The sequence below is a fragment of the Stenotrophomonas sp. YJH_SMC_21 genome, from assembly GCF_059369555.1.
In genome coordinates this window covers 56,740-114,410 of the sequence record NZ_JCAFSU010000012.1, presented here as the reverse complement: position 1 = coordinate 114,410, position 57,671 = coordinate 56,740, and the positions used below count along the sequence as shown (strand labels likewise).

Sequence of the window (57,671 nt, the reverse complement as noted above, 5' to 3'; positions counted from 1 at the left end):
CTGCGCGGCCTGCGGCTGCAGTTCCAGCTCGATCGTGCCGGACTCGCGGCCGGCCGGGTTGTAGGCCACCTCGCCCCCCAGCGCGTGCGCCAGCAGCTGATGGCCGTAGCAGATGCCGAACACCGGCAGGTCCTCGTGCGCGGTCTGGCGCAGCCACGCGGCACTGCGCTCGCTCCAGTCGGCGTGGTCGGTGACGAACGCCGCCGAGCCGGTCACCAGCACGCCGGCGAAGGCGTGCGGATCAGGCAGGGCGTCACCGTGCTCGACATCAATTACCACCGTCTCGTGCTCGTCCAGTCCGGCGGCGACGCGGATCCAGTGCGGGAAGCGCCCGTAGCGGCGCAGCGACGGCACCGGGCGGCCGGTTTCAAGGATCAGGAACGGAGCTGGGTTCATCCGGGGGCGGCAGGACTGACAGGACTTCCTCGATTGTAGTCAGCCCCTGCGCCACCTTTTCAAGCCCGGCCTGGCGCAGGGTTCGCAGCCCTTCAGCCCGTGCAGCACGGGTGAAGCCGGCCAGATCCATGTCGGCGCGGATCTGCCCGCGCAGCCGCGAGCCCAATGGCAGCAACTCATACAGGCCGATACGGCCGAGGAATCCGGTGCGCCGGCACTCCAGGCAGCCGACCGGCCGACAGGGCGTGGCGGCATCTGGATATGCACCATGGCTATCAGCCAGCACCGCCCAATCGGCGGCGCCGAGGCTGTGCGGCTGCTTGCAGTGCGGGCACAGCGTGCGCACCAGGCGCTGGGCGAGGATGCCGTTGAGGGTGCTGGCCAGCAGGTAATGCGGCACGCCCAGGTCGAGCAGGCGGGTGACCGCCGACGGCGCATCGTTGGTATGCAGGGTGGACAGCACCAAGTGGCCGGTCAGCGAGGCCTGTACCGCCATCTGCGCGGTTTCCAGATCGCGGATCTCGCCGATCATGATGATGTCCGGGTCCTGTCGCAGCAGGGTGCGCACGCCGCTGGCGAAGTCCAGGTCGATGTTGGCCTGCACCTGCATCTGGTTGAATTCGGGCGCGATCATCTCGATCGGGTCCTCCACCGTGCACACGTTCACGTCCGGCGTGGCCAGCCGCTTCAGCGTGGAATACAGGGTGGTGGTCTTGCCCGAGCCGGTCGGGCCGGTGACCAGCACGATGCCGTGCGGGCGCTCGACCAGCGCATTCCAGCCGGCGGCTTCCTGCGGACTGAAACCGAGCTGGTCGATGCTCTTGAAGGCCGCATCCGGGTCGAAGATGCGCATCACGCACTTCTCGCCGAAGGCGGTGGGCATGGTCGACAGGCGCATTTCGACCTCGCGGCCACCCGGCGAGCGGGTCTTGATGCGGCCATCCTGCGGGCGCCGGCGCTCGGCCAGGTCCATGCGGCCCAGCACCTTGATACGGCTGACCACCGCGGTCATCACCGCCGGCGGCACTTCGAACACCTTGTGCAGCACGCCGTCGATGCGGAAGCGCATGCGCCCCATCTCGCGGCGTGGCTCCAGGTGGATGTCCGAAGCGCGCTGTTCGTAGGCGTACTGCAGCAGCCAGTCGACGATGTGCACGATGTGCTGGTCGTCGGCGTTGACGTCGCCGGTACGGCCCAGCTCGACCAGCTGCTCGAAGCTGGGCAGGGTGGTGCTGGCCTCGCCGCGCACATCGCCACGGGCGCCGCGCACCGAGCGGGTCACCCCGTAGAACTCCATGGTGTAGCGGTGCAGGTCCAGCGGGTTGACCACCGCCAGCTCGATGCGGCGGCGGGTCAGGTGCTGCAGGTCACGACGCCATTCCTGCACCAGCGGCTCGCTGGTGGCTACCAGCACGCGCTCGGCATCCACCGCCAGTGGCAGGAAGCGATGGCGGCGGGCGTAGGCATGCGACACCAGCGCGGTCACCGCAGCGACGTCCACCCGGGTCGGGTCGATGCGCAGGTAACGGCTGCCGGTGCGCTGCGCCAGCCACTCGGTCAGGCGTTCCAGGGTCAGTTCGCCGCCGCCGGTGGCGGCCAGCTTGAGGTTGGACAGCAGTACCAGCGGATGCACTTCACTGGCGTTGCGCGCGCCCTGTGCGGAAAACCGCATGCGCTCGCGGTCCTGCTCGGCCACCAGGCCATCGGCGGTCAGGGCCGCGGCAATCTGCTCGAAATGCAGCCGTCCCCAGGGCAGCGGGACGCCGTCCGCCTCGCCGGGCGTGCCTGCCGGCAGCCGATGTTCCATCTGCCTGCTCCTCCCGGGTACGGAATGCCCCGCAGGTCGGCCGTTATACTAGCGCACCCCCTTGCCGGCCAAGACTCGTACGCATGTCCGCGACCCCGACCGTTCCGATCACCTTCCAGGGCCTGATCCAGACCCTGAACCAGTTCTGGGCCCAGCAGGGCTGCGTGCTCATCCAGCCGCTCGACCTGGAGGTGGGCGCCGGTACCTTCCACCCGGCCACCTTCCTGCGTGCGATCGGTCCGGAAGGCTGGAATGCGGCCTACGTGCAGCCGTCGCGGCGCCCGACCGATGGCCGTTACGGTGAGAACCCGAACCGCCTGCAGCGCTACTACCAGTACCAGGTGGCGATGAAGCCGGCGCCGGACAATATCCAGCAGCTGTACCTGGATTCGCTGAAGGCACTGGGCATCGATCCGCTGGTGCACGACCTGCGCTTCGTCGAGGACAACTGGGAATCGCCGACGCTGGGCGCGTGGGGCCTGGGCTGGGAAGTCTGGCTCAACGGCATGGAAGTGACCCAGTTCACCTACTTCCAGCAGGCCGGTGGCCTGGAATGCCGCCCGGTGCTGGGCGAGATCACCTACGGTCTCGAGCGCCTGTGCATGTACCTGCAGAACTGCGACAACGTCTACGACCTGGTCTGGACCTACGGCCCGGACGGCCAGCCGGTGACCTACGGTGACGTCTACCACCAGAACGAGGTGGAGCAGAGCACCTACAACTTCGAATACGCCGACGTGGAAGAAATGTTCCACCGTTTCGACGCCTGCGAGCGTGAGGCGCAGAAGCTGGTGGAAGTGAACCTGCCGCTGCCGGCCTACGAGCAGGTGATGAAGGCCAGCCACACCTTCAACCTGCTGGATGCGCGCCGTGCGATCAGCGTGACCGAGCGCCAGCGCTACATCCTGCGCGTGCGCGCGCTGGCCCAGGCGGTGGCCAAGGCGTACTACGAACAGCGCGAGAAGCTGGGCTTCCCGGGCGCGAAGAAGGCCTGACGGCCCTCCCGCACCGACCCGCTTTTCATCAACTACCCGGGGCGCCGGACGCGTTGCGCGCTGCGCCCCCACCACAGGATCGAACCGATGAGCCAACTGTCCCCCCTGCTGATCGAACTGGGCACCGAGGAGCTGCCGGTCAAGGCGCTGCCGGGCCTGGCCCAGGCATTCTTCGACGGTGTCGTCGAAGGCCTGCGCAAGCGCGGCGTCGCGCTGGAGCTGGGCGATGCGCGCCCGCTGTCGACCCCGCGCCGACTGGCCGTGCTGCTGCCGGGCGTCGGCCTGGAACAGCCGGAGCAGCACAGCGAAGTGCTGGGCCCGTACCTGAACATTGCGCTGGACGCCGAAGGCCAGCCGACCAAGGCGTTGCAGGGCTTCGCCGCCAAGGCCGGGATCGACTGGACCGCGCTGGAGAAGACCACCGACAACAAGGGCGAGCGCTTCGTGCACCGCGCGGTGACCCCGGGCGCGAGCACCGCCAGCCTGCTGCCGGAGATCCTGCGCGAGGCGATCGCGGCGATGCCGATTCCCAAGCCGATGCGCTGGGGCGACCACGCCTGGGGCTTCGCGCGCCCGGCGCACTGGCTGGTGCTGCTGCACGGCGCCCACGTGGTCGAGGCCGAACTGTTCGGCCTGCAGGCCGGCCGCGTCAGCCGTGGCCATCGCTTCCACCATGACCAGGCGGTATCGCTGGCGCAGCCGCAGGACTACGTTGAAGCGCTGCGCGCCGCGTTCGTGCTGGTTGACCCGAGCGAGCGCCGCGCGCGCATCGTCGCCGAGGTCGAGGCCGCTGCGGCCAAGGCCGGTGGCAGCGCCCGCATCACCGACGACAACCTGGAGCAGGTGGTGAACCTGGTCGAATGGCCGTCGGCGGTGCTGTGCAGCTTCGAGCCCGCGTTCCTGGCGGTGCCGCAGGAAGCGCTGATCGAGACGATGGAGATCAACCAGAAGTTCTTCCCGGTGCTGGATGCCGCAGGCACGCTGACCGAGAAGTTCATCGGCATCGCCAACATCGAATCGAAGAACGTGGCCGAAGTGGCCAAGGGCTACGAGCGGGTGATCCGTCCGCGTTTCGCCGATGCCAAGTTCTTCTTCGACGAGGACCTGAAGCAGGGCCTGGTGTCGATGGGTGAGGGGCTGAAGACGGTGACCTACCAGGCCAAGCTGGGCAGCGTGGCCGACAAGGTGGCGCGCGTGGCTGCATTGGCCGAAGTGATCGCACCCCAGGTCGGTGCCGATGCCGCGCAGGCCAGGCGGGCTGCCGAACTGGCCAAGAACGACCTGCAGTCGCGCATGGTCAACGAGTTCCCGGAGCTGCAGGGCATCGCCGGCCGCCACTACGCCGTGGCCGGTGGCGAATCGGCCGAGGTGGCGCTGGCCATCGACGAGGCCTACCAGCCACGTTTCGGTGGTGATGACATCGCGCTGTCGCCGCTGGGCAAGGTACTGGCCATTGCCGAACGCGTGGACACCCTGGCCGGCGGCTTCGCCGCAGGCCTGAAGCCGACCGGCAACAAGGACCCGTTCGCGCTGCGCCGCAATGCGCTGGGCCTGGCCCGCACGATCATCGAAAGCGGCTTCGAGCTGGACCTGCGCGCACTGCTGGCCAGCGCCAACGCCGGCCTGGCCGCACGCAACGTGCAGGCCGACGTCGGCGAGCTGTACGACTTCATCCTCGACCGCCTGAAGGGTTACTACGGCGACAAGAACGTGCCAGCCACGCACTTCAATGCGGTGGCCGAACTGAAGCCTGTCTCGCTGTATGACTTCGACCGCCGCCTGGACGCGATCGGCACCTTCGCCGCGCTGCCGGAAGCCGAGGCGCTGGCTGCGGCCAACAAGCGCATCCGCAACATCCTCCGCAAGGCTGAAGGCGACATTCCGGCCCAGATCGACCCGGCGCTGCTGCAGGAAGACGCCGAGCGCGCGCTGGCTGAAGCGGTCACTGCGGCCATCGACGACACCGGCGCCAGCCTGCATCAGAAGGATTACGTGGCGGTGCTGGCGCGCCTGGCCCGCCTGCGCCCGCAGGTCGACGCGTTCTTCGATGGCGTGATGGTCAATGCGGAAGATCCGGCGCTGCGTGGCAACCGCCTGGCGCTGCTGACGATGCTGGGCGAGCGCCTGGGCAAGGTGGCAGCGATCGAGCATCTGTCGAGCTGATGCCCGTATCGGTAGTGCCGGCTGCTGGCCGGCATTGCCACCGCGCATCGCATCGACCTGTGGATTGCCGGCCAGCGGCCGGCACTACCGGATCGCCGTCGGTGGATGTCCATCGGGATCATTGCCGGCATCGCGCAGGATGCCGGCATCCTCGCCTGCGATCACGAGGATCGCCACAAAGGCGCGTATTTTGACCGCCACTTAACAACCGATCCCGAATGACGTGATGCATTTCGCATCGTCACCTTCGGTCGGTATGCTGTGCCGCATGCAGCCAAAGAAATACGCCCTGCCGCTGATGGTCCTGTCGCTGGCCGCCACCTCCGTGGCCCACGCGCGCGGCACCATCGACAAGGTGGACATCAAGGGATTGGACAAGGGCGACGACGCCGCGATCATCGAGAACATCCAGGAATCGCTGTCGCTGTACGACACGATCGGCAAGGAACAGGGCGAATCGCGCCTGGAGTACCTGCTGTCACAGGCCGAGCGGCAGACCCGCCAGGCACTGGAACCCTTCGGGTACTACAACCCGGTGATCAAGGTCGAGGCGCCGCGCGAGGACGAGCATGTGCGGGTGCTGATCCATGTCGACAAGGGCACCCCGGTGACCGTGCGCCGTGAGCACATCGACATCACCGGGCCGGCGATGTATGACCAGTACCTGCAGGACGACCTGGCCGCATTCAAGCCCCGCAAGGGCCAGCGCTTCGAGCACACGCAGTACGAAGCCAGCAAGATCACCATCACCCGTCGCCTGGCCGAGCGTGGCTACTTCGATGCCGACTACACCCAGCGCCAGGTGCAGATCACCCGCGCCGACAACGCAGCCGACATCGACCTGACCTGGGACAGCGGCCGCCGCTACAACATGGGGCCGGTGCGTTTCGAGCAGGATTACTTCGTCGACAAGCTGTTCGACCCGCTGGTGTACTGGGAGCAGGGCAGTTACTTCCACGAGGGCAAGCTGGACCGGCTGCGCGAGTCGCTGACCAAGCTGGACTACTTCAGCGTGATCGACATCCAGCCACGGCCCGACCAGGCCGATGCCAACGGCGAAGTGCCGGTGGATGTGAAGCTGACCCGCGCCAAGCGCACCATCTATACCGCGGGTCTGAGCTACGGCAGCGAGAGTGGCCCGGGTGTGCGCGGCGGCATCGAGCGGCGGTTCCTGAACAACCGCGGGCACAAGATGAACACGCAGCTGGACTATGCGCAGAAGCGCAAGAGCCTGGTGACCAGCTACCGCATCCCCGCCTTCAACTGGCTTGACGGCTGGTACACCTTCGCCGCCAGTGCGTATGACGAGCAGACCGATTACATCGACCTGCGCAACTTCAAGCTGATCGCCAGCCGCAGCGGCGAGATCAACGAGCACTGGACCGCGATCGCCTCGATCAACGCACTGCGCGAGCGTTGGCGCTATGCCTCCGGCACTGAATTCACCGATGCCGTCTACAACACCTCGACGCTGGTGTACCCGCAGATGGTTGCCGACTACGTCAACGTCGACGACGAGATGTTCCCGCGCAAGGGCATCAGCGGTACTGCGACGATGCGTGCCGGCGTTGAAGGTGCCGGCTCGGACACCAGCTTCGTGCAGGCCAACGCCGTGCTGCGCTGGTACATCCCGGTGGGTGAAAGCAACCGCCTGATCCTGCGCGGCGAGGGGGGTACCACCTGGACCAGCGATCTGGTGGCGATGCCGCCGAGCCTGCGCTACTTCGCGGGCGGTGACCGCAGCATCCGCGGTTACGCCTACCGCGAAGTCGGCCCGCGCACACCCAAACCCGACAAATACGCGCTGGGCGCCAAGAACCTGGTGATCGGCTCGGCCGAGTACGAGCACTACTTCAATGGCGGCCCGTGGGGCGCGGCGGTGTTCGTCGATACCGGCAGCGCCTTCGACAACACCATTGATCTGCACACCGGCGTCGGCTTCGGCGTGCGCTGGAAATCGCCGGTGGGCCCGGTGCGCGTGGATATCGCGCATGGCCTGAACAACCCGGATTCGCAGTTCCAGCTTTACCTCAACATCGGAGCGGACCTGTGAGCACGCCCGCACCCACCCCGAACACGCCGCCGCCGCGCGTGCGTTTCTACCGCCGCCGCCGCTTCTGGGCGTGGTCCGGCGTGGGCGTGATCGGCCTGGTGCTGCTGGCGTTGCTGGCGGTGTACTGGCTGCTGCAGACCGTGGCCGGCCGCGATGTGCTGTTGGCACAGGTGGTGGCGCGGCTGCCGGTGGGCGCCAGCTTCACCTGGGACAAGGTGGACGGCCCGGTGGCCGGTCCGCTGACCCTGTACAACGTCGACTTCCGCTACGACGACATCCATTTCCACGCCGAGCGCGCGCACCTGGAGCCGGACCTGCGCCCGCTGCTGGGCCGCAAGCTGCTGCTGGACAAGCTGGAGCTGACCAACGCGACGCTGAACCTGGCCAAGAGTGACGAGCCGTTCAAGCTGCCGTCGTGGCCCGATTCGCTGCCGCAGATCGAAATGCCGCTGGCGATCCAGGCCGATGCCATTGCCATCGACGGCTTCCGCATCAGCCAGGCCAACGAGCCGGTGATCGACATCAGCCGTGTGCGGGGTGGCATCGAGATCGCCAACGGCGAGTTCCAGGCGCACAAACTGGTCGTGGACAGCGACATGGGCAATTTCACCGCCCAGGGCCGCTACATCCCGGCCAAGGACTACGACACCGACGTGACCGTCACCGCAGTGTTGCCGGCCCCGCGTGGCCGTACCGCAGCGACGGTGGGGCTGGTGGCACGCGGTGACCTGGCGCACATGGAAGTGGCCGTAGCCGGGCGCGCGCCGAAGCCGCTGCACGCGATGCTGGTGTTCGATGGCCGCACCGATCCGAGCTGGAGCGCCAGCATCCGCAGCGACGAACTGGATCTGGCGCTGCTGTCGCCGGCACTGGCCAGCTCGGCGATCGCACCACTCGCACTGGACTTCACCGCGGCTGGCAAGGGCGGCAACGCCAACCTGCGTGGCAAGGTGAAGCAGGGTGATCAGGAGCTGGAGCTGGCACCGTCGGTGGTGTCGCTGCAGGACCAGGTGCTGAAGGTGTCGCCCCTGCTGGTGAAAGGGCTTGGCGGTGAGGCACGGCTGGAAGGCACCGCCGACTTCAGCCAGGAAGACCAGCAGAAACTCAATTTCTCGGTGGTCGCCCATGACCTGACCTACGTGCCGGCGCCCGATCCGAACACGGCCGGCAGCGCACCGGTGCCGGTCACCCTGAAGGAAGCGCGCTTCGGCCTGGCCGGTACCTTGAAGGCGTGGGCCGCGATCGGCCGTGCCGATGTCGAACGCGAAAAGCAGAAGGCACAGCTGCAGTTCGACGTACGCGGCAATGACCAGGCCGCGTCGATCCACCAGCTGCAGGCGCAGACGCCGGGTGGGCAGCTGCAGGTGGAAGGCCAGGTGGCGTGGGCACCGCAGCTGGACTGGGATGCCAAGGCCACGCTGAAGGACTTCGACCCCGGCTATTTCGTGCCGGGCTGGAACGGCCGCCTGTCCGGCAACCTGGCCTCCAAGGGCCGCCAGCTGCCGCCGCCGGCAAACGCGCCGCCGGGCACGGCCGGCACGCTGGAAGCCACCGTCGACCTGCCGTCGCTGAAGGGCATCCTGCGCCAGCGCAATCTCGACGCACAGGGCAAGTTCGCGCTGCAGGGCGCGCAGGGCCAGGGCGATCTGAAGCTGTCGCTGGGCAGCAGCCGGGTGACCGCGTCGGGCAAGGTGGGTGATCGCCTCGACATCGACGCGCGTTTCGAACCGCTGCAGCTGAGCGATCTGCTGCCCGGCGCCGATGGCGGCCTGCGTGGACAGGTACAGGTGAAGGGCCCGCGCGATGCGCCGGACATCACTGCCGACCTGGTCGGCAACAACCTCAACTGGGACGGCTACGGCGCCGAGAGCGTGAGCATCAAGGGCCACCTGCCATGGCGCGGCGACAGCGGCACGCTAGCGGTGCAGGGCCAGCAGGTCAACGCCGGCATGCTGCTGGAACGCTTGAACGTGGATGCGCAGGGCAGTGTCTCCAACCTGCGCCTGGCGGCGCAGACCCGCAACGAGATGGGCGCGATCGAGCTGCAGGGCAGCGTCCGCCAACAGGGCGCGCAGTGGCGCGGCGAACTGGCGTCGCTGCGTATCGCACCGGTGAAGGGCGATGCCTGGTCGTTGCGTGCACCGGCGGCGTTCGCGATCAACGGCAGCACCTACACCCTGTCCGAAGCCTGCCTGGCCGCGGCCAGCAGCGGCGCGCTGTGCGCACAGGCCAACTGGCCGCGTGAGGGCCTGGTGGTGCGCAGTGATGCGCTGCCGCTGGCGCTGGTGCAGCCGTGGCTGCCGCCGCAGTCCGGCCGCCGCATCTACCTGCGTGGCGATGTCAGCCTGGACGCGCAGATCCGCCCGCGCGGCAATGCCTGGGAAGGCCATGTAGAGGTGCGCTCGAAGGAAGGCGGCGTGCGCCTGGGCGAGAACCGCAACACCGTGGGGGATACCACCCGCGGCGAGCTGGTGCGTTATGACCAGTTCTCGCTCAAGCTCGACATGACCCCGGCCAGCATCAAGGGCTACCTGGGCATGGGCTTCCAGGGCAACGGCTTCGTCGATGCCAGGATGCAGACCGGCTGGGAGGCCAGTGCGCCGCTGAACGGCGAGCTCTATCTCAACATGTCGCGGCTGTACTGGCTGGAGCTGTTCTCGCCGGACATCGTGCGCCCGACCGGCCTGATCGAGGGCCACGTCAGCCTGCGCGGTACGCGCGGCCAGCCATCGCTGGGCGGTGACGCCCAGCTGAGCAACTTCAAGGGCGAATTCCCCGCGCTGGGCCTGACCTTCGACCAGGGCAAGGGCAGCTTCGTGGCCCAGCCCGACGGTTCGGCAAAGATCACCGCGCAGGCCAACTCGGGCCAGGGCACGCTGTACGTGGATGGTGGCCTGTCGTGGTTTGGTGATGCACAACCGCTGCAGCTGAAGATCCACGGCGAGAACGTGCTGCTGTCCAACACCAGCGAGCTGCGCATCGTCGCCAACCCCAACCTCGACTTCACGTTGGCCAAGGCAGCGATGGAGCTGCGTGGCACCGTGCACGTGCCCGAGGCCGACATCGACCTGGAGCGGCTGGACCGCGGCACCTCGGTGTCCGAAGACGTGGTGGTGCTCGACCCGGCCGATCCGGAAGAGTCGCGCACCTCGCCGCTGGACATGGACCTGACCGTCAGCCTCGGTGACAAGGTGAAGATGACCGGCTTCGGCCTGAAGGGCGCACTGACCGGCAAGATGCAGGTCTGGGCCAAACCTGGTCGCGAAATGACCGCCAATGGCGGGCTGGAAGTGAGTGGACGCTACAAGGCGTATGGGCAGGACCTGACCATCACCCGTGGCAACCTCACCTGGAACTACAACGCGGTGTCCGACCCGCGCATCAACATCCGTGCCGAGCGCCGGATCGGTGATGTCACCGCCGGCATCGACGTGACCGGGCGTGCGCAGCAGCCGCGCGCGGACGTGTGGTCCGAGCCGGCGATGTCGCAGTCCGAGGCACTGGCCTACCTGGTGCTGGGGCGCAGCCTGACCGGTGCCAGCAGCGACCAGGCCCAGCAGGTCAACGCGGCCTCGGCGGCGCTCTCGGCTGGCAGCGGCCTGCTGGCGTCGCAGCTGGGCGCCAAGCTGGGCCTGGACGATGCCGGCGTGAGCCAGTCGCGCGCGCTGGGCGGCTCGGTGATCGGTGTTGGCAAGTACATCTCGCCTAAGCTGTACGTCGGCTACGGCGTGTCGCTGGTCGGTGCCGGTTCGGTGATCACGCTGAAGTACCTGCTGCGTCGCGGCTTCGACGTGGAAGTGGAGTCGAGCACGGTGGAAAACCGTGGGTCGATCAACTGGCGGCGGGAGAAATAACCCGCCGCACATGGATGCATCATTGCGGCGATCTGCGCCGCAGCACCTGGGTGCGGGCCCAATAGCCCAGCACGATCACCAGCCCCAACCAGGGAAAAATCAGGCAGGGAATCATGCTGACGCGGTCCAGGGCGCCATGGTCGGCCATACCGAGCCGCTGGCGCTGCGTGGTGGTACCGATGAATGCCACCAACCAGAGCGCGAACACCAGTCCACGAGCCAACAGGATCCCAGACATATCCGGGAACGACTCATGCTGGAACAGCAGCAGAAGGCCGGCACCGACAACGACAGTAACTGGAAGCGAGGCGACCTGCCGCCAGCTTCCAGCCGCAACCGGGTTCACCTGCCAGCTGATCAGCATCCGTAATCCGCAGATCAGGTACCAGCCGAATGGAATCAGCAGCGTGCCGATCGCGAGGCTGAGCGCGGCCTTCGCACCGCCGGTCATGCCGCCCTCGGTGGAGGCCAGTGGCCAGCTGTTGATCACGCCGACCAGGCAGATCGTGCCGCACAGCAGGCCGGCCAACCAGGCCCGAAGGGCGGCCACCTGCGAACGCAGAGGATCCTGACGGCTGCCGAAGCGACTCCAGAACGCCACCTGCGTGGCGGACAGGCCTGGCGGCAGCTCACGATCGGGCCAGTAACGCAGTGCCGCCAACGTCAGCACCGTGATGTCGGGTCGCGACCACGGCAGCGACTCCAGCAGGTTGCGCCAGCGGCTGCGCGGGCGGCGCAACCGGTCCAGTACCGGGCGCATATCCGGGCGCACGATGGAGGTGTCCAGCCGCGAAACATGCCACGCCAGGCGCTGCCGGCCCGCATCCGTGAGCATCCAGGCCTGATCGCAGCGACGCACGATCCGCTGCAGATCCTCGGCATCGAGTCCGTTGCCGATATCATCCCAGCCGAAGCTGCTGGCCACGTGCTCGACCACCTCCCGCGGCAGAGGCGGGGACGCCTCGCGCAGTTGCTCCAGCAGGGACGCCGCGATGAGCGGCTTGTCATGCAGGGACCATAGCTCGGGTTGGGCCTGCAGCCAGGTTTCCAGCGCGGGCACGGTCGTGTCATCGTCGCTGCCCCGGGCAGCTGCAGCCAGTCGGATCAGGATGGCCGCGACCATCTGATCCACTGAACGCAGTGGCGATCGCTCGCCGTCGCCAGCAGGGGCGAGCGTGGGCTGCGGTGCCAGGGCGTGCGCCGTTGGTAACGCGTCAGGCCCGTGCGGATCGCTCTGCGACGGCTCTACCACCTTGTCCAACCCGGTGTCGGCTGGCGGCATCGGTGTGGTCTGCACGATCCGGACAGGGTCATGGCCGTATGGCCCGCGTTCCTGCTCCAGCTGGCGATCCAGCGCGATCGCTGCGTGTATCGCATCGATATGTGCACGCGAAGCCGGTTCCAGCGATGGATCCTGCATCGGCGGCAAGGCGTGCTTGTCCTGATCGATGTCGAGGGGCTGAGCGCGTTGTTTCACCCATGACAACGCAGACTGGTAAGCCTCATGCAGGCGCTGGAACGCAACCGGATCATCGTCAGGCCGGGTTACCCGCAACAGCCTGGCGTAGGCTCGCTTGATCGCCCGCTCGTCAGCATCCTCGTCCAGTTCGAGGACGTCCAGCCCCCGCCTCATGCATCGATCTCCAGCGAATCCATGGCGTGGGTCAATTCCTCGCGGTGGCGTTCGATACGGGCCAGGTCCTGGCTCTCCAGCGCAGCATGGAACTGCGACAGCCATCTCTGCAGGGTATCGCGCTGGTCGAGACACTCTTCGTAAAGCCGACCCAGTCGGGCCACTACGGCCAGGTTCGGTTGATCGTCGCGCGGATGCACTTTCAATGACTGCAGTGCCGCGAGCCGCTGCTGGATCTCGTCCGGTGACAGCAAGCCGGGGTTCTGTTCCAGGATCAGCTCATGCCGGGTCCCGCTGGCATGTTCGGTCACCTCCACCTGCAGCAATCCGTTGACGTCGTAGGTGAAGCGGGCAGTCACGCTTTTTTCCTGGGCCGGGCCCTTTCCCTTCAACGGAATGCGGATTTCACCCAGTTTGATGTTGCGGTCCACGGTGGGGCTTTCGCCCTGGTAGATGTCCAGTACCAGCTGTGTCTGTGCATCGTTGATTGGGCAGAAATCGTCCTCGCGGCTGACCGGCACCACGCTGTTGCGCTGGATGATCGGATGGAAGTAGCCGCCGCGCTCCTGGCCGGATGCATCGCGACGGCACACCTGTATGCCCAACGTATAGGGGCAGACATCGGTCAGCACGGTTTCGCGCAGTGACTGGTCGCGCGCTTTAAGGCCGGCCGCCACGGCCGCGCCCATGGCGATGGCCTGGTCCGGGTTGACATGCCGCAATGGCAGGCGACCGAACATGCGGGTCACCAGCCGGCTGATCATCGGCATGCGGACGGCACCGCCCACCAGCACGATGTCGTCCAGCGCCTCCGGCTTCAGGCGGGCATCACGGATGGCCCGTTCGATGGGCGCACGCATGCGCTGCAGCAGGGGGTCGCACAACTGCGCGTAGCGTGCCTCATCCAGCTGCCAGTCCAATTCGCGGCCTTCCAGGTTGAACTGCAGGTGGCCGCTGCCCTGTTGGCTCAGTTCGCGCTTGAACAGTTCCAGCCGGCGCAGCAGCTGTGCACGTTCGCCCGGGGCGATCATGGCCGCCCGCAGGCCCTGTTCGGCCAGCAACGCCTGCTCGAGCACCCGCAGGAAGTCTTCCCCGCCAAGGAAGTTGTCGCCGGCGCTGGCATGGACTTCCACCACACCTTCGAACAGCTCCAGGATGGAGACATCGAAGGTGCCACCGCCAAGGTCCAGTACCAGCACCCGAGCTTCCTCCTCGCGCTGCTGCAGGCCATAGGACAGCGCGGCGGCGGTGGGTTCGTTGATCAGGCGCTCGACCCGGATGCCAGCCAGTTCGCCGGCGGCGCGGGTGGCCTTGCGCTGGGCGTCGGAAAAATACGCAGGCACGCTGATGACCGCTTCTTCCACTTTCTGCCCGAGCACGGCTTCCGCATCGGCCAGCAATGAACGCAGCACCAGCGCCGAAAGCTCCTCGGGACGGAATACGCGATCGCCCAGCCGGGTTTCACGGTTGCTGCCCATCCAGCGTTTGAAATGGGCCGCGCTCTGGTCAGGGTGGCTGATCAGGCGATCGCGAGCGGGAGCACCCACCAGCACGACGTCGCCGTCGAGACTGACTACCGACGGGGTCAACAGCTCGCCATGGGCATTGGGGAACAGGCGCGGTCCATCCGACGAATGCACACCGATGAGCGAGTGCGTCGTGCCCAGGTCGATTCCAACAATCATCTGCTGACGTCCGTTGTGCAGGGAACCGCGATTGTAGGAGTGGCCCCGACCCCCTGACCATCGGGCGTTGCCCGACAGCGCCCCACGGGCTATGGTCCCGGGCTGTTCAGTCGTACCGGATTGCCTCATGTCATCACGCAAAGCCCTTCCCACCGCCCTGGCCCTGGGCCTGACCCTCGCCGCCGGTGCCCACGCCGATGAAGGCATGTGGATGCCGACCCAGCTGCCGGAACTGGCCAAGCCGCTGCAGGCCGCAGGTTTCAAGGGCAATCCGGCCGACCTGGCCAATGTCACCGCGCCGCCGCTGAGCGCCGTGGTGCGTGCCGGTGGCGGCACCGGTTCGTTCGTGTCCGCCGACGGCCTGCTACTGACCAACCACCACGTGGCGATGGGCGTGATCCAGTACAACAGCTCGCCCGAGCACGACCTGATCACTGGTGGCTTCATCGCCAGGGACCGTGCCGACGAGCGCCCGGCCAACCCGGACTTCCGCGTGCTGGTCACCGTCGGCTTCGACAAGGTGACCGACCAGGTGCTGGCGCAGGCGCGTGGCAAGACCGGCCGCGCCTACTTCGATGCCGTCGATGCGGCCAGCAAGCAGATCGTGGCCGAGTGCGAGAAGGACGGCAGCGTGCGCTGCTCGGTGGCCAACATGTACTACGGCACCGACTTCTACCGGATCGCCCAGCTGGAACTGAGCGACGTGCGCCTGGTGTACGCGCCGCCGCGTGCGATCGGCAACTACGGCGACGAGATCGACAACTTCATGTGGCCGCGCCACACCGGCGACTTCACCCTGCTGCGCGCCTACGTGGGCAAGGACGGCAAGCCGGCCGCCTACAGCAAGGACAACGTGCCCTACCAGGCGCCGGCACACCTGCAGATGTCGGTGGAAGGCCCGAAGGAAGGCGACTACGCGATGCTGGCCGGTTACCCGGGCATCACCTACCGCCATCGTACCGCGGCCGAATTCGCTGGCCAGATCGATACCGTGCTGCCGCGCCGCGTATCGGTGTTCCAGCAGATGATCGACACCATCGAGGCCGCCAGCGCCAAGGATGCACAGGCGCGCACCCGCTACGCCTCGCAGCTGCAGTCGCTGAAGAACAACCGCAAGCGCGCTGCCGGTGAGCTGGAAGGCCTGCTGCGCAGCGACGCGAAGGCCCAGCGTGCCGCCGACGAGACGGCGATGCTGGCGGCCACCGACCGCAAGTACCAGGGCGACATCAAGGCACTGCTGGCCAACCTGTCGCAGGGTGCGGCGGTGGGCGAGCGTGACTTGCTGCTGGACCAGATGGCCGCGCAGAGCCAGCTGCTGCGTTCGGCGTTGCTGCTGGAGCGCCTGCGCATCGAATCGGCCAAGCCGGACGCGCAGCGCGAAAGCGGCTACCAGCAGCGCGACCAGGCGATGATCGAAGGCGTGCTCAAGCAGGTCCAGCGCCGTTACGCACCGGAGGTCGAGAAGGCGCTGCTGACCACTCTGCTGACCCGCTACCAGCAGCTGCCGGACGCGCAGCGCGTGGCCGAGTTCGACGCGGCCTTCGGCCGTACGCCGCAGCAGCTGGCCAAGGCGCTGGACACCCTGTATGCGGGCACCCAGCTGGGTGACGAGGCGCAGCGCCTGTCGCGCTTCGCTGCCGCACGCGAAGGCAAGGCGCTGGCCGCCGATCCGCTGATCGCCGTGGCCGGCCCGCTGGTGGCCGCGCAGCTGCGCATCGAGAACGAGAGCAAGACCCGCGAAGGCGAGCAGCTGCGCCTGCGCCCGGCCTACATGCAGGCGCTGTTCGCCTGGCGTGCCAAGCAGGGCCGCGCCGTGTACCCGGATGCCAACCGCACCCTGCGCATCAGCTACGGCAAGGTCGAGGCGCTGCACCCGCGCGATGGCGTGACCTACTCGCCGGTGACCACCGTGGCCGGCATCGTCGAGAAGAACACCAACGCCTATCCGTTCGATGCGCCCAAGCCGCTGCTGGCGGCGATTGCCAAGGGTGACTTCGGCAGCACCGCCGACCCGGCGCTGAAGACCCAGACGGTCAACTTCCTGACCAACCTGGATACCACCGGCGGCAACTCCGGCTCGCCGGTGCTCAACGCCAAGGGCGAACTGATCGGCCTGAACTTCGACAGCAACTGGGAATCGGTCAGCGCCAGCTGGTGGTTCGACCCGCGCTACAAGCGCGCCGTGCACGTGGACATGCGCTACCTGCGCTGGCTGCTGGCCAAGGTCTACCCGGCGCCCGAGCTGCTGAAGGAAATGGGCGTGCCGGCCCAATAAAGCCGGTACCTGGCAGGTGCCCACCGCTTCCTGGTGGGTGCCCATTGATTCCCGGTAGGTGCCCACTGTCAGTGGGCACGGATGTCCCCGTCACGACCAACGGTCGTGACCCACCAGACGGACCAACGGTCGTGACCCACCGCCATGACCTACCCTCACGACCAACGGTCGTGATCTACTGGCCCCTGTTCCGACGGAAATGCACGCGTGGTCTCCAGCTGGATCCTGCTGCTGGTCTCGGTTGCCTATGCCGCGCTGCTGTTCGGCGTGGCGTGGTGGGGTGACCGCCGGCCGATGTATCCCGATCGGCCGTGGCTGCGGCCGGTGGTGTACAGCCTGGCGCTGGCCGTTTACTGCTCGTCGTGGACCTTCTACGGCGCGGTGGGTACCGCCGTGCGCAACGGCATCGGCTACCTGCCGATCTATATCGGTCCGTTGCTGCTGCTGTTGTTCGGCTGGCGCATCATCGAACGCCTGGCGCTGATCGCGCGCAGCCAGAACGTGGTCTCCATCGCCGATTTCATCTCCTCGCGCTTCGGCCGCTCGCGGCGGTTGGCGGCACTGGTGGCGATCATCGCCCTGATCGGCATCATCCCGTACCTGGCCCTGCAGTACAAAGCGGTGGCGATGAGCCTGCAGGTGCTGACCGGCAACAGCGGCCCGACCGGCTTCTTCACCGATCCGGCGCTGTACGTGGCGCTGCTGATGGCGCTGTTCGCCACCCTGTTCGGCACCCGCCAGGTCGACGCCACCGAGCACCACCACGGCATGATGCTGGCGATCGCCTTCGAATCGGTGATCAAGCTGCTGGCCATGCTGGCCGTGGGCGTGTTCGCCTACCTGTGGCTGAGCAACCGCACCGACGCGGTGGTCGAGTCGGTGCATACGCTGTTCACCGGCCTGCCGCCGGTGGGCTTCATCTCGCAGACCCTGCTCAGCTTCCTGGCCATCATCTGCCTGCCACGCCAGTTCCACGTGGCCGTGGTCGAGTGCGGTGACGTGCGCGACGTACGCCGCGCGCGCTGGATGTTCGGTGGCTACCTGGTACTGATCTCGGGCATGGTGCTGCCGATCGCCACCGCCGGCGTGACCCTGTTCGGCACCGGCGGCAGCGTCGCCGACGACTCGATGGTGCTGGCCCTGCCGCTGGCCGAAGGCCGCAACGCGCTGGCGCTGATCGCCTATGTGGGCGGCTTCTCCGCCGCCACCGGCATGGTCATCGTCTCGTCCATCGCGCTGGCCACCATGGTCAGCAACGATCTGGTGATGCCGGTGCTGCTGCGTCGCAGTGGCGACCATCAGGAAGCCGCCGACGTTGCCTCGCGCGTGCTGTGGATCCGCCGCCTGGCGATCCTGCTGCTGGCGCTGATGGCCTACAGCTACTACCGCACCAGCAGCAACGACAGCACGCTGGCCTCGTACGGCCTGATGGCGTTCGCGGCGGTGGCGCAGTTCGCGCCCGGGCTGATCGGCGGTCTGTACTGGCGCGGCGCGAGCCGGCGTGGTGTCGAGGTGGGCATGCTGCTGGGCTTCGCCACCTGGCTGTACACACTGCTGCTGCCGGCGATGACCATGGCCGGCTGGGTCGATGCTGGCTGGGTGCAGCACGGCCCGTTCGGCATCGAGTGGCTGCGCCCGCAGCAGCTGTTCGGCATGACCGGCTGGGACCCGCTGACCCATGGCACGTTCTGGTCGCTGCTGGTCAATGCGGCGACGATGATGCTGGTGTCTGCACGATGGCGGCCCGGTGTGGACGAGCGGCTGCGCGCCGCGCCGTTCCTCGACCCGTATGCCGAACGACCGTCGGTGGCGGGTGGTTGGCCGGGTCACGTGCATGTGGGCGATCTGCTGGCGCTGGCTTCGCGCGTGGTCGGCGAGCGCCACGCGCGGCGTTCGTTCTTCGAGCAGGCACAGTCGCTGGGCCGCGAGCTGCAATCCTCGGCGCCGGCCGACCGGCCGTGGGTGCAGTTCACCGAACGCCTGCTGGCCGCGTCGATTGGTGCGGCCTCGGCGCGCCTGCTGCTGACCAGCCTGCTGCGCGGCTCGGGCATGGACCTGGGCGAAGTGGTGGCGGTGCTGGACGAAGCCGGGCAGGAACTGCGCTTCAACCGCGAGATCCTGTCGACCACGCTGGAGAACATCAGCGCCGGGGTCAGCGTGGTCGATCCGGACATGCGGCTGACCGCATGGAATCGTCGTTACCAGGACATGTTCGGCTACCCCGACGGCATGCTCTACGTAGGTCGCCCGGTGGCCGACCTGATCCGCTACAACGCCGAGCGCGGCGAGCTGGGCGAAGGCGATATTGAAGTGCAGATCAACCGCCGCATCGGCTACATGCGCGCCGGTTCGCCGCACGTGTTCGAGCGCACCCGCAGCGACGGCAAGGTGATCGAGATGCGTGGCCAGGCGCTGCCCGGCGGCGGTTACGTGACCAGCTACAACGACATCACCGACTACAAGCACGCGGAAAAGGCCCTGCTGGAAGCCAACGAGACGCTGGAACAGCGCGTGGCAGAGCGTTCGCATGAGGCCGAGGTCGCGCAGCAGTCGAAGACCCGCTTCCTGGCGGCGATCAGCCATGACGTGCTGCAGCCACTGAACGCCGCACGCCTGTTCGCTTCCGCGCTGCGCGACAGCGATCACGTGAGCGATGAGCAGAAGCACCTGGCCGAGCGCGTGGATGCATCGCTGCGCGCGGCTGAAGAACTGCTCGATGGCCTGCTGGACGTATCGCGCCTGGACGCCGGCGGCCTGCACCCAGTGATCGGCGAGTTCGACGTGAGCGCGCTGATGCGCGAACTGGCTGCGCAGTACACTCCGGTCGCCGCCGGCCGTGGCCTGCGCCTGGATCTGTTCGCACGCCCGGCATGGGTGCGTAGTGACCGCCGCCTGCTACGCCGCGTGCTGCAGAACTTCCTGGCCAATGCGCTGCGCTACACGCGCCAGGGACGCATCGTGCTGGCCGTGCGCCAGCGCGGCGACGAAGTGGAGCTGCAGGTCTGGGATACCGGGCCCGGCATTCCCGAGCACCACATGCGGCAGATCTTCGACGAGTTCCACCGCTACCAGCAACCGTTCGATTGGGGTGAGCAGGGGTTGGGGCTGGGCCTGTCGATCTGCCAGCGCATCTCGCGCCTGCTTGACCATCGCCTCAATGCGCGCAGCCGGGTCGGCAAGGGATCGATGTTCTCGATCATCCTGCCGCGGGTCGCACCGCTGCCGGGCTACACCGAACTGGCCGCGCCGGTACAGGCCGTCGCCGCGCCGGTGCGCAGCGATTCGCTGGCGGGCCTGCGCGTGCTGTGCGTGGACAACGACGAGGAGATCCTCGACGGCATGCGCGCACTGCTCGGCCGTTGGCAGGTGCAGGTGATCACGGCATCGACGTTGGATCAGGCGTTGGAGAAGGTGGCCGAACGGCCACAGGTGATGCTGGTCGACTACCACCTGCACGACCGCATGGATGGCCTGGACGCGCTTGTGGCCCTGCGCGAAGCCGCCGGTTACCCGCTGCCGGGTGCGTTGTTGACCGCCGATGGCCGCGATGAGCTGAAGCGGATGGCACGCGAGCGTGGCTACCGCGTGCTGACCAAGCCGATCAAGCCGGCCTCGCTGCGCGCCTTCCTCGGCGCGCTGCGCGACGCGCAGTAGTGCCGGCCGCTGGCCGGCAACCACTTCATCGGCCTAGCAGTAGATCCACGCCATGCGTGGATGTGACGTCAGGTAGTGCCGGCCGCTGGCCGGCAACCACGTAATCGCTCGCCTCTGGCGCGTTACCCCACGCCGTGCAGGTGCTCGTACAGGATCGTCGCGCCGATGATCACCAGAATAACGCCACCGATGATCTCGGCACGCTTGCCCACCATGCTGCCCAGCACGCGGCCGAGCATGATGCCGGCGGTGACCATGGTCAGCGTGCACAGGCCGATGACCGCAGCCATCACGCCGATATGCACGTCCATGAAGGCCAAGCCGATGCCTACCGCCATCGCATCGATGCTGGTGGCGAAACCGGTCAACGCCAGCTTCCAGAAGCCGTGGTGCTGCGAGGGGTCCTCGTCTTCCTCGGCACTGTCCGGGCGGAGGCCGTTGTAGATCATGTGGATGCCCAGCGCGCCGAGCAGGCCGAAGGCGATCCAGTGGTCGAAAGCTTCCACGTACTGCAGCGCGGCGCGACCGAGCAGCCAGCCGATGATGGGCGTGATCGCCTCGATGACGCCGAAGATGATGCCGGCACGCAAGGCATCGCGGAACACCGGCCTGCGCATGGCCGCACCCTTGCCGATCGCGGCGGCAAAGGCATCGGTGGACATGGCAAAGCCGATCAGGAGGATCGAAATGGGGGACATGGACAGCGGCTGAGGTCGGGCTAGGACGGACGCACGGCCTGCGCTCGCGCCCAACCTGACGTTGCGCGCGCGGGCCGCTGGTCTCGCCAACCATCATGGTTGTCCACGCCACGGCGCACTGGCCGAGTATGTTGACGTGGACGATTCCTGCGAAGGAATCCGGCTACTCCCCAAGGGGACGCGAAGCTTAGCATCGCGATTCGCGCGTGGCGCATTTCCAGCGAAACGCGCAGGCAGGGCTGGTTTGTATAGCGATGGCTATATCGCGAGCGCAACGGTGGCTGGTAGTGCCGGCCGCTGGCCGGCATGCGCAACGGCGAGAGCGTGCCAAGCAAGCTTGGCACCTACCGAAGCGGTTTCGGGTGATTTCAGGAGCTGAAGGCGATTGCCGGCCAGCGGCCGGCACTACCTCAATCTTCTTCCGGCGGCAGCACGATGGCGTCGTCGTCGATCGCCAGCTTGCCGGCCATCAGCACGGCCTGGGTGCGGTTGGTCACGCCCAGCTTGCGCAGGATGGCGGTGACGTGGGCCTTGATCGTTGCTTCGGAGACGTTGAGGTCGTAGGCGATCTGCTTGTTCAAGCGGCCTGCGCCCAGCATCTGCAGTACGCGGAACTGCTGCGGGGTCAGCTCGCGCAGGCGCTGGCCGACTTCGCGCTCTTCGCTGCCGGTGGGCGGCACGTTGTGCGCTTCCGGTGGCGCCCAGGTCTCGCCATCGAGGATGGTGCCCAGTGCATGACCGATGGTGTCCGAATCCGCAGACTTCGGAATGAAGCCCAGCGCGCCGTGGTCGAGCGCGCGGCGCATCACCGTCGCCTCTTCGCGCGCGGACACCACTACCACCGGCAGGTGCGGATGCAGCGAGCGCATGTGCACCAGCGCGTTGAAACCCTGCGCACCGGGCATGTTGAGGTCCATCAGGACCAGGTCGGCGTCGTTGTGCTGGTCGGCCAGCGCATACAGCGCTTCCACGCTGTCTGCCTCGAACAGCTGCACGCCGGGGATGACCCGCTGCACGGCGCCGCGCAGGGCTTCGCGGAACAGCGGGTGGTCATCGGCAATCAGGAGGGTGGTCATGGTCGGGGGGAACCGTGGGGGAAAGCAGATGGGGTCAGAGCCCTTTCCTTGCGGAAAGGGATCCGACCCCGGTCGTACATCAGCGCACCTTGCGCTCGTCCACCAGTGACGCCACCACCGACGGATCAGCCAGGGTCGAGGTGTCGCCGAGCTGGTCCGGCGCGTTCTCGGCGATCTTGCGCAGGATGCGGCGCATGATCTTGCCCGAGCGGGTCTTCGGCAGGCCCGGTGCCCACTGCAGGTGGTCGGGCGTGGCGATCGGGCCGATCTCCTTGCGCACCCAAGCGATCAGCTCCTTGTGCAGCTCGTCGCTCGGTGCCTCTTCGGCCACCAGGGTGACGTAGGCGTAGATGCCCTGGCCCTTCACGTCGTGCGGGAAGCCGACCACGGCCGCTTCGGCCACCTTCGGGTGCGAGACCAGCGCGCTTTCCACTTCGGCGGTGCCGATGCGGTGGCCCGACACGTTGATCACGTCATCGACGCGGCCGGTGATCCAGTAATAGCCGTCCTCGTCGCGTCGGCAACCGTCGCCGGTGAAGTAGCTGCCCGGGTAGGTGCGGAAATAGGTATCGATGAAACGCTGGTGGTCGCCGTACACCGTGCGCATCTGGCCCGGCCAGGAATCACGGATGATCAGGTTGCCCTCGGTCGGGCCGTCCTGGATCTCGCCATCGGCATTGACCAGCGCCGGCTGCACGCCGAAGAAGGGCAGGGTGGCCGAACCCGGCTTGAGGTCCATCGCGCCGGCCAGCGGCGAGATCAGGATGCCGCCGGTCTCGGTCTGCCACCAGGTATCGACGATCGGGCAGCGGCTGTCGCCGACCACCTCGTAGTACCAGCGCCAGGCTTCCGGGTTGATCGGCTCGCCGACGCTGCCGAGCAGGCGCAGCGAGGCGCGCGAGGTCTTCTTCACCGGCTCCTCGCCTTCGCGCATCAGCGCACGGATGGCGGTCGGGGCGGTATAGAAGATGGTCACCTTGTGCTTGTCGATGACGTTCCAGAAGCGCGAGGTGTCCGGGTAGTTCGGCACGCCTTCGAACATCAGCGAGGTCGCGCCGTTGGCCAGCGGCCCGTACACGATGTAGCTGTGGCCGGTGACCCAGCCGACGTCGGCGGTGCACCAGTAGATGTCGTCCTCGCGCAGGTCGAACACCGCTTCATGGGTGTAGGCCGCGTACAGCAGGTAACCGCCGGTGGTGTGCAGCACGCCCTTCGGCTTGCCGGTGGAACCGGAGGTGTAGAGGATGAACAGCGGGTCTTCCGCGTTCATGCGTTCCGGTTCGCAGGTGGCCGGCTGGCTGTCCACCACATCGTGGAACCAGCGGTCGCGCGGGGCCTGCATGTCCACCGCGCCGCCGGTGTGGCGCACCACCAGCACGGTTTCCACGGTATTGGTGCCCGGCAGCTTCAGCGCGGCATCGACGTTGGCCTTCAGCGGAATCCTGCGGCCACCGCGCAGGCCCTCGTCGGCGGTGATGATCAGCTTGCTCTGGCAGTCGCTGACACGGTCGGCGATCGAGTTCGGCGCGAAGCCACCGAACACCACCGAGTGGATCGCACCGATGCGCGCGCAGGCCAGCATGGCCACGGCGGCGTCGACGATCATCGGCAGGTAGATGGTGACGCGGTCGCCCTTCTTGACGCCGAGATTGCGCAGTGCATTGCCGAGGCGGCAGGTGCGCTCGTACAGCTCGCGGTAGGTCACGTGCTGGGCCGGTGCATCCGGGCCGTCCGGCTCGAACAGCAGGGCGGTCTTGTCGCCGCGCGTTTCCAGCTGGCGATCCAGGCAGTTCACGCTGGCATTGAGCTCGCCATCTTCGAACCACTTGATGTGGAAGTCGGACAGGTCGTAGCTGACGTTCTTGATCCTGGTCGGCTTGCGCATCCACTGCAGGCGCTCGGCGGCCTTGCCCCAGAAACCATCCGGGTCGGTCACCGAAGCCTGGTACTGCTGTTCGTACGACGTCTTGTCGATGCGTGCCTTGGCGGCGAACTGCGGATCGACGGGGTAGATATCAGCCATGGCACCCTCACTTGCACGTTGACTTTGTATGTGCGGTCGCAGCATCGCAGCGACCGATCCCCTTCAGTTTGCCCCATCCACCCCCGGCCGCGTCACCACTCTGGTTAGACCATGGTCGAAAGTGAGCGCCCAGCAGGGCCGGGTTCGACCAATGGCGAATAGCCGCTATACATAATCGCCCCGCAGTCTCGGCTCGACCGTGCCCCACGCGCGGCATCACCTTGCCACTTGGGAGAGAGGGCAACATGAGCCACCGTACGTTGAAAGCCGTGCGCACACCTTTGGCGGCCTGCCTGTTGGTCGCCCTGGTCGCACCGGGCATGGCGTTCGCTGAGACCGCCAAAGAGAAGGCACTGGAAGCACGCGTTGCCGAACTGGAACGCCAGGTCCAGCTGCTGCTGTCTTCGCAGCAACAACAACAGACCCAGATCAGCCAGACCCAGCAGGCGGTGACCGAAGTGCGCACGGTGCAGGCCGAGCAGAAGCCGGTCGCCTCGGTGCCGGCCGGCAAGCAGCCGATCCAGGTCACCACCATCACCCCGGGCGCCGCGCCGGGCACCACGGTCAAGATCGGTGGCTTCATCAAGGCCGACTTCCTGGCCACCCAGACCAGCGATGGTCAGCTGGCCGACGACGCCACCGGCCGCTCGCTGTACCTGCCGGGCCAGACCCCGGTGGAAGGCGCCGGCGGCAGCGGCAAGCGTTCGGGCACCGACTTCAATGCCCATGCCAAGTTCTCGCGCTTCAACCTGGGCATCGACAACGTGAGCGAATCGGGCAACAAGGCCGGTGCGTTCTTCGAGATGGACTTCTTCGGCAACTCGCTGGGCAACCAGACCGCCACCAATACCTACGGCGTGACCCTGCGTCATGCCTACATGTACTGGAACAACTGGATGGCCGGCCAGACCTGGTCCAACTTCATGGACGCGGCGTCGCTGCCGGAAGCGGTCGACTTCGTCGGCCCCACCGACGGCGTGATCTTCGTGCGCCAGGCCCAGGTGCGCTACACCCAGGGCGGCTTCAGCGTCGCACTGGAAAACCCGGAAACCACCACCCTCACCGGAACCCGCAACCCGGTCACCGGCGCCTGGACCAACACCAGCGCCAACTCCGACCGTGGCAGCCTGCCTGACCTGACCCTGCGCTATGGCTGGAAGGGTGACTGGGGCACCTTCGGTGTCGGCGGCATCGTCCGTCAGCTGAAGGTCGACAACCAGGCCACCGGCGCCAAGGCCGACAAGGTGGCTGGCGGCCTGACCCTGGGCGGCAAATGGGTGATGGGTGACAGCGATTCGCTGCACTACCAGCTGACCGGCGGCGAAGGCATCGCTCGCTACATCGGCCTGGGCATCACCGCCGATAGCGCCTACGACGTGGCCCGCGACGAGCTCAACCCGACCGGCGTGCTGGCCGGCTACGTGGGCTGGCGGCATGCGTTCTCGCCGAAGCTGCGCACCAACCTGATCTATGCGCGCAGCGACTACGACAACGACAGCATCCTGGGCCCGCTGGTGACCAAGAGCGTGCAGAGCATCCGCGGCAACATCTTCTATTCGCCGCTGCCCAAGGTCGATATCGGCGCCGAACTGATGTACGGCCGTCGCGAAGTGGAGAACGGCAACAAGGGTGACATCACCCGATTGCAGTTCACCACGAAGTACAGCTTCTAAGAGCGTGCCGGCCAGCGGCCGGCACCTACCGAGATGGGGTGCCGGCCAAGGTCGGCACCTACCGAGATGGGGTGCCGGCCAAGGTCGGCATCTACCGAATTGAGTGCCGACCAACGGTCGGCACCCACCAACAACGATTGCTTCGGAGGGGAAGCGTCCCATGTCCAGTACACCCAGCACCGCACATAAAGCGGGCACCCTGACCAAGGGCCACAAGAAGGTCATCTTCGCCTCGAGCCTCGGCACGGTCTTCGAGTGGTATGACTTCTTCCTGTACGGCTCGCTCGCGGCCATCATCGCCAAGCAGTTCTTCAGCGGCGTCAATGAAACCACGGGCATGATCTTCGCCCTGCTGGCGTTTGCCGCCGGCTTCTTCGTGCGTCCGTTCGGCGCGGCCTTCTTCGGCAGCCTCGGCGACCGCATCGGCCGCAAGTACACCTTCCTGGTCACCATCCTGATCATGGGCATCTCGACCTTCCTGGTCGGCGTGCTGCCCAACTACGCCTCGATCGGTTTCGCCGCACCGGTGATCCTGATCATCCTGCGCCTGGCCCAGGGCCTGGCGATGGGCGGCGAGTACGGCGGTGCCGCCACCTACGTGGCCGAGCACGCGCCGGACGACAAGCGCGGCCTGTACACCAGCTTCATCCAGTGCACCGCCACGCTCGGCCTGTTCATGTCGCTGCTGATCATCCTGGCCTGCCGTTACTTCCTGGGCAATGAAGCCTTCGAAGCCTGGGGCTGGCGCATTCCGTTCCTGGTCTCGATCCTGCTGCTGGGCGTGTCGGTGTGGATCCGCCTGCAGCTGAGCGAGTCGCCGCTGTTCCAGCAGATGAAGTCGGAAGGCAAGGGCTCCAAGACGCCGTTCCGTGACAGCCTGAAGGGCGGCAACCTGAAGCTGATGCTGCTGGTCCTGCTCGGTGCGGCGGCCGGCCAGGCCGTGGTCTGGTACGGCGGCCAGTTCTACGCGCTGTTCTTCCTCAGCAGCATGCTGAAGGTCGATGCCACCACCTCCTACCTGCTGATCGCGGCCGCGCTGGCGCTGGGCGTGCCGTTCTTCATCTTCTTCGGCTGGCTGTCCGACCGCATTGGCCGCAAGAAGATCATCCTGGCCGGCTGCCTGCTGGCGGCCATCACCTACATCCCGATCTTCAAGGGCCTGACCCACTTCGCCAACCCGGCCATCGAAGAAGCGCGTGCATCCTCGCCGGCGCTGGTCGTCGCCGATCCGAACACCTGTTCATTCCAGTTCGATCCGGTGGGCCTGCGCAAGTTCACCAGCTCCTGCGACGTGGCTACCGCCGCGCTGACCAAGGCTGGTGTGCCGTACGACGTACAGCCCGCTGCCGCCGGTTCGCTGGCGATGGTGAACGTGGGCAGCGCCAGCGTCACCTCGTATGAGGCCGCCGGCCTGACCAAGGAAGAAGGCAAGGCCAAGGCTGACGCGTTCGGTGCGGAACTGAAGACCGCCCTGACCACCGCCGGCTACCCGGCCAAGGCCGATGGCGCCCGCATCAACATCGCCGGCACCATCTTCATGCTGTGGCTGCTGGTGCTGTACGTGACCATGGTCTACGGCCCGATCGCCGCTTACCTGGTCGAACTGTTCCCGACCCGCATCCGCTACACCTCGATGTCGCTGCCGTACCACATCGGCAACGGCTGGTTCGGTGGCTTCCTGCCGGCGATCTCGTTCGCGCTGGTGGCCGGTACCGGCAACCTCTACTACGGCCTGTGGTACCCCATCATCATCGCGCTGATGTCGGTGGTGATCGGCGGCCTGTTCCTGCGTGAGACCAAGGACGTGGATATCACCAAGTAACCGGTGTGCCGACCAACGGTCGGCACCCACCGGGTTTCAGGGGCCGCGGTGCAGACCGCGGCCTTTCTGTTTGTGGGGCGTGCCCACTCGGCTCGCAATCCGGTAGTGCCGGCCGCTGGCCGGCAACGGCTTTATGTCCGCGGAGATTCATGAGGTTGCCGGCCAGCGGCCGGCACTACCATTGGGTTGCGCAGCACCCCGTATAGTCGGCCCATGACCACCACTACGCCGGAAGACCTTCCCGCCCTCCTGCACACCCTGCGCAGCGCCTGGCAGTCGCAGCGCCCTTCGCCCGACCAGCGCGAAGCTGACCTGCGCCGCCTGCGCGAGGCGTTGAAGCCACGCCTGGACGAAATGGCGCAGGCCATCGCCGAGGACTTTGGCCATCGCGCCCACGTGGAATCGAAGCTGGCCGATGGCATGAGCGTGCTGTCGGCCATCGATCACCTGCGCCGCCACCTGCGGCGCTGGTCGAAGCCGCAGCGGGTCGGTGCAGGCTGGAAGCTGTGGCCGGCGCGTGCGCAGCTGCGGCCGACGCCGCTGGGCGTGGTCGGGGTGATCTCGCCCTGGAACTACCCGGTTACGCTGGCGCTGGTGCCGCTGGCCACCGCGATTGCCGCCGGCAACCATGTGTTGCTGAAGCCCTCGGAACACACACCACGCACCAGTGCATTCCTGGCCGATCTGCTGGCCAGTGTGTTCCCGCCCGATCGCGTGGCGGTGGTGCAGGGCGGGGCGGATGTGGCGGCGGCGGTGTCCTCGCTGCCGCTGGACCATCTGCTGTTCACCGGCTCGACGGCCGTCGGTCGCAAGGTGATGGCGGCCGCCGCCGAGCATCTGGTGCCGGTCACGCTGGAGCTGGGCGGCAAGTCGCCGGCGATTGTCTGCCGCGATTTCCCGCTGGACAAAGCCGCCGCGCGGTTCGCCACCGGGAAATGGTTCAACGCCGGGCAGACCTGCATCGCGCCGGATTACGTGCTGATCGACACCGTGCGCCAGCGCGAGTTCGTACAGGCGCTGCAGCAGCAGGTGCGCGAGCGCTATGGCGACTTCAGCGATGCCGACGACTACACCCGCATCATCAATGAAGGCCAGTACCGGCGCCTGCAGGGCTATCTGGCACAGGCGCGCGAACGCGGCGTGCCGGTGATTCCGCTGGCGCAGGTGGATGAGGCGCGCGCCGACCGCGAGCGCCTGCTGGTGCCGACCGTGGTGCTGGACCCGCCGGACGACCTGGACCTGATGCGCGAGGAGATCTTCGGGCCGATCCTGCCGGTGCGGGCCTATCCGGATCTGGATGCCGCGCTGGCCGACGTGCTGTCCCGCGACCGGCCGTTGGCGCTGTATCCCTTCAGCCATGACCGGGCCACGGTGGAGCGCATCCTCGGCCAGGTGGTGGCCGGTGGGGTGACGGTGAATGACACGCTGCTGCACTTCGCCGCCGATGGCCTGCCGTTTGGCGGGGTCGGGGCCAGCGGCATGGGCGCGTACCACGGCCGCGCCGGGTTCGATGCGATGAGCAAGCGGCTGCCGGTGCTGTGGCAGTCGCGCTGGGCGGCCAGCGACCGGCTGCGGCCGCCGTATTCGAAGATTGCGGGGTTGTTGAAGCTGCTGCTTCGGTAGTGCCGGCCGCTGGCCGGCAACCGCATGGACCGTCGGCAAGACCCTGCAGTTGCCGGCCAGCGCCCGGCACTACCGGTGGGTGCCCACCTGGGGTGGCACGCGTGCCAAGCGCACCCGGGTAGAATGCCTGCATGAAGATCGCCTCGTGGAACGTCAATTCGCTCAATGTCCGCCTGCCGCACCTGGAGCAGTGGCTCAGGGAGTTCGGCCCGGACATCGTCGGTATCCAGGAAACCAAGCTGGAGGACCACAAGTTCCCCGATTCTGCGCTGATCGCCGCCGGCTACCGCAGCGTGTTCGCCGGCCAGAAGACCTACAACGGCGTGGCGCTGCTGTCGCGTGAGCCGGCGCAGGACGTGCAGATCGGCATTCCCGGCTTCGAGGACGAACAGAAGCGCGTCATTGCCGGTACCTTCGGCGACCTGCGGGTGATCAACCTGTACGTGGTCAATGGCCAGGACATCGGCACCGACAAGTACGACTACAAGCTGCGCTGGCTGGAAGCGGTGCATGCCTGGATCGCCGAAGAACTGCAGCGGCATCCGAAGCTGATCGTGATGGGTGACTTCAACATCGCCCCGGACGCGCGCGATGTGCACGACCCGGAGGTGTGGAACGACAACCACATCCTGACCTCCACCGCCGAGCGCGGCGCGCTCAACAAGCTGCTGCAGCTGGGCCTGCACGATGGCTTCCGCCTGCACAACGACGAGGCGGGCACCTTCAGCTGGTGGGATTACCGTGCCGCCGGCTTCCGCCGCAACCTGGGCCTGCGCATCGACCTGACCCTGGTCTCCGATGCGCTGAAGGGCAGCGCGGTGGCCTCGGGCATCGACCGCGAGCCGCGCACCTGGGAACGCCCGAGCGACCATGCGCCGGCCTGGGTGCAGATCGGTTGAACGAACAGGGCCCGACGATTGCCGGGCCCGTTCTGGATCATCTGCCGGCCAGTGGCCGGCACTACCCTCAGATCACCGTATGCTCTTGCGGGTGAACAGGTTGACGATCGCCAGCAGGATCACCGCGCCGATCAGCGAGAACAGGAAGGTGCGGATGGTGATCGCTTCGTTGATGCCGCCGCCGAACAGCCAGCCGGAAATCAGCGCGCCGACGATGCCGACCACGATGTTGAGGATGATGCCCTGCTGGGCATCGCGCTTCATGATGATGCTGGCCAGCCAGCCTACGATGCCGCCGACGATCAGCCAGATGATGATGCCCATGATCGAACCTCCGGTGGGAAACTGTGACCAGTTGACGCGCACGGCCGTGAACCCGTCGTGCAATTGCGTGATGGGCGCGTGCGGATGAGCCTGCCAGCCACCCTCGACGGCCCGTGGCGCTTCGGTCCGGTAACGGTCTGGCGGCGTCCGCACGTGCCGGGCCAGCGCGGTGAACCGCAGGCGCGGCAGGTACTGGCGCAGGCGCTGGGCACCGATCCGCAGACGCTGCCACTGGTCCGTGACGACAAGGGCCGGCCGGAGCTGAGCGGCCCGTTGGCCCACTACGGGACCGGCTGGAGCCACAGCGGTGAGGTGCTGCTGGTGGCGCTGGGCGAAGGCGTGCGGCTGGGCGTGGACCTGGAACTGCTGCGGCCGCGGCCGCGTCTTCTGGAGATCGTGCGGCGCTTCTTCCACCCGCAGGAGGTGGCCTGGCTGGAACGCCTGGACGAGGCCGACCGCGAGCACTGGTTCTTCCGCGTGTGGTGCGTCAAGGAAGCCATCCTGAAGGCGCACGGCCAGGGCATCTCGTTCGGCCTGCACCGCCTGCAGCTGGCGCCGGGGGCCGATGGCGCCCTGCACCTGCGCTGGTGCGACCCGGAACTGGGCGAGGCCGCGCGCTGGCACCTGCACGAATGGCAGGCCACCGGCCAGTTCCGTGCGGCGTTGGCCTGGTATCCGCACTGAAGCGGGGAATCAGCGCGCAAAACCGGCGATAATGGCGGCATGAGCGAACACCCACTTCCCGCCAGCGTGGCTGCCACGCTGGAACAGGGCCTGGCCAGCATGGGCCTGGACGCCGCGCTGGCGCCGCCGCTGCTGCGCTACCTGGCCCTGCTGCACCGCTGGAACGGCACCTACAACCTCACCGCCATCCGCGACCCGCAGGAGATGGTTACCCGCCACCTGCTCGATTCGCTGGCGATGCAGCCGTTCGTGGCTGATGGCAGCCTGGCCGACCTCGGTACCGGCCCCGGGTTGCCCGGCATCCCGCTGGCGATCGCCTGCCCGGGCCTGCAGGTCACCCTGGTGGAGAGCAACGGCAAGAAGGCGCGCTTCATGCGCGAGGCCGTGCGCCAGCTCGGCCTGGGCAACGCCCGCGTGGCCGAATCGCGGGCCGAAGCGCTGGACGAGGCCGGTCGTTACGACCAGCTGACCGCGCGCGCAATGGATACCCTGGCTGGCATCGTCCGCGTCGGCGGCCATCTGCTGCGCCCCGGTGGCGTGCTGCTGGCCATGAAGGGCGTCTACCCGCATGAGGAGATCGCGGAACTGCCGGCTGGCTGGCAGGTGCGTGAGGTGACCCCGCTGAGCGTGCCCGGCCTGGCCGGCGAACGCCACCTGGTCACCGTTACAGGTCCCTGATTCCCGCCGCCAGCCCTTTGTGGAACAACGGGTTGGCGATCCACGATTTCCGCAAGGGGCCGGTTGTACGCATAATGACCGGTCCCAACCATCCGTCGACGAGGCACACCCGCATGGCCCGCATCATCGCCATCGCCAACCAGAAGGGTGGCGTCGGCAAGACCACGACCGCCGTCAACCTGGCCGCTTCTCTGGCCAACGCACCCAAGCGCGTGCTGTTGGTCGACCTGGACTCGCAGGGCAACGCGACCATGGGCAGCGGCGTGGACAAGCGTGAGCTGGCGGCCTCCACCTGCGATCTGCTGCTGGGCGAGAACAGCGCCGCCGATGTGCGCGTGCAGACCGCCGAAGGCTACGACCTGCTGCCGGGCAACATCGACCTGACCGCCGCCGAGATCCAGCTGATGGGCCAGAGCGAGCGCGAGCAGCGCCTGAAGCGCGCACTGGCGCCGATCCGCGACGAGTACGACTACATCCTGATCGATTGCCCGCCGGCGTTGTCGCTGCTGACGCTCAACGCGCTGGCCGCCGCCGATTCGGTGATCGTGCCGATGCAGTGCGAGTACTACGCACTGGAAGGCCTGAGCGCGCTGGTGGAAACCATCGAAGCGCTGCGCACCAGCCTGAACCCGGCGCTGGAGATCGAAGGCGTGCTGCGCACCATGTTCGACGTGCGCAACAACCTGGCCAACGCAGTGTCGGCCGAGCTCACCGAGCACTTCGGCGACCGCGTGTTCCGCACCATCGTGCCGCGCAACGTGCGCCTGGCCGAGGCGCCCAGCCATGGCCAGAGCATCGTCGGCTACGACCGCGCCTCGCGCGGTGGCGTGGCCTACCTGGGCCTGGCCGGCGAGATCATCCGCCGCAACAACGAACGCAACAAGGCCGCCAAGGCCGTGGAGACCGTCTGATGACCAGCAGCAAGCCGGCAGCCAAGAAGCGAGGCCTCGGCCGTGGCCTGGACGCGCTGCTGGGCCCGAAAGGCGCGGTCAGCCAGGTGCAGGCCACCACCGCGGTGATTGAGCCGCTGCCGGGTGAAGTGCTGCGCAAGTTGCCGGTCGGCCAGCTGCAGCCGGGCAAGTACCAGCCGCGCCGCGAGATGGACGAGGGCAAGCTCTCCGAGCTGGCCGACTCGATCAAGTCGCAGGGCGTGATCCAACCGATCCTGGTGCGCCAGCTGCCGGCAGGCAACTACGAAATCGTCGCCGGTGAGCGCCGCTGGCGCGCATCGCAGCTGGCCGGCCTGGACGAAGTGCCGGTGGTGGTGCGCGAGCTGGAAGACCGCACCGTCATCGCGATGGCGCTGATCGAGAACATCCAGCGCGAAGACCTCAACCCGCTGGAAGAAGCCGAGGCGCTGCAGCGCCTGATCAGCGAGTTCACCCTGACCCATGCCGAGGCCGCCGAGGCCGTCGGCCGCTCGCGCGCGGCGGTGTCCAACCTGCTGCGCCTGCTGGAGCTGCCGGTGGCGATCCGCTTGCTGCTGGAAACCCGCCGCCTGGAAATGGGCCACGCCCGCGCGCTGCTGACCCTGGCTCCCGAGCTGGCTGGCAAGCTGGCGCAGGAAGCGGCCGATGAAGGCTGGTCGGTGCGCGAGGTCGAGCGCCGTGCGCAGGCCTTCGCGGCCGGCAAGGTGCCGAGCAACCGCCCGGTGGCGACGCCGAAGGTGCAGCAGGCCGACATCGCCTCGCTGGAAACCGAACTGTCCGAAGCACTGGGTGCCAAGGTGGCGATCAACCACGGCCGGGGCGGCAAGGGCAAGCTGATCATCCACTACACCGATCTGGATACCCTGGACGGCGTGCTGGAAAAGCTGCGTACGCGCCAGGGCTGAGCCCGGCGCCGCGTCAGGGGGTGCGGCCTGTTCCCGCCGCGTCCTGCAGATGACAGGGAACGCACCGCCGCGCGTGCCGGGGATGCACTGCTCTCCGGTCCGTGGCCTCATCCAGGGAACAGGACATGAGCAACGAATACGAGGACGTCAGCCCGGACGGCACCCAGATACTGGTACATCGCCGCGAAAAGGACTTCGTGCCCGCCATCGGCGAAGAACAGCACATCGAGGCGATCAGCGCCCATCTCGAACGCCATCTGGGCCCGGTGTCCGGTGTCTTCCACGAGATCATCTCCGATCTGGTGCACATCGACGTGCACGTGGTGCCGGCCAATGACCACTGCCCATACCTGCGCCTGGTCACCTCCGGCATGAGCGACCTGCCGATGACCGTGCCCGCCGAGGTGGACGCGGACGTGCCGCGCTACATGGAACTGATGGTGACCCTGCCGGCCGACTGGCCGATCTCCCAGGACGCCTTCGAGGACGAGCGCAATTACTGGCCGGTGCGCCTGCTGAAGGGCATGGCACGGTTGCCGCACGAGTACGACACCTGGCTGGGCTTCGGCCACACCATTCCCAACGGCCATCCCAGCTAGCCCTACGCGCCGGGCGTGGGTTTCGACGGTGCCATCGTGCTGTCGCCGGTGACCGCCCCGGAGGACTTCGCCACGCTGGCGCTGGAGGACGGCAGGACCATCAGCTTCATGAGCCTGGTTCCGCTGTACCCGGAAGAGATGGACCTGAAGCTGAGGAAGGGCGCCGAGGCGCTGCTCGACCGCTTCGATGCGAAGAACATCCAGGACGTGATCGAACCCGGCCGCACCAACGTGGCGAAGAAGCGTTTCGGATTGTTCTGAGACCGGTAACATCAGGGGCCTGAATTTCGTTTCCAGGCCCCTGTCATGACCATCCTGCTCACCGGCGCTGCCGGCTTCATCGGTGCCTACACCGCCCGCGCGCTGCTGGAGGCCGGCCAGCCCGTGGTTGGCCTGGACAACTTCAACGACTACTACGACCCGCAGATCAAGCGCGACCGCGTGGCCGCGCTGTGCCCGGCGCTGGACCTGCGCACCCTGGACCTGACCGACCAGCAGGGTCTGGCGGCACTGTTCGACGAGGTGAAGCCGACTGCGGTGATCCACCTGGCCGCGCAGGCCGGCGTGCGCTATTCGCTGGAAAACCCGCACGCCTACGTCGACAGCAACCTGGTCGGCTTCGTCAACATGCTCGAACTGTGCCGCCACCGTGGCGTGCAGCACCTGGTGTATGCCTCCAGCAGCTCGGTCTACGGCGATTCGGCCACGCCGCCGTTCTCCGAGGACCAGCGCGTGGACCAGCCGCGCTCGCTGTACGCGGCGACCAAGGCGGCCAACGAGCTGATGGCCTACACCTACGCGCAGCTTTACGGCCTGCATGCCACCGGCCTGCGCTTCTTCACCGTGTATGGCCCGTGGGGCCGGCCGGACATGGCACCGCTGCTGTTCTCGCGTGCGGTGCTGGCCGGGCGGCCGATCGACGTGTTCAACGAGGGCCGCATGCAGCGTGATTTCACACATGTCTCCGACATCGTGTCGGGTATCCTCGGCGCGCTCGCGCATCCGGCCGATGGTCCGGTACCGCACCGGGTGTTCAACCTCGGCAACCATACGCCGGTCGAGCTGGAGCGCTTCATCAGCGTGATCGAGCAGGCCGCCGGTCGCCCCGCGCAGAAGGTCTACAAGCCGATGCAGCCGGGCGACATGGTGCGCACGATGGCCGATACCCGGCGCGCCCATGACGCATTCGGCTTCGACGCGGTGACCCCGATCGAAGAAGGGTTGCCCCCCGTCGTGCAGTGGTGCCGCGAGTATTTTGGCGACCGCGCCTGAGGACGGATCCTCACACAGCCGGATTCATCTTCGGATAACCTCGGCTTCGGAGAATGCGCGGTCTTTGTCCCCCTTTGGCCGAGTGCCTTATGAGCCAACCCGAGCTTTCCGTTGTCGTCCCGGTGTTCAACGAACGCGACAACGTCGCCCCGCTGGTTGCCGAAATCACCGCTGCACTGCGTGGCCGGCTGCCGTTCGAGATCGTCTACATCGATGATCACTCGCGCGATGACACCCTGGCGGTGCTGCAGGGCCTGAAGGCGACCACACCGGAACTGCGGGTGCTGCACCATGTGAACCAGAGCGGGCAGAGCACCGCCGTGCGCACCGGTGTCAAGCACGCACGTGCGCCGTGGATCGCGACCCTGGATGGCGATGGCCAGAACGATCCGGCCGACATTCCCAAGCTGCTGGCCGCGCGCGATGGCGCCGAGGCGCAGGTGAAGCTGTTCGCCGGCTGGCGGGTCAACCGCCAGGACAGCGGCAGCAAGCGCTGGGCCAGCAAGTGGGCCAACGCCATCCGCGCGCGCATGCTGCGCGACGATACGCCCGATACCGGCTGCGGCATCAAGCTGTTCGAGCGCAGCGCGTTCCTCGACCTGCCGTACTTCGACCACATGCACCGCTACCTGCCCGCGCTGATGCAGCGTGCCGGCTGGAAGACCACCAGCGTGCCGGTCAACCACCGCCACCGTACCGCCGGCGTGTCCAAGTACAACAACCTGGGCCGTGCACTGGTCGGCATCCGTGACCTGCGCGGCGTGGCGTGGCTGATCACCCGCAGCAAGCGCACCGCGGTGGAGGAGCGTTGATGGATCTGGAGCTGCACTGGCTCGACCAGCCGCTGACCTGGTTGTACTGGACCGGCCTGCATGTGACCGGCTGGAAGCTGATCGGCTATACCGGCGCGCTGATGTTCGGCGGCCGCTGGCTGGTCCAGTTCATCGCGTCCAAGCGTGCGGGCAAGCCGGTGATTCCGCGCCTGTTCTGGTACATGAGCGTGGTCGGCAGCCTGATGACGCTGAGCTACTTCCTGTTCTCGGCCAAGCAGGACTCGGTGGGCGTGCTGCAGAACCTGTTCCCGGCGTTCACCGCGCTGTACAGCCTGCAGCTGGACATCAAGCACCGGGGCTGGAAGCGGGACAGGGCCAGCCATTGAGGCTGCGCCGGGATGCGGTCTGCCGTGGGTAGAGTCGACTGTCAGTCGACTTTCGCGCGGAGCGCGGGGTTTGCTGCATGTGGCGGAAGAACAGCCGACTGACAGTCGGCTCTACCACGTGCCTCCGGCGCTGGGGCCCCGGCCTGCGGCCGGTTCCCGGTCCTGCCTGCCGTGGGTAGAGTCGACTGTCAGTCGACTTTCGCGCGGAACGCGGGGTTTGCTGCATATGGCGGAAGAGCAGCCGACTGACAGTCGGCTCTACCACGCGCCCCCGGCGCTGGGGCCCCGGCCTGCGGCCGGTTCCCGGTCCTGCCTGCCGTGGGTAGAGTCGACTGTCAGTCGACTTTCGCGCGGAGCGCGGGGTTTGCTGCATGTGGCGGAAGAGCAGCCGACTGACAGTCGGCTCTACCACGCGCCTTCGGCGCTGGGCCCCCGGCCTGCGGCCGGTTCCCGGTCCTGCCTGCTGCGCAGGCAGGACCTTCGTCCCATGCCACGGGCCGTGGGCGGTGCCATCATCGGGGTCTGCCTTCCCGGGAACCTGTGCTCGTGAAAACCCGTCTTGCCGTTGCCCTGCTGATTGCCCTGTCCGCCCCCGCCGTGGCCCTGGCCGCGCCGCCCGCCGCCGCCGCGCCGGCCAGCGTCGCTACCGAATCGCCCGCCGATGCTGCCTTCCGCGCGCTGTACGAGAAGGAATGGAAGTGGCGCCAGCAAGGCGGCGGCGAGGCCAGCGAAGACGAAGACGCGCCGGCCAATGCCACCCGCATGCCCGATGTCGGCCCGGCCGCGCAGCAGGCGCGCCTGAAGGTGTGGGACGAAACCCTCGCCGCGCTGAAGAAGATCGACCCGAAGACCCTGTCGCCCGACAACCAGGTCAACTACGCGATCTACCACGACCAGGTGTTCAACCTGGCCGAAGAGACGCGCCTGCGCGGCTACGAGATGCCGTTCAACGCCGACTCCTCGTTCTGGTCCAACCTGTCCTTCATGGCCCGGCGCGAGATGAAGACCGTGCAGGACTACCAGAACTACATCGCACGGCTGAACGATGTGCCGCGTTACTTCGGCCAGCAGACCGAGAACATGCGTGCCGGTCTGAAGCGTGGCTTCAGCGTGCCGCGTGCCGTGCTCGATGGCCGCGAAGTGTCCATCGCCACCGTCGCCGAGCTGAAGGACCCGACCGGATCGCCGTTGTACGCGCCGTTCAAGAAGCTGCCCACCACCATCCCGGCCGCCGAGCAGGCCAGGCTGCAGGCGCAGGCGCGTGAAGCGATCAGCGGCAAGGTGGTGCCGGCGTTCCAGCAGCTGCGCACCTTCTTCGTCAACGAGTACGTGCCGCAGGCGCGCACCACCCTGGCCGCCGAAGCGATGCCCGATGGCAAGGCGTACTACAAGCAGCAGATCCACGAATACACCACGCTGGACCTGTCGCCGGACGAGATCCACCGCATCGGCCTGGATGAAGTCGCACGCATCCAGAAGGAAATGAACGACATCATCAAGCAGGTGAAGTTCAAGGGCAGCTTCGCCGAGTTCCTGACCTTCCTGCGTACCGATCCGCAGTTCTATGCCAGGACGCCGGAAGAGCTGCTGTCGCGTGCCGCGTGGATTTCCAAGCGGGCGGACGGCCAGCTGGGCAAATACATGACGCTGCCGCGCGCGCGCTTCACCATCGTGCCGGTGCCGCCGGATATCGCGCCGTTCTGGACCGCCGGCCGTGGTGGCATGGGCACCTACTGGCTCAATACCTACAACCTGCCGTCGCGCCCGCTGTACAACCTGCCGGCACTGACGCTGCATGAGTCCGATCCGGGCCACGCGCTGCAGGGCGCGATCGCCGCCGAACAGAAGAACCTGCCCGAGTTCCGCCGCAACGCCTACATCTCCGCCTATGGCGAAGGCTGGGCGCTGTACTGCGAGAAGCTGGGCGTGGAGATGGGCATCTACGAAACCCCGTACGAGGATTTCGGCCGCCTGACCTATGAGATGTGGCGCGCCGCGCGCCTGGTGATCGACACCGGCGTGCACAGCAAGGGCTGGACCCGCGAGCAGGCGCTGGCCTACCTGCGTGACCACACCGCGCTGAGCGAGCATGAAGTGACCACCGAAGTGGACCGCTACATCTCCTGGCCGGGCCAGGCACTGAGCTACAAGCTGGGCGAGATCGCCATCGTGCGCCTGCGCGCGCAGGCCGAGAAGGAACTGGGCGACAAGTTCGACATCAAGGGCTTCCACGACACCCTGCTCAAGCAGGGCTCGGTGCCGCTGCCGGTGCTGGAACAGCAGATCCAAGCCTACATCGCCGAGCGCAAGAAGGCCTGACCGCTACCGGGTAGTGCCGGCCGCTGGCCGGCAATCCGACCCGGTCACGGGGTCGGATCCCTTTCCCAAGGAAAGGGCTCCGACCCCCTCTCAGCTCACCCCACCGCCCGCGGCTTGGCCACTCGTGCAGCAAAGGTCGGCAGCACCAGCAGGGTCAGCACGGTGGCGGTGATCAGGCCACCGATCACCACCGTCGCCAACGGCTTCTGCACTTCCGCACCGGAACCGCTGGCAATCGCCATCGGAATGAAGCCGACGATCGCCACCAGCGCCGTGGTCAGCACCGCGCGGATGCGGCTGGAGGCACCGTTGATCGCTGCCTGCAGCGGCAGGTCACCGGCATCCAGGCGTTCGCGGATCGCCTGCATCAGCACCAGGCCGTTCAAGGTGGCCACGCCGGAGACGGCGATGAAGCCGACCGCCGCCGACACCGAGAACGGCATGCCCCGCAGCAGCAGCGCGAGGATGCCGCCGACCAGCGCCAACGGCACGCAGCTGAACACCAGAATGGCTTCCTTGCCGCTGCGCAGGGCCATGAACAGCAGGCTACCGATCAGCAGGAACACCACCGGCACTACCGTCGCCAGCCGCTTCTCCGCGCGCTGCAGGTTCTCGAACTGGCCACCCCAGGTCAGGTAGGCACCCGGCGGCAGTGCCACGTCGGCCACCGCTGCCTGCGCCTCGCCGACGAAGCCGCCCAGATCGCGACCGCGCACGTTGGCCTGCACCACCACGCGGCGGCTGCCGTTGTTGCGGCTGATCTGGTTCGGCCCTTCGCTCACCGTGATGCGCGCCACTGACGACAGCGGAATCACCAGCCCCGAAGGCGTGGCGATCGGCAGCGAGGCCAGCTGGTCCGGATCGTTGCGCGAGGCATCGTCCAGGCGCACCACCACGTTGAAGCGGCGATCACCTTCGAAGATCTTGCCGGCCGCCGTGCCGCCAATGCCGGTGGACAGTGCATCACTGACGTCTGCGGCAGTCAGGCCGTACTGCGCCGCCGCCACGTGGTCGATCGCCACGTTGAGCGTAGGCAGGCCGGAGATCTGTTCCACCCGCACGTCGGCCGCGCCGTTCACCGCACGCAGCTTCAGCGCCACCTGGTCGGCCACCTTCTGCAGCTGGCTGAAGTCATCGCCGAAGATCATCACCGCCAGGTCGGTACGCACGCCGGAAATCAGCTCGTTGAAGCGCAGTTCGATCGGCTGGCTGAACTCGAAGCTGTTGCCCAGCTGCTGCCCGGCCAGCTTTTCGAAGCGCGCCACCAGTGCGTCCTTGGCCAGCTTCGGATCGGGCCAGTCCTTGCGCGGCTTCAGCACGATCACGCTGTCGGAGATGTTGGTCGGCATCGGGTCGATGGCCGCCTCGGCGGTACCGGTACGCGAGAATACGGTTTCCACTTCCGGCTGCTTGGCGATCGCTTTCTCCAGCGCGAGCTGCATCGCCAGCGACTGCTCCAGTGAGGTCGACGGCACGCGCAGGGCCTGCATCGCCACGTTGCCTTCGTCCAGCGTCGGCATGAACTCGCGGCCCAGCAGCGAGAACGCGCCGATGCCCACCACCACCATCATCACCGCAGCTGCCAGCACCGTGCGCGGATGTGCCACGGCCTTGCGCACCACCGGTTCGATGCGCGCACGCAGCACGCGGATCAGCCTGGTCTCGTGCTCGCCATCTTCGGCATGCGTATCGCCGTCCTTTACCTTCGGCTCGCGCACCAGCAGCGCGGCCATCGCCGGCACGAAGGTGAAGGAGAACAGGAAGGCACCGACCAGGGCCAGCATGAAGGTCGCTGCCATCGGGTGGAACGTCTTGCCCTCCACACCTTCCAGCGTGAGGATCGGCGCGAACACCAGCAGGATGATCAACTGTCCGAACGCAGCTGGACGCGCCATCTTCATCGCCGAATCGGCAGCCACGCGCAGCCGCTCCATCGCGGTCAACGCACGGCCCAGTTCGGCGCGGCGCTGGCCCAGCATCAGCAGGGTCGATTCGACCACGATCACCGCACCGTCCACCAGGATGCCAAAGTCCAGCGCACCCAGGCTCATCAGGTTGCCGCTGATCCCGAAGCGGTTCATGCCGATTACTGCGAACAGGAACGACAGCGGAATCACCAGCGCGGTGATCGTCGCTGCACGCAGGTTGCCCAGCAGCAGGAACAGCACCACCACCACCAGCAGCGCGCCCTCGGTGAGGTTCCTGGCCACGGTCTTGATGGTGGAATTGACCAGCACGCTGCGGTCCAGCACCGGCGCGGCCACAATGTCGGCCGGCAGCGATTTGTTCACCTGTTCCAGGCGCGCCGCAGCGGCCTGCGCCACGGTGCGGCTGTTGCCGCCGGCAATCATCAGCGCGGTACCCAGTACGGCTTCATGGCCGTTGCGGCTGGCCGCACCCAGGCGCGGCGCGCGGCTCAGCTCGACCTCGGCCACATCGGCCACGCGCACCACCACGCCATTGCGGGTCGCCACCGGGGCCTGTGCCAGATCCTCGGTGGTCAGCGCCAGGCCATCGGCACGCACCACCAGTCCTTCGCCGGCGCGCTGCACGAAACCGGCACCGGCCTGCACGTTGGAACGCTGCAGGGCGGTGACCAGATCGGCCAGGCCGAGGCCGTGCGCGGCCAGCCGGGCGCTGTCCGGATGCACGCCATATTCCTTGACGTAGCCACCGACCGTATCGACGCCGGCCAGCCCCGGGCTGGAACGCATCTGCGGCGCGATGATCCAGTCCTGCACGGTGCGCAGGTAGGTCGCACGTTCTTCCGGCGTGCACAGCAGATTGCCTTCCGGCGTGCGGTAGACCTCGCCGGCCTGCCAGCCGGCTTCACCCGGCTTGGCCAGCTTGGCCGGATCGAACGTGGTGAAGTCCACGGTCCACATCAGCACTTCGCCGAGGCCGGTGGTAACCGGCGACAGCATCGGCGACGCGCCATCGGGCAGGTCTTCAGATGCCTCGCGCATGCGTTCGGCCACCTGCTGGCGCGCGAAGTAGATGTCGGTCGCATCGGTGAAGATCGCGGTGACCTGCGAGAAGCCATTGCGCGACAGTGAACGCGTGGTGGTCAGGCCGGGGATGCCGGCCAGCGCGGTTTCCAGCGGGTAGGTCACCTGCCGCTCGATCTGCTCCGGGGTCAGCGCCGGTGCCACCGTGTTGATCTGCACCTGGCGGTTGGTGATGTCCGGCACCGCGTCGATCGGCAGCTTGCCCAGCTGGAACAGGCCCACCGCGGCGATCAGCGCCGCCATGAACACCACCAGCCAGCGGTGGCGCACCGCTGTTTCAATGATCAGCTTGAACATGGTCGCCTCCTCAGTGGCCGTGCTCGGCTTCGCCCTTGGCCAGCTCGGCCTTGAGCAGGAAGGCGTTGCTGCCAACGATGCGCTCGCTGCCGGTCAGGCCACCGAGGATCTCGATGCGTTCACCAGCGCGACGGCCGGCCAGCACCGGCTGCGCCTTGAAGCCGCCTTCGACGGCGACGAACACCGCGCTGCTGCCATCGACGTTCTGCACTGCATCGGCCGGGACGCTGAGCGAGTCGTCCTGGCCTTCGGTGACCACCACCGCCGATACCGGCGAACCTGCCGGCGGCAACGAGGCATCCACCGGCGTGGCACGGATGACCGCGACGCCGCCCTGCTGGCGCACATCGGCGGCCGAACCGGTGACGGTGGCGGTGAAGCTGCCACCCGGCACGCTGACTTCCAGCTTCATGCCGGGCGTGACCTGCGCGGCCAGCGCCGGCGGTGCGGTGAACACCAGCTCGTTCATCGTCGGGTCGGCGACGTCGGCCACCGCGCTGCCGGCGGCGACCACGCCGCCCGGGGTGACCTGCACGTTGCCGACGATGCCGGCCACCGGGCTGGTGATGCGCACGCGACCGCTGGCATCGGGCGCACCGTTGGCGGCGGCCTGGGCCTGCGCGGCAGCAGCCTGGGCCTGTGCCGCCAGCGAACGTGCACGGGAGGCTTCCATCTCCTGGCGGGCGACCACGCCCTGGTCGACCAGCGCCTTGTCGCGGCCATAGGCCAGCCGCGCGGCTTCGGCTTCGGCCGCTGCGGCCAGCGCATTGGCGCGGAACACCGCCGCTTCGCCGCTGACCACGATCGCCAGTGCCTGGTTCTGCTTCACCGCGGTGCCCGGTGCGACCAGAACGCGTTCGACGCGGCCGGTCACGGTCGACGCCACCGAGGCGCGTGCACCGACCGACGGTTCGACCCGGCCGGACAGGCGCGTGGAGCCACCGCCACCGCGACCGATCGCGACCACTTCGATACCGGAGGCCTTGATCTGCTCCGGGGTCAGCTGCACCACGCCTTCGTCGGCGTCAGCAGGTGCCTTCGCGGTTTCTGCCTTGGCTTCCTTGCTGCCGGCGGCATGGCCGTGGCCATCGTCGGTGCCGGCCTTGGCCGCAGCGGGGTTTTCATTGGCAGGCGTCTGCGCGTTGCCGGCGCAGCCAGCCAGCAGGACGGTCAGCAGTACGCCGCCGATCAGCGGGAAAGTACGGGAGAGAGTCATGGAGCCTCCACAAAGGGTGCGCGCCCTTCCAGGCGGGCAAGATCGATTTCCGCGGCGACGCGCGACAGGCGCGCATCCACGGCGGTGCCGCGGGCGGCGATGAGGGCGCTGCGCGTGCTGCGCAGTTCCAGCTGCGAGATGCGTCCGGCGTCGAAGCCAATGCGGGCCAGGCGATACGCCTCTTCGGCGGCGACCACGCTTTCATCGGCGGCGCGGGTACGGCTGCTGGCGGCCTTCAACCCGGCCACCGCAGAGAGGCGCTCGGCCTCGCTGTCGCGGCGCTGCTGGTCCAGGCGCGCTTCGGCCGCGCGCTGGTCGGCATTGGCGGCGCGGATGCCACCGCGGTTGCGGTCGAACAGCGGGATGCTGAGGCTGACCCCGAGGTTGTAGGCACGCTCGCCGCCTTCGCGGAAGCGGGTCTGCGCGGCGGTGACACTTAGGTCGGGCAGGGCACGCTTGCGCTCCAGCTCGACCAACTTGCCCGCCGCATCGGCTTCGGCTTCGGCGATGCGCACCGCCAGTGCCACGTCGGTGGCGCCACGCGGTAGCGGCGGCGCACGGTCGAGCAGGCTGTCGTTGATCGACTGCACCGGTGCATCCAGCAGTGCAGCACCGGCCAGGCGGGCCAGCGCGGCATCGCGGAACGCCTGCGCTTCATCCAGCGCGGCGCTGGCGTTGGCCACCTCGCTCTGCGCCTGCACCGCACGCAGCTGCGGTTCGCGGCCCTGCTTGACCAACGCGTTGACGGCGTTGGCGTCAGCGCGGGTGAGGGTCAGTGCTTCTTCGGCCAGGGTGTAGCGGCGCAGTGCACTTTCCGCCTGTGCGTAGACCACCGCCAGCTGGCTGGCCACGTCGCTGCGGCTTTGGGCACCACGCAGGTTGGCCGCCTGGGCTTCGGCCCGGGCCGCACGGACGCGCGCGCCACGCTGGCCCCAGACCTCCAGCGGCTGGGACAAGGTGAGCACGGTATCGGCCTTGCCCATGCCGCCATAGGAGCCGGTGCCCCAGGCATTTTCAGCTGAGTAGGAGAGGGAAGGGTTGGGCAATGCACGGGCCTGGTCGGCGCGCGCGTCGGCGGCCTCGGCCAGCGCCGCACCCACGCGGGTGCCGGGCAGCTGGTCCAGGCGTTCAAGCAGGGCGTCGTAGGAAGGGGCGGCTTGCGCCATCACCGATGCCGCCGGGGCCAGGCCCAGCAACACGGCGACGACCAGCCCGGCCGCGCGCGGCGACCGAGGTGTCAGGATCGACATAGGAGGATTCCGGTTGTGAGTGAAACGGGAGCCCGCAATCGCGGGACGCGCTCAACTCACGCCCGGGGGGGACGCGTCAATTCATCCTGGGCGACCGCATAGGTCGCCGCGTCGCCGGCATTCATCCAGCGCGCCGGCAGTGGCGCACCGAAGGCGGCGAGGGTACTGGCCGGCAGGCTCAGGTTGGAGTGGTGGCAGTGGTTGTGGCCACAGGCACCAACATGCTTGCCGTCGGTATCGCCATCGGCATCCGGTGCGGACTCCACGTGCACCGTGCTGGCGTGCGGTTCTACCGTGCAGGCCAGCGCGTCGGCCACCGGCACGACCACGAATGCCGCCATCAGCAGCATCATCAGGTACGTACGCAGTTGGCGGGTGATCCGGCGCATGGAAGGGAGGCTAGCAAGCGGTTTTCGCCGGATACAATATCAATGGCCGCTTCGGGAATACGTCGGAATCTCCCGTTCAGGTGGGCCGGGCGCGGGGTCGGATCCCTTTCCGCCGGAAAGGGCTCTGACCCCGACACCTTGCTGCCGGCCAGCGGCCGGCACTACCGGTCTGCAGGCAGCTTCGCGATCACCTTGATCTCGAACTGGAACCCATACAGCCAGGTCACGCCAATACCGGTTAGGGTCGGGTGCGGCGCCTCGCCCCAGTACTCGGGCACGATCGCCCAGGCCTTCTCGAAGTTCTCTTCCGGATCGACCAGAAATACAGTCACATCGATCACGTCATCGAACGTGCAGCCGGCGGCGGCCAGCACCGCATTGAGATTCTCGAACGCGCGGCGCACTTGGATTTCGAAATCCGGCTCGGGTGAGCCGTCCTCGCGGCTGCCGACCTGGCCGGAGACGAACAGGAAGCCATTGGATCGGATCGCCGGCGAGTAGCGGTTGCGCTCGTACAGGGCCTGGCGGCCGGCGGGGAAAACGACATCACGCTGTGACATGGGGAAGATCCCGTGGGAGAGAACGCCATCCTCCGCGCCAGTGCTGTCTGGATAAACCGCGATGATCAGCCTAGATTGATTGCCAATTCCAAACAATCATGGCCCGCCATGGACCGTTTCGAGGCGATGCGGGCGTTTGCCCGGGTCGTGGAAACCGGCAGCTTCACCCGCGCCGCGCACACGCTGCAGATCAGCCGCACCACGGTCACCCAGCTGGTGCAGCAGCTGGAGGCACACCTGCGGCTGCGCCTGCTCAACCGCACCACGCGCCGGGTCAGCGTCACCGCCGACGGCGCGGCCTACTACCCGCGCATCGCCCGCCTGCTGGCCGAGCTGGAAGAAGTGGAGGGCGGGCTGGGTGACGCGGCCACCCAGCCACGCGGGCGGCTGCGCGTGGATGTGCCCGGGCCGTACGCGCGGTTGCGGCTGGTGCCGGCGTTGCCGGATTTCCAGGCGCGCTACCCGGAGATCCAGCTGGACATCGGCGTCAGCGACCGCGAGGTCGACGTCATCGCAGACAACGTCGATTGCGTGATCCGGGGTGGCACCCCGGCCGACCCGGCACTGGTGGCGCGACCGCTCGGCGCGCTGCCGATCGGTTTCCACGCCAGTCCGGGCTATGTGCAGCGCTTCGGCCTGCCGACCGACCCGCGCGCGCTGGAAGGACCCGACCACCACATGATCGGCTTCCTCAGCCCGCGCAGTGGCCGGGCGCGGGTGTTCAGCGCACAGCGCGGCGATGAGCGCGTTGAGGTGCAGGGCCGCTATACGGTCGGCTTCGATGATGGAAATGCCTATCTGGCCGCTGCGTTGGCGGGGTTGGGCGTGGTGGCGCTGCCCAGCTACATGGCCGAACCGCACGTGGCGCGCGGCGAGCTGCTGCCGGTGTTGCAGGACTGGCAGCTGCCGCCGATGCCGATGCATGTGATGTTCCCGCCGAACCGGCACATGAGCCAGCGGCTGCGGGTGTTCATCGATTGGGTGGTGGAAGCGTTGGGGTGAGTGCATCGGCCGCGTGCGAGAATCGGCGTGCACGTACTGGAGAACGCACACCCTGATGAGCCGCATCGTCGCACTGGATACCGAAACCACCGGCATCTCCCACCGCCTGGGGCACCGGGTGATCGAAATCGGTGCCGTCGAACTGATCGATGGCCAGCTCACCGGCCGCCAGTTCCACACCTACCTGCAGCCGCAGCGCAAGGTGGATTGGGGCGCACAGCGCGTGCACGGCATCAGCGATGCGATGCTGGTGGGCAAGCCGCTGTTCTCCAGCAAGGCGGCCGAACTGCTGGAGTTCCTGCGCGGCAGCGAGATGGTCGCGCACAACGCTACCTTCGATGTGGGCTTCCTGGACAACGAGCTGCGCCTGTCCGGCATCCCCGGCACGCTGGCCCAGCACTGCCGCATCACCTGCAGCCTGAAGCTTGCGCGGGGACGCTGGCCGGGTCAGGGCAACAAGCTGGATGATGTGCTGCAGCGCCTGCGCATTCCCAGCCAGCGCGGCCTGCATGGCGCGTTGAAGGATGCGCACCTGCTGGCGCAGGTGATTCCGCACCTGCGCTGAGGCCTGGCCGCTGTCACACCGGCCGCAACCATCGCTCGATCATTGCAACGCCACAGGCCACCCCGTCCTCATGGCGCATCGCCACGCCCAGGGCCGCCGCGCGTGCGCGTGTTGCGTCGGTTTCAACGAAGGTGATGGCTGCCGCCAGCGTTGCTGCGTCCAGCCGCTTCGGTGACAACGGTGCCGGTGCCACGCCCAACCGATACAGACGATCAGCCCAGAAGAACTGATCGGCGGCGAACGGCATCACCAGCGAAGGAACACCGGCGCGGCAGGCCGAATGCGTGGTGCCGCTGCCACCGTGATGGATGGCGAATGCGCAACGCGGGAACAGCGCTTCGTGTGGAGTCGGCCCCAGTACGAAGACCGAATCGGGCAAGCGCATCGCAGGCAGTCCCACCCAGCCAGGAAACAGCAGCACCCGGCGTGGCGCCAGCGCCTGCAGCAGGGCCGGCAACACGCGCTCGCGATCAAAGCCGGTCATGCTGCCGAAGCCCAGATACACCGGCGCCGAGCCGGCATCGAGGAAGGCCTGCAGATCGGCCGGGGGTATCCAGGGCGCATCGGGAAGGCGCCATTGGCCACAGACGATGTGGTCGGCCGGCCAATCCGCCGGTGGCGGCAGCAGCTGCGGCGAGATGCCATAGAGCATCGGCAGGCCGGGCCACAGCGAGCGGCGCGGCGATTGCCCCAGCTGCTTGCGGGCTGCGTTGATCGGCCGACGGAACTGGCGCCAGATCAGGCCGTTGACCAGCCCATAGCTGGCGCGGTTCAACCAGCCCGGCGAGCGTCCCGGTGGCAGGAACGGAGAGCGGAAGGCCCGCGTCGGGGTCAGCGGGATCATGCCGGTGCCGATGACCGGCAGTCCGCGGCGTTCGCCCACGCTCATGCCGACAAAGGCCGCCAGGCCACCGGTCAGAATCGCATCGCAGCCTTCGGCAGCGGCATCTGCCTGGCGCATCCAGCCGCTGACATGCTGCAGCGCCATCCGTGCCAGCCCGCTACTGGCGGCGGCAACACCGTTGCCACGCGAGACCAGCGCGACCACTTCGTCATGGATGTCACCTTCAAGAGCCGCATGGGGCACATCCAGTGCCTGCGCGCTGCCCAGGGTGCCGCCATCGGCAAGCAGTGCCACCTCGTGGCCTGCGCCGATCAGCCCATGGCAGAGCATGGCCAGCGGACGCGTATCGCCTTCGGTTCCGTAGGTCAGGGCCAGCAGCCGCATGGAAAGCTCCGCAGTGAACCGGAGCAGTATGCCGGTTGGCGGGCTCCCGGCCCTGCCGGTTCAGCCGCAGCCTGTGGGTAACTTGCGCAAGTGCTTGAACCCGTGCATAATGCGCGGCTCGCTGTGTCCGGTTTTCTACCGGGCGGCGCCCCCGGGAGCACGTCCCCGGCCGCCCAACGCCAGCGTAACCCTTTGATTCTCTTGACGTGTGGTGGGCAACCATCGAGGCCGCCGTCTCCCGGGCTACGGGCTGACAACTACTACTATCGAGGTGCGCAATGTCCCGCGTATGCCAGGTTTCCGGCAAGCGAGTGCAGACGGGTAACAACGTCTCGCACGCCAACAACAAGACCCGTCGTCGTTTCCTGCCGAATCTGCACGAGCGCCGTTTCTGGGTGGCCAGCGAGAACCGCTGGGTCAAGCTTCGTGTTTCCGCGCATGCACTGCGCACCATCGACAAGAACGGCATTGATTCCGTTCTGGCTGAGCTGCGTGCGCGCGGCGAAAAGGTCTGAGGAGTAAAGCATCATGGCAGGCAAGCGCGATAAGGTCCGTATGATTTCCTCGGCCGGTACCGGCCACTTCTACACGACCGACAAGAACAAGAAGAACACCCCGGGGAAGATGGAATTCCTGAAGTACGATCCGGTCGTGCGCAAGCACGTCCTGTACAAGGAAGGCAAGATCAAGTAATCCGCAAGGATTGCTGGTCCCCGCGAAGAAACCCGCCCTTGTGGCGGGTTTTTTCATGCCCGATGTTCCCGTGGTGGGTGCCTGTGGGTGCCGGCCGTTGGTCGGCACACTCCCTCCACCCCCCGGTAGGTGCCAACTTTGGTTGGCACGCTGTCCCCGTGCTCGGTAGGTGTCGACCTTGGTCGACACGCGGTCCCCGCCCCCGGTAGGTGCCAACCTTGGTTGGCACGCTGCTTCAACGCAGTCGAGCGCGGCTCGACTCTACAAAGGCCGGTGGGCAGAATGGCCCATCACCTCCCGACGGGCGACACGATGCTGTTCGAGTGGTTGCTGGGTTCCTACCTGCTGCTGATCGACTGGCTGATCCGGCTGGTCGCGCTGTGCTGGATTCCCACCCGCACCACGCCCGGCGCGGCGCGCAGCTGGCTGCTGCTGGTCGGCTTCGTACCGCTGCTGGGCCTGCCGCTGTACCTGCTGTTCGGCCACCCGTGGCTGTCGCGCGAGCGCATCCGCCGCCAGGCCGAGGCCTCGCAGGTGATCCGCGAGGAGCAGGCGCTGCAGCATCGCCTGCGCTGGACCCCACAGCCCGACACCGCCAGCGCCGAGATCGTGCCGTTGGTGCAGCGCCAGGGCGATTTCATGCCGGTACACGGCAACGCCGTCGATCTGCTGACCGACTACGACGAGTCGCTGCACACGCTGATCGCCGACATCGACCAGGCCGAAGACCGCGTGCACCTGCTGTACTACCTGATGTTCGACGACGCGGTCGGCGAGGCCATTGTCGAGGCCTTGCAGCGTGCCGCCGCGCGTGGCGTGCAGTGCCGCGTGCTGCTCGATGCGGTGGGCGCCAAGCGTGGCCTGCGCGCCTATCGCAAGCGCCTGCAGGCGCGCGACATCGAAGTGCGCGCGATGCTGCCCGGTGGCCTGCGCTGGCGTCGCAGCGGACGCATGGACCTGCGCAACCACCGCAAGATCGCGGTGATCGACAACGAAGTGGCCTATGTCGGTTCGCAGAACCTGGCGGGCCCGCAGTTCGTGCCGGGCCACCCGAACCGCGAACTGGTGGCGCGCGTCCGCGGCCCGGCGGTGGCGCACCTGGAAGCCGTATTCGCCAGCGACTGGTACATGGAGACCGGCCAGCGCCTGGATGTGATCACCGATGTGCCCGAATGCGGCGACGACATCGCCACCCAGCTGCTGCCCAGCGGCCCGGCCTACCCGTACAGCAACGCGCGCGACGCGGTAGCCGCGCTGATCCACCTGGCGCGACGCCGGCTGGTGATGGTCACCCCGTACTTCGTGCCTGACGAAGCCACACTGAGTGCGCTGCGTATCGCCGCATTGTCCGGCGTGCAGGTGCAGCTGATCCTGTCTGCCAGCAACAACCAGCGGCTGACGTCGTGGGCGCAGGAGGCCTACTACGATGAACTGCTGCGCTGTGGCGTGCGCATCGCGCTGTACGAGCCGCAGTTCCTGCACGCCAAGCACATGAGCGTGGATGAGGACATCGCCGTGCTCGGCTCCATCAACATGGATATCCGCTCGTTCGCGCTGAATGCCGAGATCGGCCTGATCTGCTACGACCGCGCGCTGGTCCAGCAGCTGTGCGCGATCGAGGACGGCTACCTGCGCGAGTCGCGGCAGCTGGACCTGCAGCAGTGGCGCAGCCGTCCCACGTGGCGGCGCAGCCGCGAAGGTATTGCACGGCTGGCCGATGCGTTGATGTGAAGCAATGCCGGCCGCCCATTCCGGCAATCCGGCCCGTCATCGCCGATGGCCTACAATCGGCACATGACTGATTCACCGCGTAATGGCGAACTGGACCTGGCAATCATCGGTGGTGGTGCGGCCGGGGTGCTGGTGGCGATCCAGGTGTTGCGCCAGGCCAAGGCGCCGCTGGCGCTGGCCATCTTCGAACCCGCCTCGCAGCTGGCGCAGGGCATCGCCTATGCCACGCCATGGCCGGAGCATCTGCTGAACGTGCCGGCGGCGAAGATGAGTGCGTTTGCCGACCAGCCCGGCGATTTCCTCGACTACCTGATGGCCGCCAATGCCTACCCGGGCGAGGCGCGCGAGGTGCTGGGCGAGCGCTATGTGTGCCGCCACTACTTTGCTGCCTACCTGCAGCAGCGCCTGCAGGAGGCCGCTGCGACCAGCCCGGCACAGCTGCAAGTGATCGCGCAGCCGGTGCTGGGCCTGCAGCCGGATGACCATGGCTACCAGCTGACACTCGGCGATGGCAGCACGCTGCACGCCGCGCAGGCGGTGCTGGCCACCGGCAACAGCATGCGGCCGCTGCCGGTGGCCGGTGCCGAGGCACTGCCCGCCGATGACGTGATCGTGGCCTGGGACTACGACGGCGTACGCACCCTGGCCGGCGAGCAGGCCGTGGCCATCGTAGGCTCCGGCCTGAGCATGGCCGACACCGTGTTGGCATTGGTCGCCGCCGGCCACACCGGCCCGCTGCATGTGATCTCGCGCCACGGCCTGCTGCCGTTGCCGCATGCGCATGGTGGCCTGCCCAGGTTCGACCCGGCCACGCTGCTGCCGATGAACCTGCGCCAGCGCCTGCGCGCGTTGCGTGGGTTCGCACGCCAGGCACAGGCCGACGGCCTGCCGTGGCAGGGCGTGATGGACCGCATCCGTCCGCACGGGCAGGCGCTGTGGTGCAGCCTCGACGCGGCCGACCAGCGCCGCTTCCTGCGCCATGTGGTGCGCTACTGGGACGTGCATCGCCACCGCATCGCCGAAGAGGTCGACGCACAGCTGCAGGCGCTGATCGAAAGCGGCCAACTGCGTGTTCACCGGTCCCGCCTGCAACGCGTCGGCCGCGAAGGCGATGCCCTGCGGCTGTCGGGTCGCGATGCCACCGGCAATGAACAGCAGTGGACGATCAGCGGCGTGATCAACGCTACCGGCGTGGAAACCCGCGCCAGTGCGCTGCGCAACCTGCTGCTGCAGCAGCTGCAGGCCGATGGCCTGGCCCGCCCCGGCCCGCATGGGCTGGGCCTGGACAGCACGGTGCCGGGCGATCGCCTGTGTGCCGCCGGTGGCCAACCGCAGGCGCGGCTGGGCGTGCTCGGCAGCCTGCGCATCGGCAGCCTGTGGGAAAGTCTGGCGGTGCCTGAACTGCGTCAGCAGGCGCAGGCACTGGCCACCCAGGTGGTCGCAGGAGCCGCGACGGCGATGCCGTAAAATGGGGGCATGGATGTCTCCCACCTGCTTGATGGCCTGAACCCGGCCCAGCGCGAAGCCGTCTCCGCTCCCCCCGGCCACCACCTGGTGCTGGCCGGTGCCGGTTCCGGCAAGACCCGCGTACTCACCCACCGCATCGCCTGGCTGCATGAAGTCGAAGGCGTGCCGACCCACGGCATTTTCGCGGTGACCTTCACCAACAAGGCGGCCGGCGAAATGCGCCACCGCATCGACGCCCAGCTGCCCAACGGCAGCCGTGGCATGTGGATCGGTACCTTCCACGGCCTGGCCAACCGCCTGCTGCGCCTGCACTGGCAGGACGCGAAGCTGCCTGAAGGCTTCCAGGTGATGGACTCGGACGACCAGCTGCGGCTGGTCAAGCGCGTGGTGCAGGCGCTGGAGCTGGACGACGGCAAGTACCCGGCCAAGCAGATCGCGTGGTGGATCAACGCGCAGAAGGACGAGGGCCGTCGCCCGCAGCACATCCAGCCCGAGCCGCATGATGCGTGGCTGGAAACCATGCGCCAGGCCTATATCGAATACCAGGCACGCTGCGACCGCGCCGGCCTGGTCGACTTCGCCGAGCTGCTGCTGCGCGCGCATGAACTGCTGCGCGACAACCCGGCGCTGCTGTCGCACTACCGTGCCCGCTTCCGCGAGATCCTGGTGGACGAGTTCCAGGATACCAATGCCATCCAGTACGCCTTCGTGCGCGTGCTGGCCGGCGATTCCGGCCACGTGTTCGTGGTCGGCGACGATGACCAGGCCATCTACGGCTGGCGCGGCGCCAAGGTCGAGAACGTGCAGGGCTTCCTGCGTGATTTCCCAGGTGCGCAGACCATCCGCCTGGAACAGAACTATCGCTCCACTGCCAACATCCTCGGCGCTGCCAATGCGGTGATCGCGCACAACCCGGATCGCATCGGCAAGCAGCTGTGGACCGACAGTGGCGACGGAGAACCGATCGACCTGTACGCGGCGTACAACGAGATGGACGAGGCGCGCTACATCGTCGAGCGTGCCCGCCAGTGGGTACGCGATGGTGGCAGCTACACCGAAGTGGCCGTGCTCTACCGCAGCAACGCACAGTCGCGCGCGCTTGAAGAGGCGCTGCTGAGCGAACAGGTGCCCTATCGCGTGTACGGCGGCATGCGCTTCTTCGAACGGGCCGAAATCAAGGACGCGCTGGCTTACCTGCGCCTGCTGTCCAACCGCAACGATGACGCCGCCTTCGAGCGCGCGGTCAACACGCCTACCCGGGGCATCGGCGACCGCACGCTGGACGAAGTGCGCCGCGAGGCGCGCGCGCAGGGCATCTCGCTGTGGGAAGCAACGATGCTGGTCACCCAGGGCAACGCGCTGGCCGCACGCGCGCGCAATGCACTGGCCGGCTTCCTGGGGCTGGTCAACGAGCTGCAGGCGCAGACCGTGCACATGACCCTCGCCGAGCGCGTGGACCACGTGCTGGCCCGCTCGCAGCTGCGCGAGCACTGGAGCAAGGAAAGCCGCAATTCGCTGGATTCGGAATCGCGCACCGACAACCTCGACGAACTGGTCTCGGTCGCTTCGCGCTTCGTGCGCCGCGCCGACGACATCGAGGAAGTGGGCGAGGACATGGACGAGCTGGTCGCGTTCCTGGCCTACGCCGCGCTGGAGGCCGGTGAAGGCCAGGCGCAGGCCGGCGAGGACGGCGTGCAGCTGATGACCCTGCATTCGGCCAAGGGCCTGGAATTCCCGCTGGTGTTCCTGGCGGGCATGGAAGACGGCCTGTTCCCCAGCGCACGTTCGCTGGAGGAAAGCGGGCGGCTGGAGGAAGAGCGCCGCCTGGCCTACGTCGGCATCACCCGCGCGCGCCAGAAGCTGGTGCTGAGCTATGCCGAGTCGCGCCGCATCCACGGCCAGGACAACTACAGCCTGCCGTCGCGCTTCCTGCGCGAGATCCCGCGCGAACTGCTGCACGAAGTGCGCCCGAAGGTACAGGTCTCGCGGCCGGCCTCGATGGGTGCCAGCCGGGTGATGGGCCATGCCTCGATCGAGGCGCCGCCGGTCAAGCTCGGCGCGCTGGTCACCCATCCCAAGTTCGGCGAAGGCATGGTGACCGACTACGAAGGCAGCGGCGCCCACGCCCGCGTGCAGGTCGAGTTTGCCGACGCCGGCAGCAAGTGGCTGGTGATGGCCTACGCCAACCTGACGGTGATCTGATCACCGTCGGGGGGCGGGATCCCTGTAGAGCCGAGCCATGCTCGGCTGCTGTTGGCGGGGAAGAACAGCCGAGCATAGGCCCGGCTCTACAAAAGCGGTTGGACGTTACACGTATGGGGTCAGAGCCCCTTTCCGTTGGAAAAGGGATCCGACCCCGATACGCTGCAGCCATGACCCGCAACGTGCTCTTCCTCTGCAGCCAGAACCGCCTGCGCAGCCCGACGGCCGAGCAAGTGTTCGCCGAGTGGCCGGGCATCGAAACCGCATCGGCCGGGCTGCTGGCCGATGCCGAGGAAGTGCTCAGCCCCGAGCTGCTGCAGTGGGCCGATATCGTGTTCGTGATGGAGCGTGCTCACCGCAACCGGCTGTCCAGCCGCTACAAGCCGTGGCTGAAGGACAAGCGGGTGATCTGCCTGGATATCCCGGATGACTACGACTACATGGACCCGGTGCTGGTGGAGTTGCTGAAGCGCAAGGTGGCGCCGTTCCTGCGTTGAGCGTTGGTGGTGTAGAGCCGAGCCCATGCTCGGCTGCTTCTGGCGGGAAAGGCAGCCGAACATGGCTCGGGTCTACCAGAAAGACAGAGCGTCAGTCCTGCGCCTTTGAACCGGCCGTCGCATCCTGTTCGGACATCGACTGCTGCAGGCTGCTGGTGAAACTCTTTACCGCGCGCTCCAGTGCGATTTCCCAGTTCTCGCGTGATGGCACCTGGAAGATGTTCGCGCCATGCCCGGTGGCGGTGAAGGTACGGGTCTGGCCTTCCTTCCGCGCAACGACCTGCACCGAAATGTCGGCCAGCATCTGTTGTGTGGATGACACCATCCGGAAGAAGTTCGCCGGCATCTTGACCGAGAAATCGGTGAGCGAGGCCTCCAGTTGCGTACATGAGGTTTCGCACTGATCGGCGGTGCGATAGCCCATGTTTCGCAATGCCTGGATCATGATTGCGCGTGTCTTGTCCGCCGCTGTGGTGGACTCGATGGAGACAAGGACGCCGTTGCCTTGACGAACCACCCCGGCAATGTTCTTCGCACGGTCGGCTGCCGCAACTTCCGGGTAATAGACCGGACGGACGTCGCGCACCGGCCCCACCACCACTACCGGACCCTCTTCGGGATTCACCCGGATATCGGGCACGTTCACGCGCACCACTTCGGTGCGGATGCCGCAGCCGGTGAGGAGCAGCAGCAGCGAAAGACCAATGATCGACTTCATGTATTCCCCCTGTTGGAATGGTGTCCTTGCGACGCGCATTATCGCGTGGCTCGCAGGCAGCGGGAGTGGCGTTGGTCACAGCGGGGCAGCCGAGCATAGGCGTGGCTCTACTGGGACGAGCAAAATGCAGTCGAGCATGGCTATGCCGGTCGTCCTGACCGGCACCCTTTGGGCGGTCGCAAGCGACGTTGGCAGCGGCTCCTGCCGCTCCCTTCGACTCTACAATGGGGCCTGACATCCTCCAGGAACGCCCCCATGACCGAACCCACGCTGCACGTCACCGTGAAGTTGAACGCCCGGCTGCAGCCGGAGCATCGCCACGAACTGTTCGAAGATCCGCTCGATGCGCTGCTGCAGGCGGCCCAGGTGGGCGAGCTGACTGGCGGCGGCACCGCGATGTCCGATCTCGGCGAGGTCGAATACGGTGATATCGAAGTTGCCCTGGTCGATGCGGCCGGCGTGCCGAAGCTGATCGACCTGCTGGAACAGCTGGGTGCACCGAAGGGTTCGCAGCTGCAGGGCGCGGGTGAAGCCGACCGCAGCTTCGGCGTGACCGAGGGGCTGGGCATCTACCTGGATGGCCTGAACCTGCCGGACGAAGTCTACGAGCAGTGCGATTCCAACCACGTGTTCGAACAGCTGTCGGAGAACATCGACGGCCTGGGCGAGATCTGCAGCTGGTGGCAGGGCCCGACCGAAACCGCGCTGTACATGTACGGCGGATCGTTCGAAGCGATGCGTGATGCGATTGCCGGATTCGTGGGCAGCTATCCGCTGTGCCAGAACGCACGCGTGGTGCAGATCGCCTGAAGGTAGGGGCGCTGTAGAGTCGAGCAAGCTCGACTCTACGGCAGCAGGTTATCGGCCGGCTGACTGCCGGGCGTTGTCGCGCAGCGCCATGTCCTTGCCGATCTGGTAGCCGCCGAACAGCACCGCCAAGGCGATGATCGCGGCGACCATGATGGACTTCTGGGAACTCCAGACGGGCGGCTTGTTGTCCTGCATGTCGGTCGTCCTTGGGCGCGGCAGTGCGCCGCCCGCCGAGCATGCGCCGCCCGACCGGTGCGTGCAAGCGGGCGGTGCGCACACGCCAATGCGCGGCGCCGGATTGATTCTGCTCAAGGCACGGCCTGCACATCCGGTGTGCAATGGTGTCGTTCCCATCTGGCAGATCGCTACGGAGCCCCACCATGTACAAGCGCATCCTGATTGCCACCGACGGATCCGAGCTGGCCGACAAGGGCCTGGCCAAGGGCCTGGAGCTGGCCAAGGACCTCAATGCCGAGGTCGATATCGTGACTGTTTCCGAGCCATGGGCCGTCGGCATGTACGATGCCATGGGCTGGAGCGTGGGCTACATGAACAGCCCCGAGTACAAGGCCGACCGCGAGGAAGGTGCGCAGAAGGTGCTGCAGCCGGCGCTGGCCAAGGCGGCCGAGCAGGGCATCACCGCCAATCCGGTGCACGTGCTGGACCGCTACGCGGCTGACGGCATCATCGAGACCGCCGGCGAGCGCAACAGCGACCTGATCGTGATGACCTCGCACGGCCGCCGTGGCGTGACCCGCGTGCTGCTGGGCAGCCAGACCGCCGAAGTGCTGGCACGCAGCACGCTGCCGGTGCTGGTCATCCGCTGATCCACACCACTGA

The 57,671-nt window shown here is 67.3% G+C and carries 44 protein-coding genes, 1 pseudogene and 1 riboswitch (1 of these 46 running past the window's edge); of the genes and pseudogenes, 29 read left to right on the top strand and 16 right to left on the bottom strand.

Going from position 1 to position 57,671, the window contains the following annotated elements; translation table 11 throughout:
- Positions 1-396: the 5' portion of a glutamine amidotransferase gene (locus AC5P67_RS15340; protein ID WP_062605304.1), read on the bottom strand. It extends 351 nt beyond the left edge of the window; the window shows 396 of its 747 coding nt (coding positions 1-396); its start codon is at positions 394-396; the stop codon falls past the left edge of the window.
- A complete protein-coding gene (locus AC5P67_RS15335) occupies positions 368-2,203 on the bottom strand; it encodes a GspE/PulE family protein (RefSeq protein WP_099473913.1) in 1,836 nt (611 codons plus the stop codon). Before AC5P67_RS15335 ends, AC5P67_RS15340 begins: the two co-directional genes overlap by 29 nt.
- An 83-nt stretch (positions 2,204-2,286) precedes the next feature.
- Here AC5P67_RS15335 and glyQ point away from each other — a divergent pair, with 83 nt between their 5' ends.
- The 4 genes from glyQ (at position 2,287) to AC5P67_RS15315 (ending at position 11,268) form a co-directional block, all read left to right on the top strand.
- A complete protein-coding gene (gene glyQ, locus AC5P67_RS15330) occupies positions 2,287-3,198 on the top strand; it encodes a glycine--tRNA ligase subunit alpha (RefSeq protein ID WP_005414927.1) in 912 nt (303 codons plus the stop codon).
- An 87-nt stretch (positions 3,199-3,285) separates the two neighbouring features.
- Positions 3,286-5,361: a glycine--tRNA ligase subunit beta gene (glyS, locus tag AC5P67_RS15325; protein WP_049460645.1), complete on the top strand. Its 2,076-nt coding sequence runs from the start codon at positions 3,286-3,288 to the stop codon at positions 5,359-5,361.
- A 256-nt stretch (positions 5,362-5,617) separates the two neighbouring features.
- A complete protein-coding gene (locus tag AC5P67_RS15320) occupies positions 5,618-7,414 on the top strand; it encodes an autotransporter assembly complex protein TamA (RefSeq protein ID WP_005414924.1) in 1,797 nt (598 codons plus the stop codon).
- The gene (locus AC5P67_RS15315) at positions 7,411-11,268 is read left to right on the top strand and encodes a translocation/assembly module TamB domain-containing protein (RefSeq protein WP_033835359.1); all 3,858 of its coding nucleotides are present in this window, start codon (positions 7,411-7,413) and stop codon (positions 11,266-11,268) included. Before AC5P67_RS15320 ends, AC5P67_RS15315 begins: the two co-directional genes overlap by 4 nt.
- Positions 11,269-11,287: 19 nt before the next feature.
- On the opposite strand, the gene AC5P67_RS15310 is transcribed toward AC5P67_RS15315, so the two are convergent.
- Together AC5P67_RS15310 and AC5P67_RS15305 are read right to left on the bottom strand one after the other, a co-directional pair.
- On the bottom strand, positions 11,288-12,901 hold the full coding sequence (locus tag AC5P67_RS15310) for a J domain-containing protein (protein ID WP_241889476.1): 1,614 nt from the start codon (positions 12,899-12,901) through the stop codon (positions 11,288-11,290).
- Positions 12,898-14,586, bottom strand: a complete 1,689-nt coding sequence (locus AC5P67_RS15305; RefSeq protein ID WP_111118199.1) for a molecular chaperone HscC — start codon at positions 14,584-14,586, stop codon at positions 12,898-12,900. Before AC5P67_RS15305 ends, AC5P67_RS15310 begins: the two co-directional genes overlap by 4 nt.
- A 127-nt stretch (positions 14,587-14,713) precedes the next feature.
- Between AC5P67_RS15305 and AC5P67_RS15300 the strand changes: the two genes are divergently transcribed.
- Positions 14,714-16,861, top strand: coding sequence for a S46 family peptidase (locus AC5P67_RS15300; protein ID WP_049397049.1), 2,148 nt, complete (start codon positions 14,714-14,716; stop codon positions 16,859-16,861).
- A gap of 207 nt (positions 16,862-17,068) precedes the next feature.
- Complete coding sequence (locus AC5P67_RS15295; protein ID WP_111189038.1) at positions 17,069-20,515, top strand: hybrid sensor histidine kinase/response regulator; 3,447 nt, start codon at positions 17,069-17,071, stop codon at positions 20,513-20,515.
- 122 nt (positions 20,516-20,637) lie between these two features.
- Here AC5P67_RS15295 and AC5P67_RS15290 read toward each other — a convergent pair whose 3' ends face one another.
- From AC5P67_RS15290 to acs, 3 genes are all read right to left on the bottom strand, one after another.
- The gene (locus tag AC5P67_RS15290) at positions 20,638-21,213 is read right to left on the bottom strand and encodes a manganese efflux pump MntP (RefSeq protein ID WP_049397048.1); all 576 of its coding nucleotides are present in this window, start codon (positions 21,211-21,213) and stop codon (positions 20,638-20,640) included.
- A gap of 88 nt (positions 21,214-21,301) precedes the next feature.
- A riboswitch (yybP-ykoY riboswitch) is annotated at positions 21,302-21,391 on the bottom strand.
- A 232-nt stretch (positions 21,392-21,623) separates the two neighbouring features.
- Positions 21,624-22,289, bottom strand: coding sequence for a response regulator transcription factor (locus AC5P67_RS15285; protein ID WP_006477308.1), 666 nt, complete (start codon positions 22,287-22,289; stop codon positions 21,624-21,626).
- A 79-nt stretch (positions 22,290-22,368) separates the two neighbouring features.
- Positions 22,369-24,312 carry an acetate--CoA ligase gene (acs, locus tag AC5P67_RS15280; protein WP_005411661.1) on the bottom strand — a complete coding sequence of 648 codons (1,944 nt, stop codon included), beginning with the start codon at positions 24,310-24,312 and terminating at the stop codon, positions 22,369-22,371.
- A 245-nt stretch (positions 24,313-24,557) separates the two neighbouring features.
- On the opposite strand from acs, the gene AC5P67_RS15275 reads away from it, so the two are divergent.
- The 4 genes from AC5P67_RS15275 to xth all read left to right on the top strand — a co-directional run bounded on the left by AC5P67_RS15275 (position 24,558) and on the right by xth (position 30,329).
- Positions 24,558-25,985 (top strand): DcaP family trimeric outer membrane transporter, encoded by a 1,428-nt coding sequence (locus AC5P67_RS15275; RefSeq protein WP_111189039.1) that lies wholly within the window; start codon positions 24,558-24,560, stop codon positions 25,983-25,985.
- 160 nt (positions 25,986-26,145) lie between these two features.
- A complete protein-coding gene (locus tag AC5P67_RS15270; RefSeq protein WP_005411659.1) occupies positions 26,146-27,807 on the top strand; it encodes an MFS transporter in 1,662 nt (553 codons plus the stop codon).
- A 213-nt stretch (positions 27,808-28,020) separates the two neighbouring features.
- Complete coding sequence (locus tag AC5P67_RS15265; protein WP_099485160.1) at positions 28,021-29,430, top strand: coniferyl aldehyde dehydrogenase; 1,410 nt, start codon at positions 28,021-28,023, stop codon at positions 29,428-29,430.
- A 131-nt stretch (positions 29,431-29,561) separates the two neighbouring features.
- Positions 29,562-30,329 carry an exodeoxyribonuclease III gene (gene xth / locus AC5P67_RS15260; RefSeq protein ID WP_033835352.1) on the top strand — a complete coding sequence of 256 codons (768 nt, stop codon included), beginning with the start codon at positions 29,562-29,564 and terminating at the stop codon, positions 30,327-30,329.
- 72 nt (positions 30,330-30,401) lie between these two features.
- Here xth and AC5P67_RS15255 read toward each other — a convergent pair whose 3' ends face one another.
- A complete protein-coding gene (locus AC5P67_RS15255; RefSeq protein ID WP_005411656.1) occupies positions 30,402-30,653 on the bottom strand; it encodes a GlsB/YeaQ/YmgE family stress response membrane protein in 252 nt (83 codons plus the stop codon).
- A gap of 84 nt (positions 30,654-30,737) precedes the next feature.
- Between AC5P67_RS15255 and AC5P67_RS15250 the strand changes: the two genes are divergently transcribed.
- The 9 genes and pseudogenes from AC5P67_RS15250 to AC5P67_RS15210 all read left to right on the top strand — a co-directional run bounded on the left by AC5P67_RS15250 (position 30,738) and on the right by AC5P67_RS15210 (position 39,198).
- Positions 30,738-31,337, top strand: a complete 600-nt coding sequence (locus AC5P67_RS15250) for a 4'-phosphopantetheinyl transferase family protein (RefSeq protein WP_033835351.1) — start codon at positions 30,738-30,740, stop codon at positions 31,335-31,337.
- A 39-nt stretch (positions 31,338-31,376) separates the two neighbouring features.
- Positions 31,377-32,015 carry a 16S rRNA (guanine(527)-N(7))-methyltransferase RsmG gene (gene rsmG, locus AC5P67_RS15245; protein ID WP_012481632.1) on the top strand — a complete coding sequence of 213 codons (639 nt, stop codon included), beginning with the start codon at positions 31,377-31,379 and terminating at the stop codon, positions 32,013-32,015.
- A 113-nt stretch (positions 32,016-32,128) separates the two neighbouring features.
- Positions 32,129-32,926, top strand: coding sequence for a ParA family protein (locus AC5P67_RS15240; RefSeq protein ID WP_005411653.1), 798 nt, complete (start codon positions 32,129-32,131; stop codon positions 32,924-32,926).
- Positions 32,926-33,849, top strand: a complete 924-nt coding sequence (locus tag AC5P67_RS15235) for a ParB/RepB/Spo0J family partition protein (protein ID WP_005411652.1) — start codon at positions 32,926-32,928, stop codon at positions 33,847-33,849. The genes AC5P67_RS15240 and AC5P67_RS15235 overlap by 1 nt, the downstream gene beginning before the upstream one ends.
- A 125-nt stretch (positions 33,850-33,974) precedes the next feature.
- Positions 33,975-34,709, top strand: a pseudogene (locus AC5P67_RS15230) (suppressor of fused domain protein).
- Positions 34,710-34,754: 45 nt separating this feature from the next.
- On the top strand, positions 34,755-35,720 hold the full coding sequence (locus tag AC5P67_RS15225) for an NAD-dependent epimerase/dehydratase family protein (RefSeq protein ID WP_005411650.1): 966 nt from the start codon (positions 34,755-34,757) through the stop codon (positions 35,718-35,720).
- An 89-nt stretch (positions 35,721-35,809) separates the two neighbouring features.
- On the top strand, positions 35,810-36,532 hold the full coding sequence (locus AC5P67_RS15220; protein WP_005414909.1) for a glycosyltransferase family 2 protein: 723 nt from the start codon (positions 35,810-35,812) through the stop codon (positions 36,530-36,532).
- A complete protein-coding gene (locus AC5P67_RS15215; RefSeq protein ID WP_005411648.1) occupies positions 36,532-36,879 on the top strand; it encodes a lipid-A-disaccharide synthase N-terminal domain-containing protein in 348 nt (115 codons plus the stop codon). Before AC5P67_RS15220 ends, AC5P67_RS15215 begins: the two co-directional genes overlap by 1 nt.
- Before the next feature lie 546 nt (positions 36,880-37,425).
- Positions 37,426-39,198 (top strand): DUF885 domain-containing protein, encoded by a 1,773-nt coding sequence (locus AC5P67_RS15210; RefSeq protein WP_111118201.1) that lies wholly within the window; start codon positions 37,426-37,428, stop codon positions 39,196-39,198.
- 95 nt (positions 39,199-39,293) lie between these two features.
- Here AC5P67_RS15210 and AC5P67_RS15205 read toward each other — a convergent pair whose 3' ends face one another.
- The 5 genes from AC5P67_RS15205 to AC5P67_RS15185 all read right to left on the bottom strand — a co-directional run bounded on the left by AC5P67_RS15205 (position 39,294) and on the right by AC5P67_RS15185 (position 45,918).
- Positions 39,294-42,503 (bottom strand): efflux RND transporter permease subunit, encoded by a 3,210-nt coding sequence (locus AC5P67_RS15205; protein ID WP_109337379.1) that lies wholly within the window; start codon positions 42,501-42,503, stop codon positions 39,294-39,296.
- A gap of 10 nt (positions 42,504-42,513) precedes the next feature.
- Positions 42,514-43,719, bottom strand: a complete 1,206-nt coding sequence (locus tag AC5P67_RS15200) for an efflux RND transporter periplasmic adaptor subunit (RefSeq protein ID WP_062605319.1) — start codon at positions 43,717-43,719, stop codon at positions 42,514-42,516.
- The gene (locus tag AC5P67_RS15195) at positions 43,716-44,969 is read right to left on the bottom strand and encodes a TolC family protein (protein WP_005414903.1); all 1,254 of its coding nucleotides are present in this window, start codon (positions 44,967-44,969) and stop codon (positions 43,716-43,718) included. The genes AC5P67_RS15200 and AC5P67_RS15195 overlap by 4 nt, the downstream gene beginning before the upstream one ends.
- 56 nt (positions 44,970-45,025) lie before the next feature.
- Positions 45,026-45,358, bottom strand: a complete 333-nt coding sequence (locus AC5P67_RS15190; protein WP_005414902.1) for a hypothetical protein — start codon at positions 45,356-45,358, stop codon at positions 45,026-45,028.
- A 161-nt stretch (positions 45,359-45,519) separates the two neighbouring features.
- Entirely contained in the window at positions 45,520-45,918 is a 399-nt protein-coding gene (locus AC5P67_RS15185) for a RidA family protein (protein WP_043034426.1), read from the bottom strand.
- Between the two features lie 108 nt (positions 45,919-46,026).
- Here AC5P67_RS15185 and AC5P67_RS15180 point away from each other — a divergent pair, with 108 nt between their 5' ends.
- Both AC5P67_RS15180 and dnaQ read left to right on the top strand, forming a co-directional pair.
- Positions 46,027-46,920 (top strand): LysR family transcriptional regulator, encoded by an 894-nt coding sequence (locus AC5P67_RS15180; RefSeq protein ID WP_099497364.1) that lies wholly within the window; start codon positions 46,027-46,029, stop codon positions 46,918-46,920.
- Positions 46,921-46,975: 55 nt separating this feature from the next.
- A complete protein-coding gene (dnaQ, locus tag AC5P67_RS15175; protein ID WP_005411640.1) occupies positions 46,976-47,485 on the top strand; it encodes a DNA polymerase III subunit epsilon in 510 nt (169 codons plus the stop codon).
- 13 nt (positions 47,486-47,498) lie between these two features.
- On the opposite strand, the gene AC5P67_RS15170 is transcribed toward dnaQ, so the two are convergent.
- Positions 47,499-48,713, bottom strand: coding sequence for a nucleotide disphospho-sugar-binding domain-containing protein (locus tag AC5P67_RS15170; protein WP_088429532.1), 1,215 nt, complete (start codon positions 48,711-48,713; stop codon positions 47,499-47,501).
- 278 nt (positions 48,714-48,991) lie between these two features.
- On the opposite strand from AC5P67_RS15170, the gene rpmB reads away from it, so the two are divergent.
- The 6 genes from rpmB to AC5P67_RS15140 all read left to right on the top strand — a co-directional run bounded on the left by rpmB (position 48,992) and on the right by AC5P67_RS15140 (position 55,303).
- Positions 48,992-49,228, top strand: coding sequence for a 50S ribosomal protein L28 (gene rpmB, locus AC5P67_RS15165; RefSeq protein ID WP_005411638.1), 237 nt, complete (start codon positions 48,992-48,994; stop codon positions 49,226-49,228).
- A gap of 10 nt (positions 49,229-49,238) precedes the next feature.
- Positions 49,239-49,406: a 50S ribosomal protein L33 gene (rpmG, locus tag AC5P67_RS15160; protein ID WP_169411268.1), complete on the top strand. Its 168-nt coding sequence runs from the start codon at positions 49,239-49,241 to the stop codon at positions 49,404-49,406.
- Between the two features lie 312 nt (positions 49,407-49,718).
- A complete protein-coding gene (gene cls, locus AC5P67_RS15155; protein WP_005414897.1) occupies positions 49,719-51,137 on the top strand; it encodes a cardiolipin synthase in 1,419 nt (472 codons plus the stop codon).
- 45 nt (positions 51,138-51,182) lie between these two features.
- Positions 51,183-52,604 (top strand): FAD/NAD(P)-binding protein, encoded by a 1,422-nt coding sequence (locus tag AC5P67_RS15150; RefSeq protein ID WP_111193556.1) that lies wholly within the window; start codon positions 51,183-51,185, stop codon positions 52,602-52,604.
- A gap of 9 nt (positions 52,605-52,613) precedes the next feature.
- Positions 52,614-54,806: a DNA helicase II gene (uvrD, locus tag AC5P67_RS15145; protein WP_012481620.1), complete on the top strand. Its 2,193-nt coding sequence runs from the start codon at positions 52,614-52,616 to the stop codon at positions 54,804-54,806.
- A gap of 170 nt (positions 54,807-54,976) precedes the next feature.
- Positions 54,977-55,303 (top strand): low molecular weight protein tyrosine phosphatase family protein, encoded by a 327-nt coding sequence (locus tag AC5P67_RS15140; RefSeq protein WP_049396047.1) that lies wholly within the window; start codon positions 54,977-54,979, stop codon positions 55,301-55,303.
- 91 nt (positions 55,304-55,394) lie between these two features.
- On the opposite strand, the gene AC5P67_RS15135 is transcribed toward AC5P67_RS15140, so the two are convergent.
- Positions 55,395-56,021: a hypothetical protein gene (locus tag AC5P67_RS15135; RefSeq protein WP_024957802.1), complete on the bottom strand. Its 627-nt coding sequence runs from the start codon at positions 56,019-56,021 to the stop codon at positions 55,395-55,397.
- Between the two features lie 255 nt (positions 56,022-56,276).
- Here AC5P67_RS15135 and AC5P67_RS15130 point away from each other — a divergent pair, with 255 nt between their 5' ends.
- Entirely contained in the window at positions 56,277-56,831 is a 555-nt protein-coding gene (locus tag AC5P67_RS15130) for a hypothetical protein (protein ID WP_049459628.1), read from the top strand.
- A 48-nt stretch (positions 56,832-56,879) separates the two neighbouring features.
- On the opposite strand, the gene AC5P67_RS15125 is transcribed toward AC5P67_RS15130, so the two are convergent.
- The gene (locus AC5P67_RS15125; RefSeq protein WP_005411630.1) at positions 56,880-57,026 is read right to left on the bottom strand and encodes a hypothetical protein; all 147 of its coding nucleotides are present in this window, start codon (positions 57,024-57,026) and stop codon (positions 56,880-56,882) included.
- Positions 57,027-57,211: 185 nt separating this feature from the next.
- On the opposite strand from AC5P67_RS15125, the gene AC5P67_RS15120 reads away from it, so the two are divergent.
- Positions 57,212-57,658: a universal stress protein gene (locus tag AC5P67_RS15120; protein WP_005411629.1), complete on the top strand. Its 447-nt coding sequence runs from the start codon at positions 57,212-57,214 to the stop codon at positions 57,656-57,658.
- The last annotated feature ends 13 nt before the right edge of the window (positions 57,659-57,671 follow it).

Bases quoted from the DNA above. Each gene is read 5' to 3' on its own strand.
- AC5P67_RS15335 (WP_099473913.1), bottom strand. From the start codon at position 2,203: ATGGAACATCGGCTGCCGGCAGGCACGCCCGGCGAGGCGGACGGCGTC.
- glyQ (WP_005414927.1), top strand. From the start codon at position 2,287: ATGTCCGCGACCCCGACCGTTCCGATCACCTTCCAGGGCCTGATCCAG.
- glyS (WP_049460645.1), top strand. From the start codon at position 3,286: ATGAGCCAACTGTCCCCCCTGCTGATCGAACTGGGCACCGAGGAGCTG.
- AC5P67_RS15320 (WP_005414924.1), top strand. From the start codon at position 5,618: ATGCTGTGCCGCATGCAGCCAAAGAAATACGCCCTGCCGCTGATGGTC.
- AC5P67_RS15310 (WP_241889476.1), bottom strand. From the start codon at position 12,901: ATGAGGCGGGGGCTGGACGTCCTCGAACTGGACGAGGATGCTGACGAG.
- AC5P67_RS15305 (WP_111118199.1), bottom strand. From the start codon at position 14,586: ATGATTGTTGGAATCGACCTGGGCACGACGCACTCGCTCATCGGTGTG.
- AC5P67_RS15300 (WP_049397049.1), top strand. From the start codon at position 14,714: ATGTCATCACGCAAAGCCCTTCCCACCGCCCTGGCCCTGGGCCTGACC.
- AC5P67_RS15290 (WP_049397048.1), bottom strand. From the start codon at position 21,213: ATGTCCCCCATTTCGATCCTCCTGATCGGCTTTGCCATGTCCACCGAT.
- AC5P67_RS15285 (WP_006477308.1), bottom strand. From the start codon at position 22,289: ATGACCACCCTCCTGATTGCCGATGACCACCCGCTGTTCCGCGAAGCC.
- acs (WP_005411661.1), bottom strand. From the start codon at position 24,312: ATGGCTGATATCTACCCCGTCGATCCGCAGTTCGCCGCCAAGGCACGC.
- AC5P67_RS15275 (WP_111189039.1), top strand. From the start codon at position 24,558: ATGAGCCACCGTACGTTGAAAGCCGTGCGCACACCTTTGGCGGCCTGC.
- AC5P67_RS15270 (WP_005411659.1), top strand. From the start codon at position 26,146: ATGTCCAGTACACCCAGCACCGCACATAAAGCGGGCACCCTGACCAAG.
- AC5P67_RS15265 (WP_099485160.1), top strand. From the start codon at position 28,021: ATGACCACCACTACGCCGGAAGACCTTCCCGCCCTCCTGCACACCCTG.
- xth (WP_033835352.1), top strand. From the start codon at position 29,562: ATGAAGATCGCCTCGTGGAACGTCAATTCGCTCAATGTCCGCCTGCCG.
- AC5P67_RS15255 (WP_005411656.1), bottom strand. From the start codon at position 30,653: ATGGGCATCATCATCTGGCTGATCGTCGGCGGCATCGTAGGCTGGCTG.
- AC5P67_RS15250 (WP_033835351.1), top strand. From the start codon at position 30,738: ATGAGCCTGCCAGCCACCCTCGACGGCCCGTGGCGCTTCGGTCCGGTA.
- rsmG (WP_012481632.1), top strand. From the start codon at position 31,377: ATGAGCGAACACCCACTTCCCGCCAGCGTGGCTGCCACGCTGGAACAG.
- AC5P67_RS15240 (WP_005411653.1), top strand. From the start codon at position 32,129: ATGGCCCGCATCATCGCCATCGCCAACCAGAAGGGTGGCGTCGGCAAG.
- AC5P67_RS15235 (WP_005411652.1), top strand. From the start codon at position 32,926: ATGACCAGCAGCAAGCCGGCAGCCAAGAAGCGAGGCCTCGGCCGTGGC.
- AC5P67_RS15225 (WP_005411650.1), top strand. From the start codon at position 34,755: ATGACCATCCTGCTCACCGGCGCTGCCGGCTTCATCGGTGCCTACACC.
- AC5P67_RS15220 (WP_005414909.1), top strand. From the start codon at position 35,810: ATGAGCCAACCCGAGCTTTCCGTTGTCGTCCCGGTGTTCAACGAACGC.
- AC5P67_RS15215 (WP_005411648.1), top strand. From the start codon at position 36,532: ATGGATCTGGAGCTGCACTGGCTCGACCAGCCGCTGACCTGGTTGTAC.
- AC5P67_RS15205 (WP_109337379.1), bottom strand. From the start codon at position 42,503: ATGTTCAAGCTGATCATTGAAACAGCGGTGCGCCACCGCTGGCTGGTG.
- AC5P67_RS15200 (WP_062605319.1), bottom strand. From the start codon at position 43,719: ATGACTCTCTCCCGTACTTTCCCGCTGATCGGCGGCGTACTGCTGACC.
- AC5P67_RS15195 (WP_005414903.1), bottom strand. From the start codon at position 44,969: ATGTCGATCCTGACACCTCGGTCGCCGCGCGCGGCCGGGCTGGTCGTC.
- AC5P67_RS15190 (WP_005414902.1), bottom strand. From the start codon at position 45,358: ATGCGCCGGATCACCCGCCAACTGCGTACGTACCTGATGATGCTGCTG.
- AC5P67_RS15185 (WP_043034426.1), bottom strand. From the start codon at position 45,918: ATGTCACAGCGTGATGTCGTTTTCCCCGCCGGCCGCCAGGCCCTGTAC.
- AC5P67_RS15180 (WP_099497364.1), top strand. From the start codon at position 46,027: ATGGACCGTTTCGAGGCGATGCGGGCGTTTGCCCGGGTCGTGGAAACC.
- dnaQ (WP_005411640.1), top strand. From the start codon at position 46,976: ATGAGCCGCATCGTCGCACTGGATACCGAAACCACCGGCATCTCCCAC.
- AC5P67_RS15170 (WP_088429532.1), bottom strand. From the start codon at position 48,713: ATGCGGCTGCTGGCCCTGACCTACGGAACCGAAGGCGATACGCGTCCG.
- rpmB (WP_005411638.1), top strand. From the start codon at position 48,992: ATGTCCCGCGTATGCCAGGTTTCCGGCAAGCGAGTGCAGACGGGTAAC.
- cls (WP_005414897.1), top strand. From the start codon at position 49,719: ATGCTGTTCGAGTGGTTGCTGGGTTCCTACCTGCTGCTGATCGACTGG.
- AC5P67_RS15150 (WP_111193556.1), top strand. From the start codon at position 51,183: ATGGCCTACAATCGGCACATGACTGATTCACCGCGTAATGGCGAACTG.
- uvrD (WP_012481620.1), top strand. From the start codon at position 52,614: ATGGATGTCTCCCACCTGCTTGATGGCCTGAACCCGGCCCAGCGCGAA.
- AC5P67_RS15140 (WP_049396047.1), top strand. From the start codon at position 54,977: ATGACCCGCAACGTGCTCTTCCTCTGCAGCCAGAACCGCCTGCGCAGC.
- AC5P67_RS15135 (WP_024957802.1), bottom strand. From the start codon at position 56,021: ATGAAGTCGATCATTGGTCTTTCGCTGCTGCTGCTCCTCACCGGCTGC.
- AC5P67_RS15130 (WP_049459628.1), top strand. From the start codon at position 56,277: ATGACCGAACCCACGCTGCACGTCACCGTGAAGTTGAACGCCCGGCTG.
- AC5P67_RS15125 (WP_005411630.1), bottom strand. From the start codon at position 57,026: ATGCAGGACAACAAGCCGCCCGTCTGGAGTTCCCAGAAGTCCATCATG.
- AC5P67_RS15120 (WP_005411629.1), top strand. From the start codon at position 57,212: ATGTACAAGCGCATCCTGATTGCCACCGACGGATCCGAGCTGGCCGAC.